General features: G+C 74.6%; 44 protein-coding genes and 1 pseudogene (1 of these 45 cut by a window edge). 16 read left to right on the forward strand and 29 right to left on the reverse strand.

The window, feature by feature from the left end:
- Together CCE02nite_RS06905 and CCE02nite_RS06910 are read left to right on the forward strand one after the other, a co-directional pair.
- Positions 1-1,289, forward strand: the 3' portion of a protein-coding gene (locus tag CCE02nite_RS06905; RefSeq protein WP_141388926.1) for a M28 family peptidase. Its footprint begins 478 nt before the window's first position; the window shows 1,289 of its 1,767 coding nt (coding positions 479-1,767); its start codon lies off the left edge, out of view; the stop codon is at positions 1,287-1,289.
- Positions 1,290-1,469: 180 nt separating this feature from the next.
- Positions 1,470-2,633, forward strand: a complete 1,164-nt coding sequence (locus tag CCE02nite_RS06910; RefSeq protein ID WP_141388927.1) for a hypothetical protein — start codon at positions 1,470-1,472, stop codon at positions 2,631-2,633.
- Positions 2,634-2,636: 3 nt separating this feature from the next.
- Here CCE02nite_RS06910 and CCE02nite_RS06915 read toward each other — a convergent pair whose 3' ends face one another.
- The 8 genes from CCE02nite_RS06915 to CCE02nite_RS06950 all read right to left on the reverse strand — a co-directional run bounded on the left by CCE02nite_RS06915 (position 2,637) and on the right by CCE02nite_RS06950 (position 11,271).
- The gene (locus CCE02nite_RS06915) at positions 2,637-3,320 is read right to left on the reverse strand and encodes an SDR family oxidoreductase (protein ID WP_141388928.1); all 684 of its coding nucleotides are present in this window, start codon (positions 3,318-3,320) and stop codon (positions 2,637-2,639) included.
- A 165-nt stretch (positions 3,321-3,485) separates the two neighbouring features.
- On the reverse strand, positions 3,486-3,974 hold the full coding sequence (locus CCE02nite_RS06920) for a hypothetical protein (RefSeq protein ID WP_141388929.1): 489 nt from the start codon (positions 3,972-3,974) through the stop codon (positions 3,486-3,488).
- Between the two features lie 213 nt (positions 3,975-4,187).
- The gene (locus CCE02nite_RS06925; RefSeq protein ID WP_174774898.1) at positions 4,188-5,504 is read right to left on the reverse strand and encodes an NAD(P)/FAD-dependent oxidoreductase; all 1,317 of its coding nucleotides are present in this window, start codon (positions 5,502-5,504) and stop codon (positions 4,188-4,190) included.
- A gap of 539 nt (positions 5,505-6,043) precedes the next feature.
- Complete coding sequence (locus CCE02nite_RS06930; RefSeq protein ID WP_141388930.1) at positions 6,044-7,840, reverse strand: AMP-binding protein; 1,797 nt, start codon at positions 7,838-7,840, stop codon at positions 6,044-6,046.
- Between the two features lie 79 nt (positions 7,841-7,919).
- Positions 7,920-8,810, reverse strand: a complete 891-nt coding sequence (locus CCE02nite_RS06935) for an aminoglycoside phosphotransferase family protein (RefSeq protein WP_141388931.1) — start codon at positions 8,808-8,810, stop codon at positions 7,920-7,922.
- A 27-nt stretch (positions 8,811-8,837) separates the two neighbouring features.
- Complete coding sequence (locus CCE02nite_RS06940) at positions 8,838-10,334, reverse strand: amino acid permease (protein WP_141388932.1); 1,497 nt, start codon at positions 10,332-10,334, stop codon at positions 8,838-8,840.
- A 103-nt stretch (positions 10,335-10,437) separates the two neighbouring features.
- The gene (locus CCE02nite_RS06945; RefSeq protein ID WP_141388933.1) at positions 10,438-10,725 is read right to left on the reverse strand and encodes a hypothetical protein; all 288 of its coding nucleotides are present in this window, start codon (positions 10,723-10,725) and stop codon (positions 10,438-10,440) included.
- Positions 10,726-10,728: 3 nt separating this feature from the next.
- Complete coding sequence (locus CCE02nite_RS06950; protein ID WP_141388934.1) at positions 10,729-11,271, reverse strand: hypothetical protein; 543 nt, start codon at positions 11,269-11,271, stop codon at positions 10,729-10,731.
- A gap of 150 nt (positions 11,272-11,421) precedes the next feature.
- Between CCE02nite_RS06950 and CCE02nite_RS06955 the strand changes: the two genes are divergently transcribed.
- Complete coding sequence (locus CCE02nite_RS06955; RefSeq protein WP_170227246.1) at positions 11,422-12,498, forward strand: C2 family cysteine protease; 1,077 nt, start codon at positions 11,422-11,424, stop codon at positions 12,496-12,498.
- A gap of 3 nt (positions 12,499-12,501) precedes the next feature.
- Entirely contained in the window at positions 12,502-12,777 is a 276-nt protein-coding gene (locus CCE02nite_RS06960) for a hypothetical protein (protein ID WP_047231154.1), read from the forward strand.
- Positions 12,778-12,798: 21 nt separating this feature from the next.
- On the opposite strand, the gene CCE02nite_RS06965 is transcribed toward CCE02nite_RS06960, so the two are convergent.
- Positions 12,799-13,419 (reverse strand): class I SAM-dependent methyltransferase, encoded by a 621-nt coding sequence (locus tag CCE02nite_RS06965; protein ID WP_141388936.1) that lies wholly within the window; start codon positions 13,417-13,419, stop codon positions 12,799-12,801.
- Between the two features lie 89 nt (positions 13,420-13,508).
- On the opposite strand from CCE02nite_RS06965, the gene CCE02nite_RS06970 reads away from it, so the two are divergent.
- The gene (locus CCE02nite_RS06970) at positions 13,509-14,252 is read left to right on the forward strand and encodes an MOSC domain-containing protein (RefSeq protein ID WP_141388937.1); all 744 of its coding nucleotides are present in this window, start codon (positions 13,509-13,511) and stop codon (positions 14,250-14,252) included.
- A gap of 4 nt (positions 14,253-14,256) precedes the next feature.
- On the opposite strand, the gene CCE02nite_RS06975 is transcribed toward CCE02nite_RS06970, so the two are convergent.
- Positions 14,257-14,823 (reverse strand): PH domain-containing protein, encoded by a 567-nt coding sequence (locus CCE02nite_RS06975; RefSeq protein WP_255318688.1) that lies wholly within the window; start codon positions 14,821-14,823, stop codon positions 14,257-14,259.
- 91 nt (positions 14,824-14,914) lie between these two features.
- Complete coding sequence (locus tag CCE02nite_RS06980; RefSeq protein ID WP_255318689.1) at positions 14,915-15,562, reverse strand: histidine phosphatase family protein; 648 nt, start codon at positions 15,560-15,562, stop codon at positions 14,915-14,917.
- Positions 15,563-15,870: 308 nt separating this feature from the next.
- Here CCE02nite_RS06980 and CCE02nite_RS06985 point away from each other — a divergent pair, with 308 nt between their 5' ends.
- The 3 genes from CCE02nite_RS06985 to CCE02nite_RS06995 all read left to right on the forward strand — a co-directional run bounded on the left by CCE02nite_RS06985 (position 15,871) and on the right by CCE02nite_RS06995 (position 17,582).
- Positions 15,871-16,497 carry a DinB family protein gene (locus tag CCE02nite_RS06985; protein ID WP_141388940.1) on the forward strand — a complete coding sequence of 209 codons (627 nt, stop codon included), beginning with the start codon at positions 15,871-15,873 and terminating at the stop codon, positions 16,495-16,497.
- A 50-nt stretch (positions 16,498-16,547) separates the two neighbouring features.
- Positions 16,548-17,246, forward strand: a complete 699-nt coding sequence (locus tag CCE02nite_RS06990; protein ID WP_141388941.1) for a DsbA family oxidoreductase — start codon at positions 16,548-16,550, stop codon at positions 17,244-17,246.
- A gap of 156 nt (positions 17,247-17,402) precedes the next feature.
- Positions 17,403-17,582: a hypothetical protein gene (locus tag CCE02nite_RS06995; protein ID WP_141388942.1), complete on the forward strand. Its 180-nt coding sequence runs from the start codon at positions 17,403-17,405 to the stop codon at positions 17,580-17,582.
- Positions 17,583-17,659: 77 nt separating this feature from the next.
- On the opposite strand, the gene CCE02nite_RS07000 is transcribed toward CCE02nite_RS06995, so the two are convergent.
- Together CCE02nite_RS07000 and CCE02nite_RS07005 are read right to left on the reverse strand one after the other, a co-directional pair.
- Positions 17,660-18,676, reverse strand: a complete 1,017-nt coding sequence (locus CCE02nite_RS07000) for a DNA-3-methyladenine glycosylase family protein (RefSeq protein ID WP_255318690.1) — start codon at positions 18,674-18,676, stop codon at positions 17,660-17,662.
- A 49-nt stretch (positions 18,677-18,725) separates the two neighbouring features.
- Positions 18,726-19,301 carry a ribonuclease H family protein gene (locus CCE02nite_RS07005; protein ID WP_141388943.1) on the reverse strand — a complete coding sequence of 192 codons (576 nt, stop codon included), beginning with the start codon at positions 19,299-19,301 and terminating at the stop codon, positions 18,726-18,728.
- Positions 19,302-19,494: 193 nt separating this feature from the next.
- Between CCE02nite_RS07005 and CCE02nite_RS07010 the strand changes: the two genes are divergently transcribed.
- Positions 19,495-20,220 carry a DedA family protein gene (locus CCE02nite_RS07010; RefSeq protein ID WP_170227247.1) on the forward strand — a complete coding sequence of 242 codons (726 nt, stop codon included), beginning with the start codon at positions 19,495-19,497 and terminating at the stop codon, positions 20,218-20,220.
- 88 nt (positions 20,221-20,308) lie between these two features.
- On the opposite strand, the gene CCE02nite_RS07015 is transcribed toward CCE02nite_RS07010, so the two are convergent.
- The gene (locus CCE02nite_RS07015) at positions 20,309-20,689 is read right to left on the reverse strand and encodes an FKBP-type peptidyl-prolyl cis-trans isomerase (protein WP_141388945.1); all 381 of its coding nucleotides are present in this window, start codon (positions 20,687-20,689) and stop codon (positions 20,309-20,311) included.
- A gap of 136 nt (positions 20,690-20,825) precedes the next feature.
- On the opposite strand from CCE02nite_RS07015, the gene CCE02nite_RS07020 reads away from it, so the two are divergent.
- The 3 genes from CCE02nite_RS07020 (at position 20,826) to CCE02nite_RS20745 (ending at position 24,924) form a co-directional block, all read left to right on the forward strand.
- A complete protein-coding gene (locus tag CCE02nite_RS07020) occupies positions 20,826-21,992 on the forward strand; it encodes a VIT1/CCC1 transporter family protein (protein ID WP_141388946.1) in 1,167 nt (388 codons plus the stop codon).
- A 106-nt stretch (positions 21,993-22,098) separates the two neighbouring features.
- Positions 22,099-23,259, forward strand: a complete 1,161-nt coding sequence (locus CCE02nite_RS07025; RefSeq protein WP_141388947.1) for a hypothetical protein — start codon at positions 22,099-22,101, stop codon at positions 23,257-23,259.
- An 84-nt stretch (positions 23,260-23,343) separates the two neighbouring features.
- Complete coding sequence (locus CCE02nite_RS20745; protein WP_141388948.1) at positions 23,344-24,924, forward strand: hypothetical protein; 1,581 nt, start codon at positions 23,344-23,346, stop codon at positions 24,922-24,924.
- A gap of 61 nt (positions 24,925-24,985) precedes the next feature.
- Here CCE02nite_RS20745 and CCE02nite_RS07035 read toward each other — a convergent pair whose 3' ends face one another.
- Complete coding sequence (locus CCE02nite_RS07035; RefSeq protein WP_141388949.1) at positions 24,986-26,368, reverse strand: GntP family permease; 1,383 nt, start codon at positions 26,366-26,368, stop codon at positions 24,986-24,988.
- A 49-nt stretch (positions 26,369-26,417) separates the two neighbouring features.
- On the reverse strand, positions 26,418-26,987 hold the full coding sequence (locus tag CCE02nite_RS07040) for a gluconokinase (RefSeq protein WP_218027043.1): 570 nt from the start codon (positions 26,985-26,987) through the stop codon (positions 26,418-26,420).
- A 165-nt stretch (positions 26,988-27,152) separates the two neighbouring features.
- Between CCE02nite_RS07040 and CCE02nite_RS07045 the strand changes: the two genes are divergently transcribed.
- Complete coding sequence (locus CCE02nite_RS07045; RefSeq protein WP_141388950.1) at positions 27,153-27,851, forward strand: FadR/GntR family transcriptional regulator; 699 nt, start codon at positions 27,153-27,155, stop codon at positions 27,849-27,851.
- 31 nt (positions 27,852-27,882) lie between these two features.
- Here the strand turns inward: CCE02nite_RS07045 and CCE02nite_RS21275 are convergent, their stop codons facing one another.
- The 3 genes from CCE02nite_RS21275 to CCE02nite_RS07060 are packed head-to-tail and all read right to left on the reverse strand — an operon-like array spanning position 27,883 to position 31,380.
- Positions 27,883-30,066, reverse strand: coding sequence for an ABC transporter permease (locus CCE02nite_RS21275; protein ID WP_141388951.1), 2,184 nt, complete (start codon positions 30,064-30,066; stop codon positions 27,883-27,885).
- Between the two features lie 25 nt (positions 30,067-30,091).
- Positions 30,092-30,979 (reverse strand): molybdate ABC transporter substrate-binding protein, encoded by an 888-nt coding sequence (gene modA, locus CCE02nite_RS07055; protein ID WP_255318691.1) that lies wholly within the window; start codon positions 30,977-30,979, stop codon positions 30,092-30,094.
- Positions 30,976-31,380 (reverse strand): TOBE domain-containing protein, encoded by a 405-nt coding sequence (locus tag CCE02nite_RS07060; protein WP_141388952.1) that lies wholly within the window; start codon positions 31,378-31,380, stop codon positions 30,976-30,978. The genes modA and CCE02nite_RS07060 overlap by 4 nt, the downstream gene beginning before the upstream one ends.
- A gap of 473 nt (positions 31,381-31,853) precedes the next feature.
- Between CCE02nite_RS07060 and CCE02nite_RS07065 the strand changes: the two genes are divergently transcribed.
- Positions 31,854-32,342 carry a GNAT family N-acetyltransferase gene (locus tag CCE02nite_RS07065; protein ID WP_255318692.1) on the forward strand — a complete coding sequence of 163 codons (489 nt, stop codon included), beginning with the start codon at positions 31,854-31,856 and terminating at the stop codon, positions 32,340-32,342.
- Positions 32,343-32,527: 185 nt separating this feature from the next.
- Here the strand turns inward: CCE02nite_RS07065 and CCE02nite_RS07070 are convergent, their stop codons facing one another.
- The 5 genes from CCE02nite_RS07070 to CCE02nite_RS07090 all read right to left on the reverse strand — a co-directional run bounded on the left by CCE02nite_RS07070 (position 32,528) and on the right by CCE02nite_RS07090 (position 40,689).
- The gene (locus CCE02nite_RS07070) at positions 32,528-33,094 is read right to left on the reverse strand and encodes a DoxX family membrane protein (protein WP_141388953.1); all 567 of its coding nucleotides are present in this window, start codon (positions 33,092-33,094) and stop codon (positions 32,528-32,530) included.
- Between the two features lie 186 nt (positions 33,095-33,280).
- On the reverse strand, positions 33,281-34,039 hold the full coding sequence (narI, locus tag CCE02nite_RS07075) for a respiratory nitrate reductase subunit gamma (RefSeq protein WP_141388954.1): 759 nt from the start codon (positions 34,037-34,039) through the stop codon (positions 33,281-33,283).
- Positions 34,036-34,791, reverse strand: a complete 756-nt coding sequence (narJ, locus tag CCE02nite_RS07080) for a nitrate reductase molybdenum cofactor assembly chaperone (protein WP_141388955.1) — start codon at positions 34,789-34,791, stop codon at positions 34,036-34,038. Before narJ ends, narI begins: the two co-directional genes overlap by 4 nt.
- Complete coding sequence (gene narH / locus CCE02nite_RS07085) at positions 34,788-36,641, reverse strand: nitrate reductase subunit beta (protein WP_141388977.1); 1,854 nt, start codon at positions 36,639-36,641, stop codon at positions 34,788-34,790. The genes narJ and narH overlap by 4 nt, the downstream gene beginning before the upstream one ends.
- Positions 36,642-36,735: 94 nt before the next feature.
- Positions 36,736-40,689, reverse strand: a complete 3,954-nt coding sequence (locus tag CCE02nite_RS07090; protein WP_255318693.1) for a nitrate reductase subunit alpha — start codon at positions 40,687-40,689, stop codon at positions 36,736-36,738.
- A 233-nt stretch (positions 40,690-40,922) separates the two neighbouring features.
- Between CCE02nite_RS07090 and CCE02nite_RS07095 the strand changes: the two genes are divergently transcribed.
- A complete protein-coding gene (locus CCE02nite_RS07095) occupies positions 40,923-41,432 on the forward strand; it encodes a MogA/MoaB family molybdenum cofactor biosynthesis protein (protein ID WP_141388956.1) in 510 nt (169 codons plus the stop codon).
- A 10-nt stretch (positions 41,433-41,442) separates the two neighbouring features.
- Here CCE02nite_RS07095 and CCE02nite_RS07100 read toward each other — a convergent pair whose 3' ends face one another.
- Genes CCE02nite_RS07100 through moaC form a run of 4 tightly spaced genes read right to left on the reverse strand, consistent with a single transcriptional unit; the run spans position 41,443 to position 43,117 of the window.
- On the reverse strand, positions 41,443-41,679 hold the full coding sequence (locus CCE02nite_RS07100) for a MoaD/ThiS family protein (RefSeq protein ID WP_141388957.1): 237 nt from the start codon (positions 41,677-41,679) through the stop codon (positions 41,443-41,445).
- A 3-nt stretch (positions 41,680-41,682) separates the two neighbouring features.
- A complete protein-coding gene (locus tag CCE02nite_RS07105; protein WP_141388958.1) occupies positions 41,683-41,976 on the reverse strand; it encodes a DUF6457 domain-containing protein in 294 nt (97 codons plus the stop codon).
- On the reverse strand, positions 41,973-42,638 hold the full coding sequence (mobA, locus tag CCE02nite_RS07110) for a molybdenum cofactor guanylyltransferase (RefSeq protein WP_255318694.1): 666 nt from the start codon (positions 42,636-42,638) through the stop codon (positions 41,973-41,975). The genes CCE02nite_RS07105 and mobA overlap by 4 nt, the downstream gene beginning before the upstream one ends.
- Entirely contained in the window at positions 42,635-43,117 is a 483-nt protein-coding gene (gene moaC / locus CCE02nite_RS07115; RefSeq protein ID WP_141388959.1) for a cyclic pyranopterin monophosphate synthase MoaC, read from the reverse strand. Before moaC ends, mobA begins: the two co-directional genes overlap by 4 nt.
- An 89-nt stretch (positions 43,118-43,206) precedes the next feature.
- Here moaC and CCE02nite_RS07120 point away from each other — a divergent pair, with 89 nt between their 5' ends.
- Positions 43,207-43,878: an AIM24 family protein gene (locus CCE02nite_RS07120; RefSeq protein ID WP_141388960.1), complete on the forward strand. Its 672-nt coding sequence runs from the start codon at positions 43,207-43,209 to the stop codon at positions 43,876-43,878.
- A 9-nt stretch (positions 43,879-43,887) separates the two neighbouring features.
- Here the strand turns inward: CCE02nite_RS07120 and CCE02nite_RS07125 are convergent.
- Positions 43,888-44,033 (reverse strand): annotated as a pseudogene (locus CCE02nite_RS07125) (gephyrin-like molybdotransferase Glp); the annotation flags it as partial.

Genomic DNA, 44,033 nt, shown 5'->3' on the forward strand with positions numbered 1-44,033 from the left:
CCGTCACCGGCGCCGTGGCCCTGGTCAGCCGCGGCTCGTGCCCGTTCGCGGACAAGGCCCGGTTCGCCGCGGAGGCCGGTGCCGCCGCCGTCGTCCTCTACAACAACGCCGACGGCGCGCTGAACCCGACCCTCGGCGAGGCGAGCGACGTCTGGGTCCCGACCGTGGGCATCACGCAGGCCGACGGCCAGGCGATCCTCGCCGCGATCGCGGGCGGCGCCGAGGCGGTCGCGACCTACGACCTCCAGACGCACGTCGAGGAGTTCGAGACGTTCAACGTGATCGCCCAGACGCCGGGCGGCCGCGACGACAACGTCGTCATGGTCGGCGCGCACCTCGACAGCGTCGAGGACGGGCCGGGCATCAACGACAACGGCTCCGGCTCGGCGGCCATCCTCGAGGTCGCGGTCCAGCTCGCCGCCGCGACCGACGGCGGCCAGGACGTCGTGAACGCCGTCCGGTTCGCGTGGTGGGGCGCGGAGGAGGTCGGCCTGCGCGGCTCGACCCACTACGTGAGCGACCTCGTCGCGAACGACCCCGCGGCGCTCGACGACATCGCGACCTACCTCAACTTCGACATGGTCGGCTCGCCGAACTACATCATCGGCGTGTACGACGCGAACGAGTCCACGTACCCCGCGCCCGTCGAGGTGCCGCCGGGCTCGGCCGAGACCGAGGCGGTGTTCACCGACTACTTCGACGGCATCGACCAGGCCTGGGTCGACACCGAGTTCTCCGGACGCTCCGACTACCAGGCGTTCATCGAGAACGGCGTCCCGGCGTCCGGCCTGTTCACCGGCGCGGACGGCTCGAAGACGGCCGAGGAGGTCGCGCTGTTCGGCGGCACCGAGGGCATCTTCTACGACCCGAACTACCACTCGCCGCAGGACACGATCGACAACGTCGACGCGACCGCGCTCGACATCATGTCGCGCGCGATCGGCCACGCGGTCGCGTCGCTGTCCGAGGACACGTTCGCGATCAACGGCGTGGGCAACCCGCGCGTCGACGCGATCGAGGCGGAGGCACGGTGCCTGAACGGCACCGCCTACGTCGCCGTCCGGGCGACCAACGGCGAGGACGAGCCCGTCTCGCTGCGCCTCGTCACGCCGTTCGGCCAGCGGGCGTTCGGCCAGGTGGCTCCGGACGCCAACGCGTACCAGTCGTTCTCCACCCGGTCGGCGTCGGTCGACGCCGGCACCGTGAGCGTCGTCGCGCGCCTCGCGGGCGGCGGGGAGAACTACACCCAGACGTACGACGTCGCGTACGACGCGATCGCCTGCGGCTGACGCAGCCGGGTCACCCTGACGGGCGGGGCCGTCCTCCACGGGAGGGCGGCCCCGCCTGCGTCGAAGGACGTGCGCGGTGGGTCGTGCGCCGCGGGCCGCGACGGGTCGGCGGGGTCGGTCCCGCCGGGTCTACGCTGGCCCGCGGTGCGCCGTCGTGCGGCGCGGCGGACAGGGGGTCACGTGGCGAAGGAACCGTTCCTCACGACGACGGGCGACGAGCCGGGCGAGGGTCCCGACCTGCCCGGCACGACGTCGGGTGACGAGCGCAGCACCCTCGCGCGGCTGCTCGGCGAGAAGCGCCTCCTGCGCGTCCCCGCACTCCCGGCGCTGTGGCGACCCACGTTCGCGCGACCCTCGTTCTCGCTGCCGGTCGCGCTCCCCGGCCGTCGTGCGCGACGCGACGACGTCGACCCGGCGCCCGAGGCCGCTCCCGAGCCCGACCTCGACACCGCGCTCGAGGACGCGCTCGTCGTGGCGCTCGCGGACGACGGTGCGGTGGCCGACGGCGCCGACGGCGCGGACGGGGGTCTGCTCGACGGCGCCACGGACGACGGCGCGTTGGACGAGGTCGTCGCGGAGTGGGTGCGGCGCGCGATCGCCGCGTACCCGCGGCCGTCGCACCCGCTCGAGCGCGAGTGGGACGTGTCGGTCCAGGGGGTCGTGCGACTCGTCCCGTACGTGCCGCGGTTCGCGACGGCGCCGCTCGCGCTGCTCGACCGGTTCGGCGCCGTGACGATCGGTCCCGAACGCGTGGGCCTCGACGGCAAGGACGTGGACTGGGACCGCGTGGTCGAGGTCCGCACGGCGCCCGCGTGGACGTGCCTGTCGGCCGAGGCGCTGGAGGTGAACCTCGCGCAGTACGTCGTGGCGCTGCCACCGTTGCCCGGCCGCGCGTGGGTGCTGCGCAAGATCAGCGAGCTCCTGCTCTCGCTCTACCTCGCCGTGCTGCCGCCGGACGCGGACGGCGACGACGCCGTCGCGCACGCGCTCCTCGGCGCGTCCGGTGTCGAGGGCGGTGCGGCGGACCCGCCCGACGGCGGCGCGGACGTCGGCGACGCGGACACGCCGGCGGACCCGATGTTCGACCGCGTGGTCACCCAGGTCGTCTACCGGCGGCGGTTCGGGACGGGCGAGGCGCAGGCGAGCACGACGTCCGTCCTGCTCCAGCTCGCGCTGCGCGGCTCGACCGACACGATCGTCCGCACGGCGGCGGAGCGCGGGGTCGAGGTCGTGCACGTGCGGGCCGAGGACACGAGCGTCGGGTCGGTCGTGGCGCGCGCGGCGACGTGGCGCCGCACGGCGCTCGACCTGCGCGAGCGCGTGGGCCGGCGCCTCGGGCGCTGACGGCTACCGGTCGAGCGCCTCGAGGATGGGGGTGTCGCCGGCGGTGAACCGGACGAAGCGGCCGATCGTCGCGGGGGTGCGCACGGCCTGCGCGACGACCATCGCGACGTCCGCGCGCGAGACCTGCGAGGCGGCGCCGCCCGGGACGTCGTCGGCTCCGTCGAGCCCGTCGGCACCGTCCCCGACGACGCGGATCGCCCCGGTCGGGTCGCCGTCGGTCAGGGTGCCCGGCCCGAGGATGGTCCAGTCGAGGTCGGTACCCCGCAGGTGGTCGTCGGCGGCGAGCTTGGCGTCCGCGTAGGCGAAGAAGCTCGAGTCCGGGTCGACGCCGTGGTCGGGCACGGACCCGATCCACGACACCATGAGGTACCGGCTCACGCCGGCGGCCGCCGCGGCGTCCATGGTGCGGCTCGCGGCGTCGCGGTCGACGGCGTAGGTGCGCTCCGGGCTCCCCCCGCCCGCCCCGGCGGACCACACGACGGCGTCGAACCCGCCGAACGCGGCGGTGAGCTCGTCGACGGAGGAGTGCTCGACGTCGAGCAGGAGCGGCTCGCCGCCGAGGCGGCGGACGAGCGGGAGCTGCTCCTCGGCGCGCACGATCCCGGTCACGGCGGCGTCGTGGTCGACGAGGATCGGGACGAGCAGCCGGCCCACCTTGCCGTGGGCACCGACGAGGGCGATCTTCATGCGGCGGACTCCTGTCTGCTGACGTCGAGATCGACCCGAGCCCGAGAGATCGACCCTCAGGAGGCCGATCTCGAGTCGGTCAGGCCGAACTCGCGGTGAGGATCCCACCGTGCTCTCCCGAGGCCGACGCCGCCACCCGGGGCGGCGTCCGAGGCACCGGGAGCGTCAGGGGCAGTGTCGCGCGTTGGGCGCCGCGGCGAGCGTCGCCGTCGCCGACCCGCGGAGGAGGTCGCCGCCCGCAGGGTCCTGGGCGCACACCGTCCAGCCGTTCGACGCCCCCGGCAGCGTGCCCGCGCCCGGGTCGCGCGCGTCGACCACGACGACGCTCGCGGCGCCGCGCTTCTCCAGGTCCGCGCGCGCCTGCTTGAGCCTGGTCTCCACGAGGTTCGGCATCGGGAACGCGGGCTCGATCTCGACCGAGACCTCGACGCCGTCGGACCCGCCGGGCGGGACCGGAGCCCCCGGACCCGTGGTCGGGCCGCCCGTGGGGTCGGTGGGCTCAGCCGTCGGGCTGGCGGTGGGGACCGCGGTCGGCTCGGCGGTGGGCGACGGCGTCGGGGTTCCCGGGCCGCCGGGCACAGCCTCCGCTCGGCACCCGGCGAGCGCCGCCACGGCCACGGCGGCGAGCACCACGACGCGTGCGCGCCGAGGCACTCCTCTGACGCCCGCGCGGGCGTCAGAGTGCGCCGCGCGCTCCTGCGAGCTGTTCTTCGTCCGGCCTGTCGTCGTCGACGGTGCCGTCGTTCGTCGTGCCACCACACGTGCCCCCGGTTGCCCCTGCAAACTTCCTTGCGTCTTCGAGGGTACGTGACGGTCGCGCCGGCCGCGGCCGGGGGAGCCGATGACCGCGGGTGATCCTCGGTCGCCTCAGCCGCGGCGGGGCGACGTGCGCTTGGGCGGCCGGACGGTCGGGACGTCGCCGACGATGGGGATCGGGCGACGGTGGAACGGGAAGCCGTAGCGCGTGACCAGGCCGGCGAGCGTCGTCAGCCGGTTGCGCGGCCCGATGAGCCCCATGATGTGGACGAACAGCCATGCCAGCCACGCGACGCCGCGGGTGAGGCGCAGCCTCCCGACGACCTCGGCGATCGCCGCGCGCCGGCCGATCACCGCCATGGTGCCCTTGTCGAAGTACCGCAGGGACGTCGTCGGGCGCCCGGCGAGCAGCGCCTCGATGTTGCGCGCGACCTGCTCGCCCGACTGGATCGCCGGCTGCGCGAGCTGCGGCAGCCCGGCGGGAGAGATCGCGATGTCGCCCGCCGCGAAGACCCCGGGCAGGCCCTCGACCTGGAGGTCGTCTCCCACGACGACGCGCCCGCCCTCGCCGCGCGGCAGGCCCCAGTCGTCGACCTCCTCGTGCGGGTGGACGCCCGCCGACCAGACCGTGAGGTCGGAGCGGATGCGCGTGCCGTCGGTGAGCACGACGGCGTCCGGCAACACCTCCGCGACCCCGGCCCCCAGGTGCAGGCCGACACCGCGACGGCGCAGCTCCTCCGCCGCGTACCGGCGCAACCTCGGGTGGAACGACTTGAGCACCTCGCCGCCGCGCTGGACGATCTTCACCTCGAACGCGTCGCCGTGGATCTCCGGGTAGGCGGGTCGCAGGCCCGCGGTGCGGAGCTCCGCGAGCGCCCCGGCGACCTCGACGCCCGTCGCGCCGCCGCCGACGACCACGACGCGCAGCCCCTCGTCGGTCCCGGGGTTCGCCGCCGCCTTCTCGAGGCGGATGAACAGCGTGTCCCGGATCTTCATGGCCTGGGACCGCGAGTACATGGGGAACGAGTTCTCCTTGGCGCCGGGGGTGCCGAAGAAGTTCGCCGTGACGCCGTTCGCGACGACGAGGTAGTCGTAGTCGACCCACTCGTCGTTGAGGAGGCGGATGCGGCGCGCCTCGTGGTCGATGCCGACGAGGTGCTCGTGCACGACCCGCACGTTCTTCTGCTTCAGCCGCAGCCCGCGCAGGAAGTACGTGACGTCGCCCGGGTTCAGCCCCCCGGTCGCGACCTGGTAGAGCAGCGGCTGGAACGTGTTGTAGACGCGGCGGTCGACGAGCGTCACGCGCACGGGCGCCTTCGCGAGCCCCTTGACGACCGCGAGCCCGGCGAACCCCGCGCCGACCACCACGACGTGCGGCAGGGAGTCGGGGGCTGCCGGACCAGGCGCAGCGGTGACGGGCTCGGGCACGGGGCCTCCTCGGGGCGACGGGGTGGGAGAGCGCCGGTGCCCGCCCGCCTGCGTCGCGGACGTCGCCGACGACGTCTGCCAGGTTACGGCGAACCCCGCCCCCGCGCCGAACAGGGCGCCGTGGCGCGGGGTACAACCGGGGCCGGCCCAGGTAGAACCATGGTCACGCGAGGTAGAGCCCTGGTCCGCCGAGGTAGAGCCCTGGTTGCGCGAGGTAGAGCTGTGGTTCTTGGGTTCGACGGCGTGTGGTTGCCCTGGGTGGTCGGGGTGGGTGGTGGTGCCGCGTCTACCATCCGCCGCTCGTTCCTCGCGGCTCCCGCCAGGCCCGCCACGACGCGGCACCACCACCCACCCCGCCCGGCGTCGTCTCGCCCTGGTCCGCACGCACCCCGGGCGACCGCAGGACCCGCATGACCTGGGTTCTCGTTCGGCGGACCAGGGCTCTACCCCGCGCGACCACGGCTCTACCTCGCGCGACCAGGGCTCTACCTCGCGCGACCAGGGTTCTACCTCGGCAGTCGCCGGGTCGGGGCGGGGTGTCAGGCGCGGTGGTGCTCGACGTCGTCGCGGTGCAGGAGGTCCTCGCGGACGACGCGACGCAGGACCTTGCCGATCTGGGAGCGCGGGAGCTCCGGCACGACGGCGAGGGTGCGGGGCAGGGCGTAGCGCGCGAGGCGCTTCTCGCCCCACTCGCGGACGGCGGCGAGGTCGACGCGCGGGGGCGAGGCGGCGTCGTCCGCGTCGTCGAGCACGACGACGGCGGCGACGTGCTCGTCCGAGCCGCTGCCGGGCACGCCCACGACGGCGACGTCGCGGACGCCCGGCATCCCGCGCAGGTGGTCCTCCACCTGGGAGGGGTACACCTTGAACCCGCCGGTGACGATCATCTCCTTGATGCGGTCGACGAGCGTGACGAGGCCGGCGTCGGGGCCGTCGAGCGCGACGCGCACGACGTCGCCCGTGCGCAGCCAGCCGTCGTCGAGGAGCTGGTGCGCGGTCTCCTCGGGGCGGTTCCAGTAGCCGCGGAACACCTGCGGGCCGCGCACGAGGAGCTCGCCGCGCACGGTGCGGGGCGCGGCGGGGTCGTCCGTGGGCTCGGGGTCGGCGTCGCGCAGGTCGCCCGCGTCGAGCGCGTCCGCGTCGACCACGCGGATCTCGGTGCTGGGGAACGGGAGGCCGAGCGTGCCGGGGCGGCGGTCGTCGGAGCACGGGTTGCCGAGCGAGATCGGCGACGTCTCGGTCATGCCGTAGCCCTCGATGAGCAGCCCGCCCGTCGCGTCCTCCCAGCGCCGTGCGGTCTCGGCGGTGATGGGCATCGCGCCGGCGAACGCGAGGCGGATCGAGGTGAGGTCGGAGCCCGCCCCGGTCGCGTCGGCGGCCGCCGTGACGATGCGGTCGAACATGGGCGCGACGCCGGGCAGGAACGTCGCGGGGCGGCGCGCCTGCGCGGCGACGAACGCCTGCGGGTCGAACTTGGGGAACGCGACGAGCGTCGCGCCGATGCGCGCTGGCAGGGTGAGGCAGAACGTCAGCCCGAACGCGTGGAAGAAGGGCAGCACGCCGTAGACGGTCTCGGCGCCCTCCTCGAACGTCGCCCACGCCTGACCCTGCACGACGTTCGCGACGAGGTTGCGGTGCGTCAGGACCGCGCCCTTGGGGGTGCCCGTGGTGCCGCCGGTGTACTGGAGGAGCGCGACGTCGTCGGGGCCCGGGTGGGGGAGCGCGGGCGGGAGCGCCCGCGCGCGGCGGACGAGGTCGTGCCAGTCGGGCACGCCCGCGGGGACGGGGCCGCGTAGCGCGTCGCGCTGGGCCCGCGCGCGGGCTACGGGCAGGCGGAGCGCGAGGCGGCTCCCGCGGGGAAGGTCGCGCGCGATGTCGAGCCCGACGACGGTGCGCAGCCCGGGCGCGTGCGAGCGGGCCTCGAGCACGGCGGGGACGGTCTTGGTCCACACGACGGCGACGCTCGCGCCGGAGTCGGCGAGCTGGTGGGCGAGCTCGTCGGCGGTGTACGTGGGGTTGTGCTCGACCACGACGGCACCGAGGCGCTGGACGGCGTAGAACGCGACGAGGTGCGACGTGCTGTTGGGCAGGACGAGCGCGACGCGGTCGCCGTGGCGCACGCCGAGGTCGTGCAGGGCGCTCGCGGCGCGCTCGACCTGCGCGACGAGCCGGGCGTAGGTCGTGGTCGCGCCGAAGAAGTCGACCGCGACGCGGTCCGGCCAGCGCTCGGCCGCGCGGTACAGGGCGGCCGTGACCGGCTCGTCGGGGACCTCGACGTCCGTCGGGACGCCGGGGGCGTAACGGCCGGTCCACGGCCTCGTCGCCAGAGTGTTCACTACGCCACCGTAACCTACGGTTGCGTAGGTTCTGTGCGGCAGCGGTGCCGGGCCGGGGAGGGCGCCGCGCGGCGAGACGTCAGCCCGCGAGGACGCGGTCGAGCGCCGCCCGGCCCGCGGGTCCCCAGTGAGCCTTGCCGCCGGGCAGGCCCCGGTCGCCGTTCTGCCCCATGAGGAGGAGGAAGAGGGCCTTGAGCGCCGCCAGCCCGCGCGCGCGCCGGACCGTCGCCTCGTCGGAGCGCGCGTAGGCGTCGAAGAACCGCGCGGCGGTGCCGGCGGGCAGCAGCACCCAGGCGGCGGCGAGGTCCCACGCCGGGTCGCCCGCGAACAGGTCGCCGAAGTCGACGACGCCCGCGAGCGTCCCGTCCGCGACGACGACGTTCGCGGGGTGCAGGTCCCCGTGCACCCACACGGGCGGCCCCTCCCACTCTGGGGCCGCGACGGCGTCGGCCCAGACGGACCGGACGGCGGCGGCGTCGTCGGGGGCGACGGCGCGCAGGAACCCCTCGAAACCGTCCGTGGCCTCCCGGGGGTGGGCGCCCCGGTCAGGGGACACCGGCGCGTCGGCGGGCGCCCCGACGTGCAGCGCGGCGAGGAATCCCGCCAGCGCGTCGGCGGCGTGCTCGCCCCGGGTGATCGCGCCCCGGTCCAGGGGCTCGCCGGGCACCCACGTCATGACCGTCCAGTGCCGCGGGAGGCGCGCGGTCGGCTCGCCGTGCCGCACCGGCGTGGGCACGGGGAGCGGGAGGCGCGGCGCGAGCACGGGCAGCCACCGCCGTTCCTTGAGCTGGGGCTCCGGCGTCGGGTCCATGCGCTGCACCCGGACGGAGAGGTCATCCCCGAGCCGCCACATCTGGTTGCCCCAGCCGCCTGCCACCTCGCGGAGCGGCAGCCCGGCGAGGTCGGGGTGCTGGTCCTCCAGGGCCTCGCGGACGAGGTCGGCGGTGATCGCGGTCTCCGTGGCGCTCATCGCGCCCACGGTACCGACGCGGCGACCCTACGCGGCGACGTCACCCTTCAGGGCGTCACGGGCCGCGACCGAGTGCCGGTAGCCGTAGAACGCGTAGATGACCAGGCCCACGACGACCCAGCCGAGGAACCGGAGCCAGGTGAGCGTCGTGAGGTTGGCCATGAGCCAGAGGCACGCGACGCCGGACACGATCGGCAGCACGGGCGACCACGGCACCTTGAAGGAGCGCTCCAGGTCGGGCCGCGAGCGGCGCAGGATCGGGATGCCGAAGCTCACGAGGACGAACGCCGAGAGCGTCCCGATGTTGATCATCTCCTCGAGCAGCTCCACCTGGGAGAGCCCGGCGATGAGCGCCACGACGACGCCCACCCCCACCTGGAGGCGGACCGGCGTGTGGTACCGGTGCGAGGTCCGGGAGATGGCACGCGGGAGGAGGCCGTCGCGGCTCATCGCGAACACGACGCGCGTGAGGCCGAGCAGCAGCACCATGATGACCGTCGTCAGCCCGATGAGGATGCCCACGGAGATCACGCGCCCGGCCCAGTCCGCGCCCACGAGGATGAACGCCGTCGTGAGCGACGGCGCGTCGGACTCCGCGAGCTCGGTGTACGACACCATGCCCGTCACGACGAGCGTCACGAGGATGTACAGGACCGTGACGATCGCGAGGCCGCCGAGGATGCCGCGCGGGAGCGTGCGCTGCGGGTCCTTGGCCTCCTCGGCCGTGGTCGCGACGACGTCGAACCCGATGAACGCGAAGAACACGAGCGCGGCGCCCGCGAGCAGGCCCATGACCCCGTACGTCGTGGGCTCGAGCCCCGTGAGGAAGCCGACGAGCGGCTGCTCGAGCGCCGACTGCTCCGGCGCGGGCTGGGCGGGCGGCACGAACGGCGAGTAGTTCGACGCGTCGACGAAGAAGAACCCGACGACGATGACGAACAGCGTGATGCCCACCTTGATGACGGTGAACACGCTGTTGACGCGCGTGCTGAGCTTGGTGCCGATCGCGAGCAGCGTGGTGAACACCGCGACGATGAACACCGGGCCCCACTCGAGGTCGACGGGGCCGATCGGGATGGTCAGGGGCAGGTCGATGCCGAACAGCCCGAACGCGTCGCCGAGGTAGACGCCCCAGAACTTCGCGATGACCGCAGACGCGAGCAGCATCTCCAGGATGAGGTCCCACCCGATGATCCACGCGACGAGCTCGCCCATGGTCGCGTAGGAGAACGTGTACGCCGACCCGGCGACGGGGATCGCGGACGCGAACTCGGCGTAGCACATGACGGCGAGCGCGCACACGATCGACGCGATGACGAACGAGACGATGACGCTGGGCCCCGCGTAGTTCGCGGCGGCCGTCGCGCCGACGGAGAAGATGCCCGCGCCGACCGCGACCGCGACCCCCAGGACCGCGAGGTCCCAGGACGTCAGGCTGCGCTTGAGCGAGCGTTCCGGGTCGTCGATCGCCGCGAGCGAGTCCTCGACGGACTTGCGACGGAACAGGCCGGTCCTCGTGGCCACGGGTGCGCCTCCCCGGAGTCGGTGACAGGTCCGTCCATTGAACCGGTCCCGCGCCGACGTCGCGCGGCGGGAGGTCCGGCGTCCTGTCCCGCGCCGACGGCGGTCAGGCAGGGTGCCAGCGCGATCCCCAGCGGCGGGTCAGGCGGCCGCCCGACGTCGCGGCGTGGGTGCGCACGCCCGCCTCCACCGCGTCGGCGACGGCGTGCGCGGCCGCGTCCGTGTCGGCGAGGAAGCGGACGGTGACGCGGGCCTCGCCGCGCACGACGCCGACGTCGTACGCCTCGACCGTGGTCAGCGTGCGAGCCGCCGCCGCGGCGGCGGGCAGCACGGCCTCGGGGTCGGCGCCCGGGCGCAGCAGGCCCACGGCGAGGGTCACGCGGTACGACGGCACGGCTCAGGCGAGCTCCGGCAGCCCGGCCTCGTCGCACGGGTCGAGCTCGACCGGGCCGGACACGTCGAGGCGCACCAGATCGCCGTCGGCCGTGACGCGGACCGTCCACCCTGCGGGGTCCTCGGCCTCGACGGACGCGGTCCCGCCGTGCTCCGCCTCGACGACGTCGGACGGCTCCCCGAACCCGTGCTCGTCGAGCACCGGGGCGATCGCGTCGGGGACGTCGGCGAGCAGGCCGTACGCGTCCTCGCCCTCCGGCGTGGCCCGGGCGTCGGGGAGGAAGACGACGCAGCGACCGTCGTCCTGCGCCGTCGCCGTGGCGCCCCCGTCGTCGTCGGTCCAGCCGTCCGCGCCGTAGACGTCCTGGACGGCCGCGAGGACGTCCTGCCGGGTCTGCTCGTACTCCGTGACGGCGTCCGCCGCGGGCGGCTCCGCCGGCTCGTCGGCGCCGCACGCGGCCACGGTGGCGAGGGCTGCCAGCGCGAGCACCACCCCCACGGCCCGCGCGGGCGCGCTCTCGCGTCGTGTCGTGGCCTGCTCCGTCATGGGTCCCCCTCGGTCGTCGCGTGCGCGTCCGCGGGGGACGCTACCAGCGCGCCCGGACGTGCGACCCGCGTGCCGATGGGGAGCACGACCCATGGACCCGCGTGGGCGGACGGCGGTACCGTCTCGGCGACCTGCGGGCGAGGGGGAGACATGAGCGGGATGTACGGGGCGGACGTCGCACAGCTGCGACAGCTCGGACAGCGGTTGTCCGAGGCCGCCGACAGGCTGACGTCGCTGCGTGGCGAGCTGGACGCGCTGGTGACGTCGAGCCCGTGGGAGGGGCCGGACGGCGACGCGCTGCGCGGCGAGTGGTCCACGTCGCACGGCCCGGCCGTCGCGGCGGTCGGAGCGGTCCTCGGCGACGCGGCGACCGCCGTCGTGCGCCAGGCGGACCAGCAGGAGAGCGCGAGCACCGACGGCGTGGGCGGATCCGGTGGCGGCGGATCCGGTGGCGGGTCCGGCGGGGGCGGCGGTGATCGCAGCACGCCGGGCGAGGACGGCGACCGGCCCGGCGACCCGGGCCTCACCGACGACCTCGGCGACTACGAGGACGTCCCGCCGATCGACCTCGAGAACGAGGACTTCTCGATCGACGACATCAACCAGGGCCAGGTCGGGGACTGCTGGTTCCTCGCGGGCCTGGGCGCCGTCACCACGACCGACCCGGAGTTCCTGCGCGAGCACATCCGGCTCAACGACGACGGCACGTACACCGTGACGATGTACAAGGACGGCGAGCCGGTCGAGATCGTCGTGGAGCCGACCGTCCCGGAGAACGGCGTCGGCGGCCAGAACGGCGAGCCGAACTGGGTCTCGATCTACGAGAAGGCGGCGGCCGAGTACTTCGGCGGCGACTACCAGGACATCGACGGCGGGCACTCCGACGACGCGTTCGAGGCCATCACGGGCCGTCCTGCCGAGCGCTCGGGCGAGCTCAGCCTCTCCGACATCCAGGACCGGCTGAAGGACGGGCCCGTGGCCGTGGGCACGGAGGACGACGACGCGTTCTGGTTCTGGGAGGACGAGGTCGACGACAGCCGCATCGTCCCCAACCACGCGTACGTCGTCACCGAGGTCAAGGAGGTCGACGGCGAGCTGAAGATCCACGTCGTCAACCCGTGGGGACCCGGCGGCGGGATGCTGGACGGCGAGCAGAAGGTCGGCGACCTCTGGCTCACCGAGCAGGAGTACAAGGAGAACTTCGACTCCGTCTACTCGGGAGGCTGACGCATGGCAGGCAACGACGAGGTGCGCCGGGCGCGCGTGCCCCAGGGAGCGCAGGCGGAGTTCGCCGACGTGCGGGTGGGCGTGATGCGCGTCGGCGTCGGTGCCGGGCGCGCGCTCGCGCAGCTCGCGGTCCGCTCGCCGCGCGGCGAGGACGTCCTGCGGGCGGACCTCGGGGACACGATCGACCTGCACGGCGCGGGCATGCTCCACGTCGACGACGTGGAGGGGGAGCCGGGGACGTCGAGCGGGGCGGTCACGTTCACGTTCACGCCCGCCTGAGCCGCCGGTCGGCGCCGGCGCTCAGCGCGCCGCGTCGGCCGCGAGCACGGCGACGAGGAAGTCGGCGTCCGCAGACCACGGGCGCAGGTCCCACGTCGCGAGCGCGAGGTCGAGGTGCAGACCCGCCTCCTCGGCGTCGGCGAGGAACCGCTCGGGCGGGTAGCCGCGGCCGGTCCCGAAGCCGACGACGGCCCGCCCGCCCGGCGCGAGGTGCGCACGGAAGCGACGCAGGACCTCGACCTCGGTCCCGGGCGCGAGGAACGTCACGACGTTGCCCGCGCACACGATCGCGTCGAACGGCTCGGTGACGCCCTCGGCGGGCAGGTCGAGCTCGGCGAGGTCGCCCACGCGCCAGTCGGGCCCCGGGTGGTCGGCGCGCGCGGCCTCGACCAGCACCGGGTCGACGTCGACCCCGACGACCGTGTGGCCGCGCGCGAACAGCTCCGCGCCGACGCGTCCCGGCCCGCACCCGGCGTCGAGCACCCGCGAGCCGCGGGGCAGCATGGCGTCGACCAGCCGGGCCTCGCCCGCGAGGTCGGCACCCCGTGCCGCCATCGCCCGGAACCGTTCGACGTACCAGGTGGAGTGCGACGGGTCGGCGGCGGTCTTCTGCTCCCAGCGCGAGGGACGGGTGGCGCTCATGCCGACGACGCTACCCGCGCGGGGTGAGACCGGTCCTGTGACCTTGGTCCCCGGTGTCCTCCGCCTCGGCGCGCTGCGAGAATCGGAGGATGTCTCCCGCCGCACCGCCCGCCGCACCCGGCACCGCGCCCGTGACCGACCTCGCCTCCAGCGCCCCGACGGGCGAGGTCCTCGCCGTGTGCCGCGTGCACGCGCTCCTGCCCGACGCGGGGCCCGTCGGCGTCACGGCGATCGACAAGCGGCCCGTGGACGGGCCGGTGAAGGTGCGACGCCTCGGTCTCTACGCCGACCTCCAGGCCGACCGCGCGAACCACGGCGGCGAGGAGCAGGCCGTCTACGCGTACGGGCAGGACGACACCGACTGGTGGGTCGGGCAGCTCGAGCGGGAGATCCCGCCGGGCCTGTTCGGCGAGAACCTGCGCGTGCGGGGCATCCCCGTGAGCGAGGCCGTCGTGGGGGAGCGGTGGTCCGTGGGCACCGCGCTGCTCGAGGTGACGCAGCCCCGCACGCCGTGCTCGACGTTCGCCCGGCGGCTCGGCGAGGACCGGTGGGTCAAGCGCTTCACCGTCGCGAACCGGACGGGTGCCTACCTGCGCGTCGTGCGGAACGGCGAGCTGCAGGCCGGGGACACGGTGACGGTCTGCTACCGGCCCGAGCACGGCGTGACCCTCGCCGACTGGTTCGGGGCGTGGAACGCGCGCGGCACGGATCCCGAGCGCGCGGCGGCCGTCGCGCGGCGTCTCCTCGCTGCGCACCTCGAGGGCGACGTCACGCTCACCGACGAGATGCGGGCCCGCGCCGAGATCGCGGCCGGACGCCGGATCGAGGACTGAGGCGTCAGCGCTCCGCGCGCGGGATCCGGGGCGAGCGCGGGCCGCGCGGAGGCTCGTTCGGCGGCCACTCGCCGTCGTCGGAGCCGTCGTCGGCGGTGAAGAGGAGGTCGTGCAGGCGGACCTGGACGTTCTCGACGTCGGGCACGTCGTGGAGGTCCAGGCCCGGCTTGTCGGTCGCGTCCGAGATGACGAGCGTCCCGCACCCGAAGAGCCGGTCGATCGGTCCCTTCTCGTAGTTCACGTCGTTGATGCGGTAGAGCGGGATGTCGCGGCCGGTGCGCGTGATGATGCCCGAGCGCATCGCGATGCGCTTGTTGGTCACCGTGTACTCCGTGGTCCGCCAGCGCAGCCACGGCACCAGCACCCAGACGATCGCCGCGACGAGGGCGAGGCCCGCGACGACCCAGCGGACGACGTCGTTCGGGACGAGCACGACCGTCACGACGACGGCCGCGACGAGGGCGACCAGCAGCACGAACGGCCAGAACAGCGCCTTCGCGTGCTCCTTGAGCTCCATGACGACGTGCTCGCCCTCGGTGAGGTGCTTCTCGCTCAGACCCATGGGGAGCATGGTGCCACCTCGCGGCGCGCGCGGGGAGGGCCGTCCCGCCGGTCGTCGGCCGTCGTGCCCCGCCGCCGCCCGGCCGGGGCCAGGTCCGTGGTCACGGGAGCGCCGAGAGGTTCCAGCCCTCGATCGTGCGCAGGCCGTGCCCGTACCCCAGCAGGCAGATCGCGGCGGTGCCGAGCTCGAGCCGCGCTCCCAGGCCGGGGTCGACGCCGAGCCACACCGTCGCGAGGACGCGCAGCAGGTGCCCGTGCGCGAACAGGACGACGTCGTCGCCACCCTGCAAGGTCGGCTCGACGCGCCGGAGCACGTGCCCGGCCCGGTCGGCCACGTCCGTGAGCTCCTCGCCGCGGTGGCCGTTCGCCGCCGCGAGGACGTTGACGCCGTCACGGAAGATCAGCCACTCGTGGCCCAGCTGCTCGCCGACGTCGACCGCGGTCCGTCCGTCGACGGGACCGTAGTCCCACTCGGCGAGGTCGTCGTCGGTCTCCGCGTCAGGGAACCCGGCGAGCTCGGCGGTCCGTCGCGCACGCTGGCGTGGGCTCGAGAGCACGACGGCGGGGCGTCGTCCCCGGCGGTCGGCCCACCGCTGGAGCCACACGCCGGCCGCGACGGCCTGCTGCTCGCCCGCGACCGTGAGCGGGATGTCCGAGCGCCCGGTGTGGCGGCCGCTCGCGCTCCACTCGGTCTCGCCGTGGCGCACGAGGACGAGCTGCGGGTCGGGGGTGGTGTCGTTCGAGGTCACGGGTCGGCCTTCCTGCGGGGGTCCTCCAGCAGGATCACCCGGGGACGCCCGAGGCGCGCGTCGGGGGGTGTCAGCCGGGGACGCCGTCGACGCCGTTGATCGCGAGGAACACGACGAGGGCGCCGAGCAGGACGACGGCGATCCCGGTCGCGACGAGCAGGACGGTGCGGGGGCGGACTCGCACGGGGACTCCGGAGGTCGGGGGTGGGAGGTCGACCCCATTCTCGCGCGCCGGGGTGGGTGGTCCCCGTTAGCGTCGGTACGGACACGGACGGGCGGCGACGGCGCCGCCGGGGAGGGGGGACGAGATGGTGCACGAGACGGCGGACGAGGAGAGCGCGTACGGGAGCCCGGAGTTCGACTGGTCGATCCTCACGGTCCCGACGGCGCTCGCGGTCGTGCGCGGCCAGCTCGGGTTCTCGTGGCTCGAGGTCGCGGAACGGCTCGCGACCCTCACCCAGGCGGAGCTCGAGTGGGAGCCCGGCCCGGACTCGTTGCGCGTCGTGCGGCGCGGCACCGAGCGCACGCCGCGCACGCTCGGCGTCGGCGACTGGGTGATGGAGTGGCCGGAGGGCGCGGACTCGTCGCAGCCACGGACGATCGGGTGGCTGGTCGCGCACCTCACCGAGGCCTTCTTCGAACGGTGGGAGTGGACGTTCGGGCCCCACGAGCGCCGTCGCGACGCGGTGGCGTTCTCGGGCGAGGTCGGCGCCGCGGTCGCGGGGCTGCGGCGCGAGGTGGACCGCTGGCGGGCGGGGGTCGACGCGCTGCCCGACGAGGGGGCGTTCACCGTCGGGCTCAGCCAGGCGACGGAGATCGACGCCCAGGCGCCGTTCGTCCACCTCGTCGCGCACATGAACCGTGAGCTGATCCACCACGGCGCGGAGATCATGGTGCTGCAGGACCTCTACCGTGCGGCGAACGTCACGCCGTGAGGTCGGGCCAGGAGGGAATCGTGCGGTCCTCCAGATGGTTGAACGGTCACATGACCACGAACAGCCCCGCCGCGCCGGACGCGTCGGCTCCCACGGTGAAGATCGACATCTGGTCCGACGTCGCGTGCCCCTGGTGCTACGTCGGCAAGCGGCGCCTCGAGACCGCGCTCGGGCGTCTCGACGAGGCCGGTGACGGCCCGCAGGTCGAGATCGAGTACCACTCGTTCGAGCTCGCGCCGGACACGCCGGTCGACTTCGACGGCACCGAGGTGGACTTCCTCGCGGGGCACAAGGGCATGCCGCGCGCGCAGGTCGAGCAGATGCTCGGGCAGATGACCCAGCTCGCCGCCGCCGAGGGCCTGAGCTACGACTTCGACGCGCTCCAGCACACCAAGACCCTCACCGCCCACGAGCTGCTGCACCACGCGAAGGCGCACGGCAAGCAGGTCGAGATGAAGGAGCGCCTCCTCAAGGCGTACTTCGAGGAGGGCCGGCACGTGGGTCGCGTCCAGGAGCTCGCGGACCTCGCGGCGGAGGTCGGTCTCGACCGCGCCGAGGTCGTCGCCGCGCTCGAGGACGGTCGCTACGCCGACGACGTGCAGGCGGACATCGAGCAGGCGCGTGCCTACGGGATCAACGGGGTGCCGTTCTTCGTGGTCGACGGCCGGTACGGCGTCTCGGGTGCCCAGGACCCCGCGGTCTTCGTCCAGGTGCTCCAGCAGGCCGTCGCGGAGCGCGACGCCGCCTGACTCGTCCGCTCTGCGAGACGAGGTTCGGAGAGCGACGTATCTCACACCCCGGTGTGGTGGACCTGCGACTCGGTATCACCGAGACTGGGACGCAGCCCGCACCGACGCCGGCTCCACACGTGCACCGGCGCCCGTGATCCCACGAGGAGGCCTCAGATGACCGACACCACGACGAACCTCTACCACTCCATCGCGAACCCGCGCCGCACCACGCTCATGAGCGTGGGCGCCGCGGACGCGGCCACCCCGCACCGCGAGACCGCACCGTCGCTCACGATCGTCGGCGCGGACGACGCCGCGGTCTGCGTCGACGGGGTGTGCGCGCTCCCCGAGTAACCCGTGAGTGCATGAAATAGTCGCCGGAACGGCAGGTTCCGGCGACTATTTCATGCACTCAGCGAGGTGCGTGGCTGTCAGTGGGGGCGGTGGTCCTGGATCGAGAGGCGTGGGCCGCGCCGGGGGGCGTGCGCCCTGCCGGAGAGCTCCAGGAGCCGGACGACGCGGTAGCGGTGCGGGGAGTACGGCGCGAGGAGCTCGAGCATGCGCTCGTCGTCGACGCGCTCGCCGACGAGAGCCCAGCCGACGGCCTTGGCGAGGTGGTAGTCGCCCACCGACACGGCGTCGGCGTCGCCGAGCGCGCGCTGCGCGACCTCGGCCGCGGTCCACACGCCCACGCCAGGGACCGCCTGGAGCCGGGCGTGCGCGGCGGCGGCGCCCTGCGCGTCGAGCAGCGCGCCGCACTCCTCGAGGCGGCGGGCGACGCGCGCGGCCGCGACGACCGTCCGCGCACGACCCGGGTCGACGTTCGCCCGGTGCCAGTCCCACGACGGGACGCGCGCCCACGTGGCGGCGTCGGGCACGACCAGCATCCCGGCGTCGCCCGCGGGGCCGGGTGCGCGCGTGCCGTACCGGCGCAGGAGCCAGCCCCACGACCGCCACGCGGCGACCGTCTGGACGCGCTGCTCGAGGATCGCGGGGACGAGCGCCTCCAGCACGCGCCCGGTGCGGGGGATGCGCAGCCCGGTGCTGCGACGGTGGGCGTCGCGCAGGGGCGCGGGCGGGGTGAAGCCGGTGTCGTCGTCGTGCTCGCCCAGCAGGTGGGGGAGGGCGTCGAGCGCCTCCTGGGCACCCGGTCCCCAGGCGTGCACGACGACGTCGCGGGGCCCGGTCTGGGCGAGGCGGCAGGTCGCGGGGCCGGCGGGCATCCGCGTCGTGCGCCAGACGTCGCCGGACGGCGTGCGGCGGGACGTCGGGTCGTACGGCCCCCGGGAGAGCCTGCCGAGCGTGAGGTGCAGGTCCAGGGGCCGGTCCGACCGGACGCGCCGCACGAGCGGCTCGCCGGCAGCGGGGCGCGCGACCGGCCCCGGCCCCGGACGGTCGCCGACCGCGTGCTCGGCGGGCCCGGGGCCCGTGCTCGGCAGGACGGTCACCGGACTATCGTCGCACCCGCCGCCGACGGTCGTGCACGACCGTCGGGCGTCAGTCGAACAGGGTGTCCATGTCCCATGCGGGCTCGGGCGTCGGCTGCTTGGGAGCCGGAGCGTGCGCGGCGGCGGGCACCCGGCCGGCCGGTCGCGTGGGGTCGCCGAGCTCGGGGACGAGCGTGCCGTCGAGGTCGCCGCGACCGGCGGCCCAGTCCTGGGCGGCGAGTCCCGCGAGCTGGTCGGCGCGCTCGTTGAACGGGTCGCCGACGTGGCCGCGCACCCAGCGGAACCGCACGGGCCCCGCGCGCTCGGTGATGACCCGGTCGATCGCCTGGACGAGCTCGAGGTTCTTCACCGGCTGCCCGCCCGCGGTGCGCCACCCCTTGCGCTTCCAGGCGACGACCCACTCCGACGCGCACTTGATGGCGTACTGGGAGTCGGACTCGATGAGCAGCGGCTCCGCGCCCGGGTGCGCGCGGACCGCCTGGAGCAGCGCGGTCAGCTCGGCCACCTGGTTGGTCCCGCTCACGGCGCCGCCGGAGTCGAACGTGCCGTCGTGGTTGATCCACGCCCACCCGATGGCGCCGCCCGGGTTGCTCAGGCACGAGCCGTCGGTGCTGACAGTGATCACAGCGCTCCTCGATCACGGACGTCCCCGCCCGCCGGCTGCGGCGCGGGGAGGCGAATGCGTCGAGCCACATTGTCCCCCGGACCGGAGGGTCGTGGGACCACCCGTCCGCGGGCGCCCGGTCGGGGTCGCCTCAGGGGAGAACCGGGGGGATACCCCATGGTGCCGGGCGGCCGCGCGGTCGAGGCTGGGACGCATGGTCGCGTGGGTCGTGGAGCTGTGGGGACAGGTCGAGGCGTGGTTGCTCGCGCTCGTCGACTCCGTGTGGGCGCTGCCGACGCTCTTCGCGACGACCGCGGGCGACGGGTTCTTCCCGCCGATCCCCGGCGAGACGGTCGTCGTCATGCTCGCGGTGGGGGCGCAGTCCGGCGGGGGCGTGGCCTGGGGGCTGGTCCTGCTCGTCGCGGCGCTCGGCGCCTGGTGCGGCGACCAGCTCGCCTACGCGCTCGGCCGGGCGCTGGGCACGCGGGCGCTGCCGGCGCTGCGCGGCCCGCGCGGTCAGCGCGCCGTCGCGTGGGCGACGCGCTCCCTCGACCGGCGCGGGGCGTCCGTCGTCCTGGGCGCCCGGTTCGTGCCCGTGGGGCGGACGGCGGTCAACGTGACGGCGGGCGCCGTGGGCTTCTCGCGCCGCCGCTTCATGGCGCTCTCCGCCGTCGCCTCGGTCGCCTGGGCCACGTACTCGGTCCTCGTCGGCACGCTCGCCGCCGCCTGGGTCGGCGACAGTCCGCTCCTCGCCGTCGTGGTGGGGGTCGTCGGCGGGATCCTCCTCGGCGTCCTCGTCGACACCGTGGTCCGGCTCCGGGCGGCCCGCCGGGAGCGGTACGCCGCCGTGGTGCCGGGGCCCGTCACGAGCCCCGCGCCCGGTGCCGGCACCCCGGAGACCGACGCCGCGCTGGTCGCCTGCCCCGGCCCGGTCCGCTAGAGCCTGGTCGCACGAGCGTCGTCCGCAGGACGGAGAGCAGGAGGGCCCCGGTCGACGACCGGGGCCCTCCTGCGCGTCAGCGGGTCGGTCAGGACACGCCGAGCAGGTCGATGACGAAGATCAGCGTCTTGCCGGACAGGCGGTGGCCGCCGCCGGCGGGGCCGTAGGCGAGCTCCGGCGGCACGACGAGCTTGCGCCGCCCGCCCACCTTCATGCCGGGGATGCCCTGCTGCCAGCCCGCGATGAGGCTCCGCAGCGGGAAGTTGATCGACTCCCCGCGGTTCCACGAGGCGTCGAACTCCTCGCCCGTCTCGTACTCGACACCGAGGTAGTGCACGTTCACGGTCGCGCCCGGCGTGGCCTCCGGGCCGTCGCCGACGGTGACGTCCTCGACGACGAGCTCCGTGGGTGCAGGGCCCTCCGGCGCGTCGACCTCGGGGCGGGACAGCTCGTTCTCTCCAGTGGTCATGCTCCGATCCAACCATGACGCCGGGCGACGAGCGGGCCCGAGGTTGTGGACGCCCGGAACGCGGGTCGGGGGGACCCCCGGGGCCGCGTTCGGCCGCGCGCAACACAGCGAGGCCCGAGATCGCCATCATGGAGGCATGCCCACGACACCCGCGCAGCCGTCCGGCACACCTCCCGAACCCCCGGCGGGCGCGGCGCCCGGGGGTCCGGTGCTCCGCGACGCGTCGTCCGCCGGAGGCGGCCCTCCGACGCCGCAGGAGGTCCGGCGGTGGCGCCGGTTCCTCGCCGACGAGCGCGCGGAGGCCGCCGTCTACCGAGACCTCGCGAGCCGACGCAGCGGGGAGGAGCGCGACATCCTCCTCGCGCTCGCGGACGCGGAGCGGCGGCACGAGCAGCACTGGCTCGACCTGCTCGGCGACGACGTCGGCAAGCCGCTGCGCGGCGACTGGCGCACGAGGACGCTCGGCTGGCTCGCGCGCCGGTTCGGCGGCGTGTTCGTCCTCGCGCTCGCCCAACGCGCCGAGGCGCGCTCGACCTACGAGACCGACGCCGACGCGACGCCCCGGATGGCCGCCGACGAGCGCATCCACGAGGAGGTCGTGCGGGGGCTCGCGACGCGCGGGCGCAACCGCATGTCGGGCACGTTCCGCGCGGCGGTCTTCGGCGCGAACGACGGGCTCGTGTCCAACCTCGCGCTGATCCTCGGCATCGGGGCGTCGGGGGCCTCGAACAGCACCGTCCTCCTCTCGGGGCTCGCGGGCCTGCTCGCGGGTGCGCTGTCCATGGGCGCGGGGGAGTACGTGTCGGTGCGGTCGCAGCGTGAGCTGCTCGACGCCTCGACGCCCAGCCCGCAGGCGTCGGCCGCGCTGCCCGACCTCGACGTCGACGCGAACGAGCTCGCGCTCGTGTACCGGGCACGGGGCATGGCGCCCGCCGAGGCCGAGGAGCACGCGGCCGACGTCCTCGCGACGTACACGCAGCAGACCGTGATCGCCCCGCCGCCCAGCGCGGACGAGCACGAGACGCACGGCACGGCCATGGGGGCGGCGGTGTCGTCGTTCCTGTTCTTCGCGTCGGGCGCGCTCATCCCGGTGCTGCCCTACCTCTTCGGCCTCACGGGGTTCGTCGCCGTGGGTGTCGCGGCGCTCCTCGTGGGGATCGCGCTCCTCGCGACCGGTGCGACGGTCGGCCTGCTCTCGGGGACGTCCCCGTTGACACGTGCGCTGCGGCAGATCGGCATCGGCTTCGGTGCGGCGGCGGCGACCTACCTCCTCGGCCTGGTGTTCGGGGCAACCGTCGGGTGAAATCGGACGCCCCCGGTGGTGAGCGTCACACGGGCATGCCTACCGTGACCCCGGACGGGCCTGCCGGCCCGGCCCTTCGCTGCACCGACGACCCACGGGGCACACGATGGACGCGACGCACGACGCGCAGGGCAGGCGCGCACCAGCCGCCCGTCGCTGGCTCGTGCGCGCGCTCGTGGCCGGTGGCGGTCTGGGTGCGGGTCTCGTCCTCGCCGTCGCGACCGCGGGGGGCGCGTCCGCCGCGGACGACCCGCTCGGTCTCGGCAAGGCGCTCTCGCCCGTGACGTCGACCGTCCAGGCCGTCGTCGACCCGGTGGTCCAGGACGTCGTGAAGCCGGTCGTGCGCGACGTCGTCGCCCCGGTCGTCCAGCCGGTCGCCCCGGTCGTCGAGAAGGTCGTGACCCCCGCCGCGCCCGTGGTCGAGGAGGTCGTGCGGCCCGTCGTCCCGGTGGCGGAGCAGGTGGTCGAGCCGGTCGCTCCGGTGGTCGAGCAGGTCGTCGCGCCCGTGGTGCCGGTCGTGCAGCCCGTGACCGACGCCGTCGCGCCGGTGACCACGCCGGTCCTCGACGTGGTCGTGCCGGCCGCGACGCCGGTCGTCGAGGCGGTCGCCCCGGTGGTGAACCCGGTCCTCGAGACCGTGGCGCCGGCGCTCGACCCGGTGACGCCGGTCCTGGAGGCGCTGACCCCGGTCCTCGACGTCCTGGCGCCGGTCACCGACCCGGTGCTCGGTCCCGTCACGGGGCCGCTCACGCCGCTGGACCCGCTCGCGCCCGTGCTCCCCGAGACTCCCGGGACCGATCCGGAGACCCCGGGCACGGTCGATCCGGCGACACCCGGCGCGATGGGCCCCGGCCCTGACCTCGGTCTCGCCGCCCCGGTGGTGCCTCTCCCGGCCGGTGGCGAGCCGGCCTCCGCACCACCGGTCGGTGCGGACCGCGCTGGCCTGGCACCGATCCTCGGTGCCCCACTCGGCGCGCCGCTCGGGGACCGGACCGGCGGGCACCTCGTCGACCAGGCCACCGCTCCGCCGGGCACCGCTGCGCCCGCGGGCGGCCCGACGGCGCCTGGCGGAGCCCCCTCCGACGGCGCGCTCGGCACCTCGCCCAGCCCTTCCGGCAGCGCGCAGCGCGCCGGGTCGGGTGGCGACCTCGCGGCGGTCGGCCACGGCGCCGACGCCCCCTCGCTCTCGTCCTGGACCGCCGTCGTGGACGACGCGCGGTCGAAGCACCCCTCGACCTTCTTCGAGGTCCCCGTCTCTCCTGCCTGAGGTGGTCCGCCGCCGCGCGACGCGCGGCAGACGCGACCCGGCGCCGTCGTGCGCCACCACCTTTGAGCAGGAGAGAGAACGATCATGCACACCTTCGTTCGGCGCGCGCTGCGCACAGCGCTCGTCACAGGCGGCCTGGTGGTCGTCGGGGCCGGAGCGGCCCACGCAGCCGAGGGCGACCTCCTCGGCGACCTCGGGCTGGACGTCTCGGTCGAGGCTCCGCTGAGCCAGGTGACCGAGGTCCTTCCCGACGTGTCGGTGGACGTGCCCGTGCACGTCCCCGTGACCGTGTCCGACGTCGCGGTGGGCGCCCTCGGCGACGCCACGGTGACCCCGGATCCCGCACCCGCACCGGAACCCGAGCCGGCGCCCACACCCGAGCCTGCTCCGGCAGGGCCGGCGGACGTCGACCTCGACGTCCCGGTGACGATCCCGGTGGACGTGTCGGGAGTCGCCGTCGGCGTCCTGGGCGACGCCGCGGTGACGCCGGTCGCGGACCCGGCGCCCGCACCGGCTCCCGCTCCCGAGCCCGCTCCGGCGGACTCGGCGGACGCGGACGTCGACATCCCCGTGACGATCCCCGTGGACGTCTCGGGTGTCGCGGTGGGTGTCCTCGGCGACGCGGCCGTCACGCCCGCACCCACGGCACCGGCAGCCCCGGCGGACGGCGCCGAGGGCACCGACGACGGCGCAGCGAGGTCCGGCTCCGACGTGGACGTCGACGTGCCCGTGACGGTTCCCGTGGACGTCTCGGGCGTCGCGGTGGGCGTCCTGGGTGACGCGGCGGTCACCCCGGCCCCGGCGGCTCCGGCTGCCCCGGCTGACGGCACCGGCGACGGTGCGGCCGGGGCCGGCTCGGACGTGGACGTCGACGTGCCGGTCACCATCCCGGTGGACGTCTCGGGCGTCGCGGTCGGCGTCGGCGGCGACGCGACGGTCGGCGGTGGCTCCGGCGAGGGCTCGGGCGACGGGACCGGCTCCGACGGCGCGCCCGACGGCTCGGGCCTGCTCGACGGCGTCCTGGGCGACGGGGGTCTCGTCGACGACCTGCTCGGTGACGGGCTGCTGGACGGCGTGCTCGGCGACGACGGCCTGCTCGGCGGGGTTCTCGGGGACGACGGCGTGCTCGGCGCGCTGCCCGACCTCGACGTCGACCTGCCGGTGACGGTTCCCGTCACGGTGTGCGGCGTGGGCGTCGGCCTGCTGGGCGACGCCTCCGCCGCGTGCCCGACGGCGGCGGTCCCCACCGACCCGACGGACCCGACCGACCCGACGGACCCGACCGACCCGACGGACCCGACGGACCCGACCGACCCGACCGACCCGACCGACCCGACCGACCCGACCGACCCGACCGACCCGACCGACCCGACCGACCCGACCGACCCTGTTGACCCGGGGACCTCGGACGGCACCGACGGCACGGTGATCCGCGTGCTCGACCCGGTGGCCGGGAACGGCGTCATGACCGCCTCTGCCGGCGGTTCGACCGTCATGGCGTCGGCCCCGACGGCCCTCGCCACCACCGGTGCGGGCGGCGACCTCGGGCTGCTCGCGATGGCCGGGCTGCTCACGCTGCTCGGCCTGGCGCTCCAGCGCTTCCGCCGGAAGTCCTGGGTCGCGGACCGCGACGCCTACACCCCGGTCTTCACCGACCGGAGCTGACGTCCACGACGACGAGGACCGCCCGGGCGCTGTGCCCGGGCGGTCCTCGCGGTGCGCCGCGCTACGCGACGGCGAAGACGAGCGCCGCGATGGCGAAGCCCATGACGCCGATGGCGGTCTCCATGACCGTCCAGGTGCGGAGCGTCGTCTTGACGTCCATGTCGAAGAACCGGCCGACCAGCCAGAACCCGGAGTCGTTCACATGACTGAGGACCACGGAGCCCGCCGCCACGGACACGACCACCGCGGCGAGCTCGATCGCGTTGAAGCCGCCCGCCTCCACCGCAGGGGCGATGAGCCCGGCGGCAGTGGTGAGCGCGACGGTCGCGGAGCCCTGCGCGACGCGCAGGATCGCCGCGATGAGGAACCCGGCCACGATCACCGGCAGCCCCAGGTCGCCGAGCACGTCGGCGAGCGCGTCGCCGATGCCGGTCGCGCGCAGCACGCCTCCGAACATGCCGCCGGCCCCGGTGATGAGGATGACCGAGCAGACCGGGCCGAGCGCGGAGTCGAGCGTCTTCTCCAGCGCCGTCCCGGAGATGCCGCGTCGCCGGCCCAGCACCCAGGACGCGACGAGCACCGTGATGAGCAGCGCGACGGGCGTCGCGCCGATGGCGCGCAGGGCCTGCACGGCGGGGTTCTCCGGGTCGACGGAGCCGGCGGCGCGCAGCGCGTCGAGCCCGGTGTTGGCGAAGATCAGCACGAGCGGGAGCAGGAGGATCGCGACGACGGTGCCGAACTTCGGCGGGTTCTCGAGCTGGCCCTCGTCGGCCTCGCCCAGGATCGTGGGGATGGGTAGCTCGATGCGGCGCCCGACGTAGCGCCCGAACAGGTAGCTCGTGACGTACCAGGTGGGGATCGCGACGACGAGCCCGAGGAGGATGACGATGCCGACGTTCGCGCCGAGGAACTCCGTCGCGGCGACGGGGCCGGGGTGCGGCGGCACGTAGATGTGCATGACGGAGAAGGCACCCGCCACGGGCAGGCCGTAGAGCAGGAGGGAGCCGCCCAGACGGCGGCCCACGGAGAACACGATGGGCAGCATGACGACGAGGCCGGCGTCGAAGAAGATCGGGAAGCCGAAGATGAGCGACGCGAGGCCGAGCGCGAACGGCGCGCGCTTCTCGCCGAACTTCCCGATGAGGAAGTCGGCCATGACCTTCGCGCCGCCGCTCGTCTCGACGAGCCTGCCCAGCATCGCGCCCAGCCCGACGAGCAGGGCGACGGTCGCGAGCGTCGTGCCGAACCCGGCCGTGAGCACCTCGACGATCGAGCCCGTGGGGATGCCCGCCACGACCGCGGTGAGCAGGCTGACGAGCACGAGGGCGAGGAACGCGTGCAGCTTGAGCTTGATGATGAGGAACAGCAGGAGCGCGATCGCGCCCGCGGCGATCGCGAGCAGCGGTCCGGCGGTCAGGGTCTGTGTCCAGTCCTCAGGGGGCATGGGTGTGTCTCCGTCGACGGTCGTGGTCGGTGTTCGGGTCGGGGCGCGTTCAGCGGGCGCCGGGCGCGCTGCTCAGCCGCGTGCGCGTGAGGATCTCGTCCACGATCTGCTCGGGCGTGGAGGCGACGTCGAGCGTGAAGCCGGGCTCGTCGTCGTCCAGGGGCTCGAGCGTCGCGAGCTGCGAGGGCAGGAGCGAGGTGGGCATGAAGTGCCCGCTGCGGTGCGCCATGCGCTCGGCCAGGAGCTCGGGGCTGCCGTCGAGGTGGACGAAGCACACGCGTCCGCGCGCGGTGCGCAGCAGGTCGCGGTAGGAGCGCTTGAGCGCGGAGCAGGTCACGACGCCGGAGCGTCCGGCCTCCGCCTCGCCGCTCAGCCAGTCGCGGATCGCCTCGAGCCACGGCCAGCGGTCCTCGTCGGTGAGCGGCGTCCCGGCGCTCATCTTGGCGATGTTGGCCTCGGGGTGGAACTGGTCGGCCTCGGCGTACTCGGTGCCGAGGTGCTGCGCGAGCAGCGTCGCGACGGTGGTCTTGCCCGAGCCGGCGACGCCCATCACGACGAGGTGCTGGGGCAGGTGTCCGGCATCGTCGGGCCGGTCGGTGGTGCTGACGTCCGTGTCCATGTGTCGACTTCCGTGTCGGGCGGGGCGTCCGGGGTGGGTCGGCCCCGTGCCGGCCGCTCCCCGGGCGGCGACCGTCGTGGTCGCCGCTGGCCTCCACTGTGGGCTATTGGTAGCACCTTTGGCAAGTGATTGATAGCACCATTCGTCGCCACTAGGCTGCGAGGCATGGCGACGACGGTCCTGCACACCACCGTGCTCGACTCCCTGGGTCGTCGCATCACCAGCGGCGACGTCCCGGCGGGCACGCCGCTCACGCTCGAGTCGATCGGGTCGGAGTTCGGCGTCTCGCGCACCGTCGCGCGCGAGGTCATGCGGCTCCTCGAGGGGCTCGGCCTCGTGCGGTCCAGGCGGCGCGTCGGGCTCGTGGTGCTCGGCATCGAGGAGTGGAACGTCCTCGACCCGCGCGTCATCCGGTGGCGCCTCGAGGGCCCGGGTCGTGACCCGCAGCTCCGCACGCTCACCGAGCTGCGGCACGCCGTCGAGCCGCTCGCCGCCGCGGGAGCGGCGGTGCACGCGACCGACGACGAGCGCGCCGAGCTCGTCGCGGCGGCCACGCGCATGCGGATGCTCGGCGAGGCGGGCGACCTCGAGGAGTTCCTCGCGCTCGACGTGCGCTTCCACGAGCTCCTGCTCCGCGCGAGCGGCAACGAGATGTTCGGCGCGCTCGCCGGCGTCGTCGCCGCGGTGCTCAGCGGACGCACGCACCTCGGCCTCATGCCTGCGTCCCCGGTCCCCGAGGCGCTGGACCAGCACGAGGCCGTCGCGCGCGCCGTCGCGGACGGCGACGCGCGCGCCGCCGAGGCGGCGATGGCGGCGATCGTCGGCGAGGTCCGCGCCGCGCTCGGCGGGGTCGACCGCCCCTAGTCTGCCCGCGCGCCCGTTCCTCGACGGGGACTCAGCGGGGGTGGACGCGGACCTCGGCCGCCTTGACCACGAACCAGACCCGCTCGCCCGGGGTCAGGCGCAGCTCGGCGACGGCGCGCGGCGTGAGGTCCGCGGCGAGGTGCGGGGCGTCGTGCCCGACGGCGGTCGCAGCCCCCGCGGCCAGGTCGCCCGGGCTCTCGCCGGCCACGCGGCCCCACACGCGCAGGAGCGGCCCGTGCGGCTCGACGCTCGTCACGACGACCCGGTACGCGTTGCGGGGGCTGCCCTCCGGCGTCGCCCGGTGGACCGCGACCGTGCGCGGCTCGAACACCGCGACGGCCCCGTCCCCGACGGCGAGCCGCTCGCCCGTCGTCCCGCGCACCCGGACCTCCGTGTCGTCGACGGTGAGCGTCGCCTCGCGTGCGGGAGCCTCCTCGTCCGGCCCCGCCTCGGTCGGGACCAGAGCAGCGTCCGCCCCGCCGGAGCCCGGCCCGCCCGGCTCCGTCCCGAGGCCCCCCACCGTGCCGGGCTCCGGCACGGCGACGTGCACGACGCTCCCCGCGAGCAGGTTGACGCCCGCGAGCCGGGCCGCGAACCGGGACCGGGGTCGGGTGAGCACCTGGTCCACGGGCCCGTCCTCGACGACGCGACCCGCGTCCAGCACGACGACGCGGTCCGCCAGCAGCAGCACGTCGAGCAGGTCGTGGGTCACGAGGAGCGTCGTCCGGGGGTGCTCGCGCTGCGCGTGGTGCAGCACCGACCGCACGTGCTGCGCCACGCTGACGTCGAGCGAGGCGAGCGGCTCGTCGAGCAGGAGCACGCGGGGGCCGGTGACGAGCGCCCGGGCGATCGCGACGCGCTGCGCCTGCCCGCCGGAGAGGTCGGTCGAGCGCCGGGTCGCGAGGTCGGCGGCGCCGACGCGCCCGAGCGCGGCCCAGGCCTCGCGCCGGGCGCGGGCGCGCGGCACGCCCCGCGCCCGGAGGCCGAACGCGACGTTGTCCTCGACCGACAGGTTCTCGAACAGCAGCGGCCGCTGGCTCAGCCACGCGAGCCGGCGGCGTCGCGGCGCGACCCGCGTGACGTCGTCGTCCCCGACGGCGACCCGGGCGTCGTGCGCGTCGCCGGGCGGGAGGAGGCCCGCGACGACCTGCACGAGCGTCGACTTGCCCGCGCCGTTCGCGCCGAGCACCGCGACGACCTCGCCCGGCGTGAGGGTGAGGTCGACGTCGAGTCCGCGCTCCGGCACGACGGCGCGCACGGCGAGCGCCGCGGGGGCTTCGCCGCGCGGGGCAGGCGCCGCGCCGGGTACCGGAGCACTCCGGGGCGAGACGTCCTCCCGGACGGCCTGGCCGCCGTCGGGCAGGGTGCCCGCCGCGCGGACGCCCCGGGCCCCTCGCCGCGGGCCGGTCCGGGCGTCCGGGCCGCCGAGCACGCGCGGGCCGTGCACGGCCGCGGTGATGAGCACCGCGACCACGACGAGCACGAACGACAGCGCGACGGCGGCGTCCGGGTCGGCGCTGCGCTGGAGGTAGATCTCGAGCGGCAGGGTCTGCGTGACGCCCTGGAGCGCGCCCGCGAAGGTGATGGTCGCGCCGAACTCGCCGAGCGCCCGCGCGAACGCGAGCACCGCGCCCGACAGCAGCCCCGGCAGGACGCGGGGGAGCGTGACGCGGCGCAGCACCGTGGTCGGCCCGGCGCCGAGCGTCGCGGCGACGTCCTCGAGGCGCGTGTCCTGCGTGCGCAGCGCGCCCTCGAGGCTCAGGACGAGGAACGGCAGCGCCACGAACGTCTGGGCCAGGACGACCGCCGTCGTGGTGAACGCGATCTCGATCCCCAGCACCTCGAGGTGCTGGCCGATCAGCCCGCGGCGCCCGAACGTGTGGAGCAGCGCGATGCCGCCGACCACGGGCGGCAGGACGAGCGGCAGCAGCACGAGGGCGCGCGCGACGCGCTGCCCGGGGAACGTGGTGCGCGCGAGGACGAGCGCCATGGGCGTGCCGAGCAGCACGCAGCACAGCGTCGCGACGAGCGCGGTGCGCAGGGACAGCCCGAGCGCGTCGACCGCCGCGGGGGACGTCACCAGCGCCCAGAAGCCGCCGGTCCCGTCCGGACCCGGCGCCAGCTCGACGCGCGCGACCATCGCCGCCACGGGGACGACGACGAACAGCGCGCCGAGCAGCGCCGGGACGAGGACCCAGCGGGGGAGCCCGCGCATCAGGACCTGCGGGCCGGTGCGGACGTCACGGCGTCGCCGCGTCGGGGGCGCCGAAGCCCGCTGCCGCGAGCGCGGCCTGCCCGGCGTCGCCGGTCACGAGGTCGACCCAGGCCTGCGCGAGCGCGGCCTGCTCCGGGCCCGACCCCTCGGCGGCCGCGACGAGCGCGATCGGGTAGACGTTGAGCGCGGCGTCGGTCTCGGGCACGTCGACCACGTCGACGGCGTCGCCCGCGAGGGTCGCGTCCGTGACGTACACGAGACCGGCGTCGGCCTCGCCCGACGTCACCTTGGCGAGCACGTCCGTGACGTTCGCCTCCTCGCTCACGCGGTGGACGGTGACGCCCGCGGCCTCGGCGACCGTGTCCGTCGCACCGCCGCACGGGACCTCCGGAGCGCACACCACCACCTTGACGTCGTCGCGCGCGAGGTCGGCGAACGTCTCGACGCCGGCGGGGTTGCCGGGCGGGGTGACGATCGTCAGGGAGTTCGTCGCGAACGTGACGGGGTCGGACGCGTCTCCCGCGTCGACGACCCGGGTCATGTTCCGCTCGTCCGCCGACGCGAAGACGTCGGCCGGTGCCCCGGCGAGGATCTGGTCGCCCAGGTCGGCGGACCCGGCGAACGACAGCGCCACGGTGACGCCGTCGCGCTCGGCCTCGAAGTCGGCCGCGAGGTCCGTGAACACGTCGCGCAGCGACGCCGCGGCGAGGACCGTGAGCGTGCGCTCCTCGACCGGGGCGCCCGCGGCGTCCGGAGCATCGTCCGACGGCGAGGCGCCGTCTCCCGCGCCCGCGCCGCACGCGGCGAGCGCGGCGACGAGCGTCACTGCCCCGAACGCCGCGAGGGCGCCTCGGGCCGGGCGGCGCGAGGCAGTCGTGCGGGTGCTCGTGCGGGTGCGTGCGGACGCGCTCACGCGGTTCCTCCCGGGGTCTCGACGATGACGGTCGTCGCCTTGACGACCGCGACGGCCAGGCTTCCGGGCTCGAGGCGCAGCTCGCGCACGGCCTCGGTGCTCATGAGCGAGACCACGCGCTGGCCGCCGCAGAGCATCTCGACCTGGGACATGACCGTGTCGCTCACGACGTCCGTCACGATCCCCACGAACCGGTTGCGCGCCGAGCGCGCGACGCCCGAGGGGTCGGGCGTCGGGTGCGACTGCGCGACGGCGAAGCGCGCCAGCTCCGCGCCGTCCACGACCTTGCGCCCGGCATCGTCGACGCTCGCGGCGAGGTCGCCGGCGTCGACCCAGCGGCGGACGGTGTCATCGCTCACCCCGAGCAGGCCCGCGGCCTCACGGATCCGAAAGTGCGGCATAAAATGGAGGATAGACGCGCAGCTGCGGACTGTCATGCCGCTTGGCCGTGACAGACCCGAGCGGAGGTCGCGCGCAGTCCCCTCGCGCCCTGCTCCGTGACGGCAGCGACCCACCGACGAGGGGATCGCCCTGTCGACGAGGGACGGGACTCGCCAGGGTGACGCATGGCCTCCCGACGACGTGGTCGTCCGTCCTCCGCCTCCGCGCGCCGCCGCCGGGCTCGCGCCGTTCTCGCCCTGGCCGCGGTCGACGAGGCCCTCGCGTCCCTCGACTCCTGACCTCGCGTGCTCCGGCCGACCGGCCAGGGCGACGGCTGCGTCACGGCGTGAGCGATGCGTCCACGGACGCAGCGCTCGACCACGGACGCAGCGCTCGACCACGGACGCAGCGCTCGACCACGGACGCAGCGCTCGACCACGGACGCAGCGCTCGATCACGGACGCAGCGCTCGGTGGTATGGCACGCTCGGGGCGTGATCGAGACGACGACCCGGGACGACGTGCGCGTCGCCGTCGAGGACCCGGCGGCCGGGGACGTGCTGGCGCTGCTGCAGGAGCACCTGGACGACATGTACGCGACGTCGCCGGCCGAGAGCGTGCACGCGCTCGACGTCGAGCGGCTGCGCGCGCCCGACATCACGTTCGTGACCGCGCGTGGCGCGGACGACGGCCTCCTGGGGTGCGGCGCGCTCAAGCAGCACGACGTGACGCTGGGCGAGCTCAAGTCCATGCGCACGACGGCGGCGGCGCGGGGCCGGGGTGTCGCCGCCACGGTCCTCGCGCACCTGCTCGACGTCGCGCGCGACCGCGGCCTCGACCGCGTGAGCCTGGAGACGGGTACGGAGGACTACTTCGCGCCCGCGCGTCGGCTCTACGCGCGCCACGGGTTCGTGCCGTGCGCCCCGTTCGCCGACTACACGGACGACCCGAACAGCACGTACCTGACGCTCGCGCTCGCCTGACGCAGCCGCCTCGCGCCGAGGGAGACCTCCGGTCGTGAGAGAGAGCTCGCCGCGATCGACGTCGCGACCGGGGGCTCTACCTCACGACGGCGCGGTCGCCGCCCCCGACAGACAGGACCCCGTGACCGGTACCGGTCACGGGGTCCTGTGCGTCGGGTCAGGGAAGGCGTGGGAGCGCCGAGGTGTCATGCGTCGAGCTTCAGGCGAGCCCCGAGGGCGACGGCGGCGACGACGGCTGCTCCGGCGACGAGGACGACGTCCTTGAGCACGTACTGGCCCAGGAGGGTCATGCCGTGGCCGAAGAGCTCGTCGGCGAACAGGACGATCGGCGACAGGATGCCGGCCATCGCGACGGCGAGGGCGAGCAGCCCGACCCGCAGGAGGCGGCCGGTGAGGAGGGTCAGCCCGATGAACGTCTCCAGGACGGCGGTGAAGATCACGGCCGCGGTCCCACCGACGAGACCGAGCGTGAGCGTCTCGACGGTCCGTGCCGCGATCGACTCCGCCGGGCTCGCGCCGGGGAAGAACTTGAGGACGCCGAACCCGAGGAACACGAGGCCGAGGGCGACGCGCAGCGCGGGGACGGACCAGCGGGTGAGGAACCGCGCGGTGGCGGCGACGGCCGTGTCGACGCGACCGGTCAGGCGCTCGGTCAGGACGGCGACGCGGCGCGGGGCAGGGGGCGTGGTCGACGACGCGGACGGGCGGACGGCGCGGGGACGGCCGACGGTCGTCGGGGCGGTGGTGGACATGCTCGAACCTCTTCCGGGTGACGGTCACGGTCGGGGTGACCGCCCCTGGAAGGAGGGGGTGTCGGGGCGTTCCGTGGTCGCCGCGGCGCCCATTTCACCCGGTGGCGCCCCGTGCGTGCTGGGGGCGCCAGGGTGATTTCCGGCCGCTGACCTGGTACTCCGCGGACGCGCTGGGGCCGCCCGGGATCATCGCCCGCGCGGGCGCTCCGAGGGGTCCCAGCCGGGCCGCGGGGCGCGCGCGGCGACCGACGCCTCGCGCGACCGGTACACGACGTACGGGCGGAACAGGTAGGGCGCCGGGGCGGAGAACGCGTGCACGAGCCGCGTGAACGGCCAGAGGATGAACAGCAGGTTGGCGGCGACGATGTGGAGCTGGAACGCCGCGGGCACGCCCTCCATGAGCGCAGGCTGCGGCTGGAGGTACCAGAGCGAGCGGAACCAGGGGGAGATCGTCTCCCGGTAGTCGTACCCGTGGCCGCCGGCGAGGAGCTGCGTCTGCACGGTCGCCCACGACCCGAGCAGGATCGACGCCGCGAGGAACACGTACATGGTCTTGTCCATGCGCGTCGTCGCGCGGAAGACGGGACCCGTGGTGCGGCGTCGGTAGATGAGGATGAGCAGCCCGGCCACGAGCGCGACCGCCGCGATCGACCCCATGTACGTGGCGACGAAGTGGTAGGCGACCTCCTTGATGCCCACCGCCTCCGTCCACGACTTGGGGATGACGAGCCCCATGAGGTGCCCGAGGATCACGAACAGCAGACCGAAGTGGAACAGCGGCGAGCCGAGCCGCAGCAGCCGCTTCTCGTAGAGCTCGCTCGACCGCGTGGTCCAGCCGAACTTGTCGTACCGGTACCGCCAGATCGACCCCACGACGAACACCGCGAACGTCACGTACGGGAACACGACCCACAGCAGGATCTCGCCCGTGCTCACCCCGCTCATCGCACCGCACCTCCGGTTCGGTCGGCCCCGGTGCCGTACGGCTCCAGCGCGAACGGCTCCATCCCCACGAGCTCGGCGGGGGGCCCCGCCGTCACGAGCTCGACGTACCGCTGCTGTGTGCGCTCGTCGAGCGGCGGCAGCGTGAGGCACACCGCCTCGACGAGGCCCGTCCACGGGCTCGCCATGCTCTCGAGCGCGGTCCGCAGCACCTCGATCCCGTCGCGGTGCGAGGCGAGCAGGCCCGCCGCGATCGTCGCGTCGTCGCCCTCGGTGCGCGCCGAGAACTCGAGCACGGTGGGCAGGTAGTCGGGCAGCTCCGAGCCCGTGACCTCCCAGCCCGCGGCCCGGTACGCCTCGACGAACGCCACGAGCGCCGTCCCGCGCCGTCGCGTGTCGCCCGCGGCGTAGTACGACAGGTACATCGAGCACTTGCGCTTGAGGTCGAACGTCGCGACGTAGCGGGCCTGGAGCTCGCGCAGGCCCTGGGCGTCCGCGGACGCCGCCAGCACGTCGCAGAACGCGTCGAGGCGCTCGCGGACGGGTGCGGGCAGCCCCGGCGTCGATGCCCGGACGGCGACGGTCGCGTCGAGCACGTCCGCGTCGGGGTAGGCGAGCAGCACGGACGCGGCCATGTGGGTCGTGCGGCGCTGGGTGCCCGACGCCGCGACCGGGGCCAGGTGCTCGGGCTGCGGCCCGCGCGGTCGCGCCCCGGGCCGCAGCGCGGGGGTCGGGAGCAGCGATCGCGTCCTCATCGGGTGCCCCCGTCGGGCTCGACGCCGGGACCGCTCCCGGGCGCCGGTCCGGTCGCCGGTCCGTTCGCCGACCCACCGGCCGCCGACGGGCCGGGGATCGTGTCGTGGCGCGCGTCCTGCCGACCCCCGGGCAACGAGCCGGGGCCCCCGGGTGCGACGCCGCCCGGTGCGCCGGACACGTCGCCGGGTTCCGGCCCCTCGCCCGGCGGGAAGAGCCCGGGTGGGCGGCCGTTGCCGTCCCAGTTGAGGAGGTTCACGCGCCCCGGTGTCGAGGGCCCGTACGGGGAGTCCGCCGTCTGGCGGGCCTGGAGGACGTGGAAGTTCTCGACCGCGACGGGCACCGGGCTCCCCGACGTCTCGCCGAACGGCCCGCCGCCGGTCAGGCCCATGCCGCCCATGCCGGGGCCGCCGTCGTAGTCGAGGGAGCAGGACAGCTCGTCGAGCTCGCGGGCGATCTCGGTGTGGGCGGTGGGGATGACGTACCGGTCCTCGTACTTCGCGATGGCCAGGAGGCGGTACATCTCCTGGACCTGGGTGCCGGTCATGCCGACCGCGGCCGCGGTCTGTTCGTCGGGGTCTCGGCCGAGGTTGATGTCGCGCATGTAGGAGCGCATGGCGGCCAGGCGGCGTAGGACCTTCTCGACGGGGGCGGTGTCGCCGGCGGTGAACAGCCCCGCGAGGTATTCCAGCGGGATGCGCATCTTGGAGATGGCGGCGAACAGGGTGCGTCCGTCCTCGCCGTCGTTGCCGGAGGCGGCCACGACGTCCACGACGGGGGACAGGGGTGGGATGTACCAGACCATGGGCAGGGTGCGGTACTCGGGGTGCAGAGGGAGGGCGACCTCGTACCTGCTGATGAGGTCCCAGATCGGGGAGCGTTGGGCGGCGGTGATCCAGTCCTCGGGGATGCCCTCTTGTCGTGCGGCGGCGATGACCTGGGGGTCGTTCGGGTCGAGGAAGACGGCGCGCTGGGAGGCCAGGAGCTCGTGCTCGTCCTCCACCGACGCGGCCTGGGTGACCTTGTCGGCGTCGTACAGGACCAGGCCGAGGTAGCGCAGGCGCCCGACGCAGGTCTCGGAGCACACGGTGGGCAGGCCGACCTCGATGCGGGGGTAGCACAGGGTGCACTTCTCGGCCTTGCCGGTCTTGTGGTTGAAGTAGACCTTCTTGTAGGGGCAGCCGGTGACGCACATGCGCCAACCCCGGCACTGGTCCTGGTCGACGAGCACGATGCCGTCCTCGGCCCGTTTGTACATGGCTCCGGAGGGGCAGGACGCGACGCAGGCGGGGTTGAGGCAGTGCTCGCAGATGCGGGGCAGGTAGAACATGAACGTCTTGTCGAGCTCGGTCGCGACGTGCTCGGACATGTGCGCCAGGATCGGGTCGTCGGCCATGGTGGCGGTGGAGCCGGCGAGGTCGTCGTCCCAGTTCGCCGACCAGGAGATGTTCATGTCCTTGCCCGTCAGCAGGGACTTGGGCCGCGCGACCGGGGTGTGGGCGCCCTGAGGGGCCGAGAGCAGCATGTCGTACTCATACGTCCACGGTTCGTAGTAGTCGTGGATGGAGGGCAGCACGGGGTTGGAGAAGATCGTGGCGAGCTTCTTCAGCCGCCCCCCGGCGCGGAGCTTGAGCTTGCCCTTCTTGGTCCGCACCCACCCGCCCTGCCAGCGGTCCTGGTCCTGGTAGGTGCGGGGGTAGCCCAGTCCGGGGCGGGTCTCGACGTTGTTGAACCACACGTACTCGACCCCGGTGCGGTTGGTCCAGGCCTGCTTGCACGTGACCGAGCACGTGTGACACCCGATGCACTTGTCCAGGTTCATCACCATCGACATCTGCGCCATCACCCGCACGACGCCACCCCCTCCCGCGCCGACGACACCCTGCTCGCGGCGGGGCCTCGCGCTGTTCCGCACCTGGTCACGAGTGTCACGAGTGTCACGAGTGTCACGAGTACCGCACCTCCTGGCTGCGTCGGCGGATGACGGTCATCTCGTCGCGCTGGTTCCCCGTGGGCCCCAGGTAGTTGAACGCGTAGGAGAGCTGGGCGTAGCCGCCCGCGAGATGCGTCGGCTTGAGGAGGATGCGCGTGAGCGAGTTGTGGATGCCGCCGCGCAGCCCGGACGTCTCGGCGAGCGGGACGTCGATCGTGCGGTCCGTCGCGTGGTGCATGTAGACGGTGCCCTCCGGCATCCGGTGGCTGACCACCGCCCTCGCCACGACCACGCCGTTGCGGTTGTACGCCTCGATCCACTCGTTGTCGGCGACCCCGATCTTCGCGGCGTCGGCGGGCGACATCCAGACGTTCGGACCGCCCCTCGAGAGCGACAGCATGAAGAGGTTGTCCTGGTACTCGGAGTGGATCGACCACTTGTTGTGCGGCGTCAGGTACCGAACCGCGACCTCGGCGTGACCACCGGAGGCGGGGTAGCCCGACGGCGACGTGTCGCCCACGACCGGCGAGTCGCCGAACAGGCGGTGCATGTCCAGCGGTGGCCGGAAGATCGGCATGTGCTCGCCGAGCTCGATCATCCAGTCGTGGTCGAGGTAGAAGTGCTGGCGACCGGTCAGCGTGTGCCACGGCTTGAGCCGCTCCACGTTGACGACGAACGCCGAGTACCGGCGACCGCCGTGCTCGGAGCCGGACCACTCGGGAGACGTGATGACCGGCGTCGGCCGCGACTGCACGTCCGGGAACGTCACGCGCTTGCCCTGCTCGTCGAGCGCCAGGTCCGCGAGCCGGGTGCCCGTGCGCTGCTCGACGTGCTCGAACCCCTGCACCGCGAGCCGCCCGTTCGTCGTCCCCGAGAGCGCGAGGATCATCTCGCACGCGTGCGTGTCCCGGTCCAGGCGCGGGCGCCCCGCCGCCGGACCGTCCTGGACGAGCCCGTTGCGACGTCCGAGGTCGGCGACCTCGGGCGCGGGCGAGAAGTGCACGCCCTTGGTGACCATGCCCGCCTTCTCGGTGAGCGGGCCGAGCGAGGCCATGCGCGCGGCGAACGCGGGGTAGTCGCGCTCGACGACCACGAGCTTCGGCATCGTCACGCCCGGCACGAGCTCGCGCTCCGTCACCGGGAGCCCCGAGTCGGGAAGCGTGCCGTGCGGGACCGCCATCTCGTCCGGGGTGTCGTGCGCGAGGGGCGCCGCGACGAGGTCCTCGCGGACCCCGAGGTGCGTCACCGCGAGCTCGGACACCTTCCCCGCGAGCGTGTGGAAGATGTCGAAGTCCGTGCGCGTCTGCCACGGTGGGTTGATCGCCGGGTTGAACGAGTGCACGAACGGGTGCATGTCCGTGGACGACAGGTCGTGCTTCTCGTACCAGGTCGCGGCCGGCAGCACGACGTCGGAGAAGAGCGTCGTCGACGTCATGCGGAAGTCGAGCGTCACGAGCAGGTCGAGCTTGCCCTGCGGCGCCTCGTCCCGCCAGGTCATCGACCGCGGGCGGCGCTCGGGGCTCGACTCCGTGGCGTTGACCGCGGCGTCGGTCCCCAGCAGGTGCTTGAGGAAGTACTCGTTGCCCTTGCCCGACGACCCGAGGATGTTCGCGCGCCACACCGTCACGACGCGCGGGAAGTTCGCCGGGTCGTCCGGGTCCTCGCACGCGAACCGCAGGGTCCCGGCCTTGAGCTCGTCGACCACGTGCTGCGCGGGCTCCTTGCCCGCCGCGCGCGCCTCGTCCACCAGGTCGAGCGGGTTGCGGTCGAACGTGGGGAAGCTCGGCATCCAGCCGCGCTGCGCCGACTCGACGAGCGTGTCCGCCGTCGTGCGACCCGAGAACTGCCCCTGCGCGAGCGGCGACGCGAGCGCGTCCGCGGGCAGCCCGTCGTAGCGCCACTGGTCCGTCGCGAGGTACCAGAATGCGGTCCCGATCATCTGCCGCGGCGGGCGCGACCAGTCCAGGCCGCCCGCGTACTGCGCCCAGCCCGTGACGGGTCGGCACTTCTCCTGCCCCACGTAGTGCGCCCACCCCCCGCCGTTCACGCCCTGGCAGCCGGTGAGCGTCGTGAGCGCGAGCATCGCGCGGTAGATCGTGTCCGAGTGGAACCAGTGGTTGGTCCCCGCGCCCATGATGATCATCGAGCGGCCACCCGAGTCGAGGGCGTTCTGGGCGAACTCCCGCCCGATGCGCTCGGCCGCCGCGGCGGGCACCCCCGTGAAGCGCTCCTGCCACGCCGGGGTGGCGGGTGTCGCGTCGTCGTCGTAGCCCGCGGGCCACTCGCCGGGCAGCCCCAGCTCCGGCCGGTTCACGCCGTACTGCGCGAGCAGCAGGTCCAGCACCGTCGTGACGAGCCGTCCGCCGACGCGCCGGGCCGGGACCCCGCGCACGACGACGCCCGCACCACCGAGGTGCGCGCCCGCGTCGTCGCCCGGCGCCGGGTCGAGGTCGAACCGCGGCAGCGCGACGGCGACGGTCTCATAGGTGACGCCTGCCGAGGCAGAGCCCTGGTGCCGCGAGGGGTAACCCTGGCCTGCCGGGGCAGAACCGTGGTCGGCCGACGTCGGGCGCTCGGGGACGGTGTCGCGCGTGGGGGCGGCCTGCGGGGCGCCCCAGAAGACGCCGTGCGGGTCGGCGACCGAGAGCAGGGGGTCGATGTCGCCGAGGTCGAGGTTCCACCGGCCTGCGTCGGCCTCGCCGTAGCGGTGGCCGAGGCTGCCGCCCGGGACGCGCGGCGTGCCGTCGGCGTCGAGCACGACCGTCTTGAACCGGGCGTTCGAGGACGAGGCGTCGTCGTCGCCGAGTCGCCCGACGCCGTCGGGCAGGTCCGCCGCGGTGAGGAACTTCCCCGGGACGAACGTGACGCCGGGCCGGTCGTCGAGGTCCACGTCCCCGCCGCCGTGCTCGTCGAGGACGACGAGGTGGGGGAGGTCGGTGAAGCGCGCCGCGTACTCCGCGAACTGCGGGGTGCGGCGCTGCGCGTAGTGCTCGGTGAGGATGACGTGGCCCATGGCCTGGGCGAGGGCGCCGTCGGTGCCGGGGTGGGGGGCGAGCCACTCGTCGGCGAACTTGGTGTTGTCGGCGTAGTCGGGGGAGACGACGACGACCTTCTGGCCGCGGTAGCGGGCCTCGGTCATGAAGTGGGCGTCGGGGGTGCGGGTGACGGGGACGTTGGAGCCCCACATGATGCAGTAGGTGGAGTTCCACCAGTCGGCGGACTCGGGGACGTCGGTCTGGTCGCCGAACACCTGGGGCGAGGCGACCGGCAGGTCGGCGTACCAGTCGTAGAACGACAGCATCGTGCCGCCGAGCATCTGGACGAACCGGGCGCCGACGCCGTGGGACACCATCGACATCGCCGGGATGGGGGAGAACCCGGCGACGCGGTCGGGGCCGTAGGTCTTGATGGTGTGCACGTGGGCGGCGGCGACGATCTCGGCGGCCTCGTCCCAGGTGGCGCGCACGAGGCCGCCCTTGCCGCGCGCGGACTTGTAGGCGCGGGCCGCGTCGGGGTCGGAGGTGAGCATCTCCCAGGCGCGCACGGGGTCGCCCCCGACCGTGCTCTTCGCGCGCCGGTACAGGTCGAGCAGGGTGCCGCGGACGTAGGGGTAGCGCACGCGGGTGGGGGAGTAGGTGTACCAGGAGAACGCGGCGCCGCGGGGGCAGCCGCGGGGTTCGTACTCGGGGGAGTCGGGGCCGACGGAGGGGTAGTCGGTCTGCTGGGTCTCCCAGGTGATGATGCCGTCCTTGACGTAGACCTTCCAGGAGCAGGACCCGGTGCAGTTCACGCCGTGGGTGGAGCGTACGACCTTGTCGTGGGACCAGCGGTCGCGGTAGAACACGTCGCCCTGGCGTCCGCCGGTCAGGAACACCTGCCGCAGGTCGTCCGACACCTGCCCGCGCTTGAGGTGCTTCCCCAGCCTGAGCAGCGCGTCCTCGACGGGCCCGTCGGACGTCGTCGTCATGCGCTGCTCCCGTCGCCTGTCGTGGAGGGCTGCGCCGGACGCGCCCGCGAGGGCACGCGCACCGGCGACGCTGACGGCACGGACACGTACGACATGCGGGCCTCCTGGGGCGAGCAGGGACGGCGAGGGTCGGTCCACAGCCACTATGCCCAGAACGGGTGGATCGCGCGCGGCGAGGGAACCCGTCACGCGGACCGGACGGATCCGGTCCCGCGGCTCGCTACGGTGGCGCCATGAGCGCACCCACCGGACGGCCCGCGGACGCGACCGTCGCCGTCGTCACCGTGTCCGACCGCTGCTCGCGCGGCGAGGCGGAGGACCGCTCGGGGCCGCTGCTCGCGGGACTCCTCGGCGCGGCGGGCTGGGCCGTCGTCACGGACCTCGTGCCCGACGGCGTAACCTCCGTGCGCGACGCCGTCACCCGGGCCGCGGCCGGGGGAGCGCGCGTCGTGCTCACGACCGGGGGTACCGGCGTCGGGCCGCGCGACCTCACGCCCGAGGGGACGCGCGAGGTCCTGGTGCAGGAGGTCCCGGGCATCGCGGAGGAGCTGCGCCGGCGCGGCGCCGCGCACGTACCCGCGGCCGTGCTGTCGCGCGGGCTCGCGGGGATCGCGTCAGGCCCGGAGGGCCGGGTGCTCGTCGTGAACCTGCCCGGGTCGACGGGCGGCGTGCGCGACGGCTGGGCTGTCCTCGAACCGCTCCTCCCGCACGTCCTCGCCCAGCTGGACGGCGGCGACCACTGACGCGGGGCAGTCAGCCGCCCGCGAAGGGTGGGAGCACGTCGATCGTCTGGTCGGGGCCGACCGGGGTGCCGTCGCTCGACGCGCGCACGCCGCCGACCAGGAGGGAGCAGCGGGGGAGCACGTCCGCGAGCGCCGCGTGGCGCGCGACGAGCGCCGCGTGCAGCTCGCCGACCGAGCCCGCGTCGACGGTCTCGGTCTCGGTGCCGGCGGCGTCGCGCGCCCCGGCGAAGTAGCGGACGGTGGCCATCTGTCAGTCTTGCGTCTCAGCCTGCGCCGCGGTGCCGGGCAGCTCGGGTTCCGGCGTCCACGCGAGCGCGAGCTCGGCGGTGCGGTCGAGGACGTCCTGGACGGTGCGGCCCGAGCCGTCGTGCGCGGCCAGGCCGGCGACGTAGCCCGCGACGAACGTGGTGAGCGGTGCGGCGGGGCGCTCGATGCCGTGAGCGGCGTCGCGCGCGAGGTCGAGGAGCGCGCCGATGTCCACCACCTCGGGGTCGAGGTCGAGGTCGCTCGCCAGCGCGTCGACCCAGCGCTCGAGGTTCGTCATCGTGGCCTCCTGCTGTCGTCCGGGGTGTCGTCGGGCGCCGGTACCGCACCCGCGCCCAGGCGGCGGTCCTGCTCGCGGGCATCCTCCCACGTGTCGACGTCGTCGGTGGCGCCGCCGTCGTCGGGGACGGCGAGCGCGGGCAGCCCGGCGAGCAGGCGGCGCACCGACGCGCCGTGCACCGTGGGGAGCGCCGCGAGCGCGTCGGCGAGCGCCGCCCGCTCGTACAGCCCCACGAGCCACTGCTCGCGGCCGCCCCGCACCGCGTGCACCGCCACCTCGTCCGCCCGGCGGCGCGCCGCGGCGAGCAGCGCGGGCACCGCCTCCGCGGCCCGGGGGACGTCGCACGCGAGGACGAGCACCCAGGCCGCGGCGCCGTCGTCGGGCCCGGGCAGGGCCCCGAGCCCGGCCGCGATGCCGGCGACGGGACCGCCGAACGGCGGGTCCTCGCGCGTCAGGGTGTAGCGCGCGGGATCGGCGAGCTCGTCCGGCCCGACGACGACCGTCCGCCCCGCGCCGACGGTCGCCGCGAGCGCGTGCTCCAGCAGCGGCCGACCGCCGACGACGACGCCCGGCTTGGGCGTCCCCAGCCGCTCCGCCCGGCCCCCGGCCAGCACGACGGCGTCGAACGTGAACGCCGTGTCGGCGGGTCGGGGCTCCGTCACGGCTCGCGGTGCCAGTCGCCGGACCTGCCGCCGGTCTTGGCGACGAGGCGGACGTCCGTGAGCTCGACGGACTTGTCGAGCCCCTTGACCATGTCGACGACCGCGAGGCCCGCGACGGCGACGGCGGTGAGCGCCTCCATCTCGACGCCCGTGCGGTCGGCGGTGCGCACGGTCGCGGTGACGTCGACGCCGTGGACGCCCACGACGAGGTCGACGACGGCGCCGTGCACCCCGATGACGTGGGCGAGCGGCAGCAGCTCGGCCGTGCGCTTGGCGCCCGCGATGCCCGCGATCCGCGCGACGGCGAGCACGTCGCCCTTGGGGACCGTCCCGTCGCGCAGCGCGGCGACGGTCCCCGGGGAGCACCGCACGACCCCGGTCGCGGTCGCGGAGCGGACGGTGGGCTGCTTGGCGGTGACGTCGACCATGCGCGCGTGGCCGCGCTCGTCGAGGTGCGTGAAGTCGTGCGTGGAGCTCATGGCGCCACTCTCGCACGCGCGACCCGCTGCGCGGACGGGCCGGAGGACCCTCGCGTGCGCTCCCGTGCCCGAGCCGCGAGGATCGGTCCATGCGCAGCTCACTCCTCGACCACGCCGAGCGCTCCGTCGAGCCCGGCAGCTTCCAGCTCCAGAACGACCGCATGCTCAAGGTGGACCTCCGCGGCACGGGCGGGTTCTTCTTCGCCAAGCAGGGGTCGATGGTCGCCTACCAGGGCGACGTCGACTTCGCGTACGAGGGCAGCGGCGGCCTCGGCAAGATGTTCAAGAAGGCGTTCACGGGCGAGGGCATGTCCCTCATGAAGGTGTCCGGCAGCGGCGACGTCTTCCTCGCGCAGGAGGCGGACCAGGTGTTCGTGCTGCACCTGGAGGACGAGGGCGTGACCGTCAACGGCGCCAACGTGCTCGCGTTCGAGAGCTCGCTGACCTGGGACATCAACCGGGTCGAGGGCACGTCGATGCTCAGCGGCGGGCTGTTCAACACGACGTTCACCGGGACCGGCGCGCTCGCCGTGACGGCGTTCGGGACGCCCGTCGTGCTCGACGTCGACGTCCCGACGTACGTCGACATGCAGGCCGCCGTGCTGTGGTCGACGTCGCTGCAGTCCTCGATCCGCAAGACGGCGAAGCTCGCCGCGGCGATCGGGCGCGGGTCGGGCGAGGCGTACCAGCTCGCGCTCTCGGGGCAGGGGATCGTCGTCGTGCAGGCCTCGGAGGGTCACCCGCCGCCCGCGCAGAAGTGACCCCGGCGGTCAGTCCAGGAGCAGCACCCGGACGGCGTCGCCGGGCTCGACGGCCGTGACGTCGGCGTCGACGACGGCGAGCGCGTCGGCGTGCGCGAGCGCGCTGACGCGGTGCGAGCCGGAGCCCCGCGCCTCCGCGGGGGCCGACCCCCGGT

It is taken from the genome of Cellulosimicrobium cellulans, assembly GCF_006539945.1.
Classification (GTDB): Bacteria; Actinomycetota; Actinomycetes; order Actinomycetales; family Cellulomonadaceae; genus Cellulosimicrobium; species Cellulosimicrobium cellulans.

Coding starts and splice junctions, on each gene's coding strand:
- CCE02nite_RS06915 (WP_141388928.1), bottom strand. CDS start 3,320: ATGAAGATCGCCCTCGTCGGTGCCCACGGCAAGGTGGGCCGGCTGCTC.
- CCE02nite_RS06935 (WP_141388931.1), bottom strand. CDS start 8,810: ATGAGCGCCACGGAGACCGCGATCACCGCCGACCTCGTCCGCGAGGCC.
- CCE02nite_RS06950 (WP_141388934.1), bottom strand. CDS start 11,271: ATGACGGAGCAGGCCACGACACGACGCGAGAGCGCGCCCGCGCGGGCC.
- CCE02nite_RS06955 (WP_170227246.1), top strand. CDS start 11,422: ATGAGCGGGATGTACGGGGCGGACGTCGCACAGCTGCGACAGCTCGGA.
- CCE02nite_RS06960 (WP_047231154.1), top strand. CDS start 12,502: ATGGCAGGCAACGACGAGGTGCGCCGGGCGCGCGTGCCCCAGGGAGCG.
- CCE02nite_RS06965 (WP_141388936.1), bottom strand. CDS start 13,419: ATGAGCGCCACCCGTCCCTCGCGCTGGGAGCAGAAGACCGCCGCCGAC.
- CCE02nite_RS06970 (WP_141388937.1), top strand. CDS start 13,509: ATGTCTCCCGCCGCACCGCCCGCCGCACCCGGCACCGCGCCCGTGACC.
- CCE02nite_RS06975 (WP_255318688.1), bottom strand. CDS start 14,823: ATGCTCCCCATGGGTCTGAGCGAGAAGCACCTCACCGAGGGCGAGCAC.
- CCE02nite_RS06985 (WP_141388940.1), top strand. CDS start 15,871: ATGGTGCACGAGACGGCGGACGAGGAGAGCGCGTACGGGAGCCCGGAG.
- CCE02nite_RS06990 (WP_141388941.1), top strand. CDS start 16,548: ATGACCACGAACAGCCCCGCCGCGCCGGACGCGTCGGCTCCCACGGTG.
- CCE02nite_RS06995 (WP_141388942.1), top strand. CDS start 17,403: ATGACCGACACCACGACGAACCTCTACCACTCCATCGCGAACCCGCGC.
- CCE02nite_RS07010 (WP_170227247.1), top strand. CDS start 19,495: ATGGTCGCGTGGGTCGTGGAGCTGTGGGGACAGGTCGAGGCGTGGTTG.
- CCE02nite_RS07015 (WP_141388945.1), bottom strand. CDS start 20,689: ATGACCACTGGAGAGAACGAGCTGTCCCGCCCCGAGGTCGACGCGCCG.
- CCE02nite_RS07020 (WP_141388946.1), top strand. CDS start 20,826: ATGCCCACGACACCCGCGCAGCCGTCCGGCACACCTCCCGAACCCCCG.
- CCE02nite_RS07025 (WP_141388947.1), top strand. CDS start 22,099: ATGGACGCGACGCACGACGCGCAGGGCAGGCGCGCACCAGCCGCCCGT.
- CCE02nite_RS20745 (WP_141388948.1), top strand. CDS start 23,344: ATGCACACCTTCGTTCGGCGCGCGCTGCGCACAGCGCTCGTCACAGGC.
- CCE02nite_RS07035 (WP_141388949.1), bottom strand. CDS start 26,368: ATGCCCCCTGAGGACTGGACACAGACCCTGACCGCCGGACCGCTGCTC.
- CCE02nite_RS07040 (WP_218027043.1), bottom strand. CDS start 26,987: ATGGACACGGACGTCAGCACCACCGACCGGCCCGACGATGCCGGACAC.
- CCE02nite_RS07045 (WP_141388950.1), top strand. CDS start 27,153: ATGGCGACGACGGTCCTGCACACCACCGTGCTCGACTCCCTGGGTCGT.
- CCE02nite_RS21275 (WP_141388951.1), bottom strand. CDS start 30,066: ATGCGCGGGCTCCCCCGCTGGGTCCTCGTCCCGGCGCTGCTCGGCGCG.
- CCE02nite_RS07060 (WP_141388952.1), bottom strand. CDS start 31,380: ATGCCGCACTTTCGGATCCGTGAGGCCGCGGGCCTGCTCGGGGTGAGC.
- CCE02nite_RS07070 (WP_141388953.1), bottom strand. CDS start 33,094: ATGTCCACCACCGCCCCGACGACCGTCGGCCGTCCCCGCGCCGTCCGC.
- narI (WP_141388954.1), bottom strand. CDS start 34,039: ATGAGCGGGGTGAGCACGGGCGAGATCCTGCTGTGGGTCGTGTTCCCG.
- narJ (WP_141388955.1), bottom strand. CDS start 34,791: ATGAGGACGCGATCGCTGCTCCCGACCCCCGCGCTGCGGCCCGGGGCG.
- CCE02nite_RS07090 (WP_255318693.1), bottom strand. CDS start 40,689: ATGACGACGACGTCCGACGGGCCCGTCGAGGACGCGCTGCTCAGGCTG.
- CCE02nite_RS07095 (WP_141388956.1), top strand. CDS start 40,923: ATGAGCGCACCCACCGGACGGCCCGCGGACGCGACCGTCGCCGTCGTC.
- CCE02nite_RS07100 (WP_141388957.1), bottom strand. CDS start 41,679: ATGGCCACCGTCCGCTACTTCGCCGGGGCGCGCGACGCCGCCGGCACC.
- CCE02nite_RS07105 (WP_141388958.1), bottom strand. CDS start 41,976: ATGACGAACCTCGAGCGCTGGGTCGACGCGCTGGCGAGCGACCTCGAC.
- moaC (WP_141388959.1), bottom strand. CDS start 43,117: ATGAGCTCCACGCACGACTTCACGCACCTCGACGAGCGCGGCCACGCG.
- CCE02nite_RS07120 (WP_141388960.1), top strand. CDS start 43,207: ATGCGCAGCTCACTCCTCGACCACGCCGAGCGCTCCGTCGAGCCCGGC.